Origin of the sequence: Rhizobium sullae (genome assembly GCF_900169785.1) — a bacterium.
In the GTDB taxonomy this organism is placed as follows: domain Bacteria; phylum Pseudomonadota; class Alphaproteobacteria; order Rhizobiales; family Rhizobiaceae; genus Rhizobium; species Rhizobium sullae.
In genome coordinates this window covers 114,500-172,170 of record NZ_FWER01000023.1, presented here as the reverse complement: position 1 = coordinate 172,170, position 57,671 = coordinate 114,500, and the positions used below count along the sequence as shown (strand labels likewise).

General features: G+C 56.7%; 46 protein-coding genes and 4 pseudogenes (1 of these 50 cut by a window edge). 28 read left to right on the top strand and 22 right to left on the bottom strand.

Translation table 11 applies throughout. The annotated features are described in order from the left end of the window. The 7 genes from BN1800_RS21205 to BN1800_RS21170 all read left to right on the top strand — a co-directional run. Window positions 1-508 carry the 3' portion of a LysR family transcriptional regulator gene (locus BN1800_RS21205; RefSeq protein WP_087000809.1) on the top strand. 431 nt of this gene lie to the left of the window's left edge, so only the last 508 of its 939 coding nucleotides appear in the window; its start codon lies off the left edge, out of view; the stop codon is at window positions 506-508. Window positions 509-720: 212 nt separating this feature from the next. Further along, window positions 721-1,425: an autoinducer-binding transcriptional regulator TraR gene (traR, locus tag BN1800_RS21200; protein ID WP_244564584.1), complete on the top strand. Its 705-nt coding sequence runs from the start codon at window positions 721-723 to the stop codon at window positions 1,423-1,425. 211 nt (window positions 1,426-1,636) lie between these two features. Then, entirely contained in the window at window positions 1,637-3,139 is a 1,503-nt protein-coding gene (locus BN1800_RS43460; protein ID WP_087000806.1) for a M10 family metallopeptidase, read from the top strand. Window positions 3,140-3,835: 696 nt separating this feature from the next. Next, window positions 3,836-4,606 carry an ABC transporter permease gene (locus BN1800_RS21185; protein ID WP_087000803.1) on the top strand — a complete coding sequence of 257 codons (771 nt, stop codon included), beginning with the start codon at window positions 3,836-3,838 and terminating at the stop codon, window positions 4,604-4,606. After that, window positions 4,603-5,262, top strand: a complete 660-nt coding sequence (locus tag BN1800_RS21180; RefSeq protein WP_087000801.1) for an ABC transporter ATP-binding protein — start codon at window positions 4,603-4,605, stop codon at window positions 5,260-5,262. Before BN1800_RS21185 ends, BN1800_RS21180 begins: the two co-directional genes overlap by 4 nt. After that, window positions 5,262-6,548, top strand: coding sequence for a KpsE/RkpR family capsule polysaccharide export protein (locus BN1800_RS21175; RefSeq protein WP_087000800.1), 1,287 nt, complete (start codon window positions 5,262-5,264; stop codon window positions 6,546-6,548). The genes BN1800_RS21180 and BN1800_RS21175 overlap by 1 nt, the downstream gene beginning before the upstream one ends. 283 nt (window positions 6,549-6,831) lie before the next feature. Beyond that, on the top strand, window positions 6,832-7,533 hold the full coding sequence (locus tag BN1800_RS21170) for an FkbM family methyltransferase (RefSeq protein WP_087000798.1): 702 nt from the start codon (window positions 6,832-6,834) through the stop codon (window positions 7,531-7,533). 12 nt (window positions 7,534-7,545) lie between these two features. Here the strand turns inward: BN1800_RS21170 and BN1800_RS21165 are convergent, their stop codons facing one another. The 4 genes from BN1800_RS21165 to BN1800_RS21150 all read right to left on the bottom strand — a co-directional run bounded on the left by BN1800_RS21165 (window position 7,546) and on the right by BN1800_RS21150 (window position 11,910). Further along, window positions 7,546-8,541 (bottom strand): glycosyltransferase family A protein, encoded by a 996-nt coding sequence (locus BN1800_RS21165; RefSeq protein ID WP_087000796.1) that lies wholly within the window; start codon window positions 8,539-8,541, stop codon window positions 7,546-7,548. Then, on the bottom strand, window positions 8,538-9,386 hold the full coding sequence (locus BN1800_RS21160) for a glycosyltransferase (protein WP_179213839.1): 849 nt from the start codon (window positions 9,384-9,386) through the stop codon (window positions 8,538-8,540). The genes BN1800_RS21165 and BN1800_RS21160 overlap by 4 nt, the downstream gene beginning before the upstream one ends. Before the next feature lie 347 nt (window positions 9,387-9,733). Beyond that, complete coding sequence (locus tag BN1800_RS21155; protein WP_087000792.1) at window positions 9,734-10,543, bottom strand: glycosyltransferase family 2 protein; 810 nt, start codon at window positions 10,541-10,543, stop codon at window positions 9,734-9,736. 221 nt (window positions 10,544-10,764) lie between these two features. Further along, complete coding sequence (locus BN1800_RS21150) at window positions 10,765-11,910, bottom strand: glycosyltransferase family 2 protein (RefSeq protein WP_087000790.1); 1,146 nt, start codon at window positions 11,908-11,910, stop codon at window positions 10,765-10,767. A gap of 63 nt (window positions 11,911-11,973) precedes the next feature. On the opposite strand from BN1800_RS21150, the gene BN1800_RS21145 reads away from it, so the two are divergent. Together BN1800_RS21145 and BN1800_RS21140 are read left to right on the top strand one after the other, a co-directional pair. Next, entirely contained in the window at window positions 11,974-13,215 is a 1,242-nt protein-coding gene (locus BN1800_RS21145) for a glycosyltransferase (RefSeq protein ID WP_087000788.1), read from the top strand. Next, window positions 13,212-14,108 (top strand): glycosyltransferase family 2 protein, encoded by an 897-nt coding sequence (locus BN1800_RS21140; protein WP_087000786.1) that lies wholly within the window; start codon window positions 13,212-13,214, stop codon window positions 14,106-14,108. Before BN1800_RS21145 ends, BN1800_RS21140 begins: the two co-directional genes overlap by 4 nt. Before the next feature lie 89 nt (window positions 14,109-14,197). Here BN1800_RS21140 and BN1800_RS21135 read toward each other — a convergent pair whose 3' ends face one another. Further along, a complete protein-coding gene (locus BN1800_RS21135; RefSeq protein ID WP_087000784.1) occupies window positions 14,198-14,788 on the bottom strand; it encodes a DUF1796 family putative cysteine peptidase in 591 nt (196 codons plus the stop codon). Window positions 14,789-15,174: 386 nt separating this feature from the next. Here BN1800_RS21135 and BN1800_RS21130 point away from each other — a divergent pair, with 386 nt between their 5' ends. Then, a complete protein-coding gene (locus BN1800_RS21130; protein WP_087000782.1) occupies window positions 15,175-15,867 on the top strand; it encodes a class I SAM-dependent methyltransferase in 693 nt (230 codons plus the stop codon). Between the two features lie 263 nt (window positions 15,868-16,130). Here the strand turns inward: BN1800_RS21130 and BN1800_RS21125 are convergent, their stop codons facing one another. Both BN1800_RS21125 and BN1800_RS42560 read right to left on the bottom strand, forming a co-directional pair. Then, a complete protein-coding gene (locus BN1800_RS21125) occupies window positions 16,131-16,556 on the bottom strand; it encodes a class I SAM-dependent methyltransferase (RefSeq protein WP_342210313.1) in 426 nt (141 codons plus the stop codon). After that, a complete protein-coding gene (locus BN1800_RS42560) occupies window positions 16,487-16,942 on the bottom strand; it encodes an O-methyltransferase (RefSeq protein ID WP_244564589.1) in 456 nt (151 codons plus the stop codon). Before BN1800_RS42560 ends, BN1800_RS21125 begins: the two co-directional genes overlap by 70 nt. 263 nt (window positions 16,943-17,205) lie before the next feature. Between BN1800_RS42560 and BN1800_RS40450 the strand changes: the two are divergent. Next, window positions 17,206-17,357 (top strand): annotated as a pseudogene (locus BN1800_RS40450) (ISNCY family transposase); the annotation flags it as partial. Window positions 17,358-17,588: 231 nt separating this feature from the next. Here the strand turns inward: BN1800_RS40450 and BN1800_RS21120 are convergent. Continuing rightward, window positions 17,589-18,257, bottom strand: coding sequence for an FkbM family methyltransferase (locus BN1800_RS21120; RefSeq protein WP_087000778.1), 669 nt, complete (start codon window positions 18,255-18,257; stop codon window positions 17,589-17,591). Between the two features lie 280 nt (window positions 18,258-18,537). Beyond that, window positions 18,538-19,686, bottom strand: a complete 1,149-nt coding sequence (locus BN1800_RS21115) for a capsular polysaccharide export protein, LipB/KpsS family (protein ID WP_244564583.1) — start codon at window positions 19,684-19,686, stop codon at window positions 18,538-18,540. 490 nt (window positions 19,687-20,176) lie between these two features. Between BN1800_RS21115 and BN1800_RS21110 the strand changes: the two genes are divergently transcribed. From BN1800_RS21110 to BN1800_RS21070, 9 genes are all read left to right on the top strand, one after another. Then, window positions 20,177-20,971, top strand: a complete 795-nt coding sequence (locus BN1800_RS21110; RefSeq protein ID WP_087000776.1) for a hypothetical protein — start codon at window positions 20,177-20,179, stop codon at window positions 20,969-20,971. A 152-nt stretch (window positions 20,972-21,123) separates the two neighbouring features. Then, the gene (locus BN1800_RS21105) at window positions 21,124-23,016 is read left to right on the top strand and encodes a capsular polysaccharide export protein, LipB/KpsS family (protein ID WP_087000774.1); all 1,893 of its coding nucleotides are present in this window, start codon (window positions 21,124-21,126) and stop codon (window positions 23,014-23,016) included. Between the two features lie 553 nt (window positions 23,017-23,569). Continuing rightward, window positions 23,570-24,748, top strand: a complete 1,179-nt coding sequence (locus BN1800_RS21100; RefSeq protein WP_087000772.1) for a polysaccharide biosynthesis/export family protein — start codon at window positions 23,570-23,572, stop codon at window positions 24,746-24,748. Between the two features lie 223 nt (window positions 24,749-24,971). Next, the gene (locus BN1800_RS21095) at window positions 24,972-32,414 is read left to right on the top strand and encodes a type I polyketide synthase (RefSeq protein ID WP_087000770.1); all 7,443 of its coding nucleotides are present in this window, start codon (window positions 24,972-24,974) and stop codon (window positions 32,412-32,414) included. 1 nt (window position 32,415) lies between these two features. Further along, entirely contained in the window at window positions 32,416-33,831 is a 1,416-nt protein-coding gene (locus BN1800_RS21090; RefSeq protein WP_087000768.1) for an aminotransferase class I/II-fold pyridoxal phosphate-dependent enzyme, read from the top strand. Between the two features lie 14 nt (window positions 33,832-33,845). Continuing rightward, entirely contained in the window at window positions 33,846-34,709 is an 864-nt protein-coding gene (locus BN1800_RS21085) for an SDR family oxidoreductase (RefSeq protein WP_087000766.1), read from the top strand. 6 nt (window positions 34,710-34,715) lie between these two features. Then, window positions 34,716-36,341, top strand: coding sequence for an LTA synthase family protein (locus tag BN1800_RS21080; RefSeq protein WP_425299052.1), 1,626 nt, complete (start codon window positions 34,716-34,718; stop codon window positions 36,339-36,341). Continuing rightward, a complete protein-coding gene (locus tag BN1800_RS21075; RefSeq protein WP_087000762.1) occupies window positions 36,338-37,636 on the top strand; it encodes a capsule biosynthesis protein in 1,299 nt (432 codons plus the stop codon). The genes BN1800_RS21080 and BN1800_RS21075 overlap by 4 nt, the downstream gene beginning before the upstream one ends. A gap of 75 nt (window positions 37,637-37,711) precedes the next feature. Beyond that, window positions 37,712-38,017: a recombinase family protein gene (locus BN1800_RS21070; protein WP_210191286.1), complete on the top strand. Its 306-nt coding sequence runs from the start codon at window positions 37,712-37,714 to the stop codon at window positions 38,015-38,017. A 144-nt stretch (window positions 38,018-38,161) separates the two neighbouring features. Here the strand turns inward: BN1800_RS21070 and BN1800_RS21065 are convergent, their stop codons facing one another. Further along, complete coding sequence (locus BN1800_RS21065; protein WP_087000758.1) at window positions 38,162-38,839, bottom strand: gamma-glutamylcyclotransferase; 678 nt, start codon at window positions 38,837-38,839, stop codon at window positions 38,162-38,164. A gap of 432 nt (window positions 38,840-39,271) precedes the next feature. Between BN1800_RS21065 and BN1800_RS21060 the strand changes: the two genes are divergently transcribed. Beyond that, window positions 39,272-41,194, top strand: a complete 1,923-nt coding sequence (locus BN1800_RS21060; protein ID WP_087000756.1) for a BTAD domain-containing putative transcriptional regulator — start codon at window positions 39,272-39,274, stop codon at window positions 41,192-41,194. A gap of 512 nt (window positions 41,195-41,706) precedes the next feature. Here the strand turns inward: BN1800_RS21060 and BN1800_RS21055 are convergent. The 3 genes and pseudogenes from BN1800_RS21055 to BN1800_RS21050 all read right to left on the bottom strand — a co-directional run. Further along, window positions 41,707-42,711, bottom strand: a complete 1,005-nt coding sequence (locus BN1800_RS21055; protein WP_087000754.1) for a DUF4424 domain-containing protein — start codon at window positions 42,709-42,711, stop codon at window positions 41,707-41,709. A gap of 58 nt (window positions 42,712-42,769) precedes the next feature. Beyond that, window positions 42,770-42,886 (bottom strand): hypothetical protein, encoded by a 117-nt coding sequence (locus BN1800_RS43980; RefSeq protein ID WP_425299051.1) that lies wholly within the window; start codon window positions 42,884-42,886, stop codon window positions 42,770-42,772. A gap of 71 nt (window positions 42,887-42,957) precedes the next feature. Further along, window positions 42,958-43,266, bottom strand: a pseudogene (locus tag BN1800_RS21050) (aspartate-alanine antiporter-like transporter); the annotation flags it as partial. 120 nt (window positions 43,267-43,386) lie between these two features. Here BN1800_RS21050 and BN1800_RS21040 point away from each other — a divergent pair. Both BN1800_RS21040 and BN1800_RS21035 read left to right on the top strand, forming a co-directional pair. Then, window positions 43,387-43,683, top strand: coding sequence for a hypothetical protein (locus BN1800_RS21040; RefSeq protein ID WP_087000750.1), 297 nt, complete (start codon window positions 43,387-43,389; stop codon window positions 43,681-43,683). Next, on the top strand, window positions 43,673-44,263 hold the full coding sequence (locus BN1800_RS21035; protein WP_087000748.1) for a type II toxin-antitoxin system VapC family toxin: 591 nt from the start codon (window positions 43,673-43,675) through the stop codon (window positions 44,261-44,263). Before BN1800_RS21040 ends, BN1800_RS21035 begins: the two co-directional genes overlap by 11 nt. A 789-nt stretch (window positions 44,264-45,052) precedes the next feature. Here the strand turns inward: BN1800_RS21035 and BN1800_RS21025 are convergent. Together BN1800_RS21025 and BN1800_RS43975 are read right to left on the bottom strand one after the other, a co-directional pair. Continuing rightward, window positions 45,053-46,045 (bottom strand): magnesium transporter CorA family protein, encoded by a 993-nt coding sequence (locus BN1800_RS21025; protein WP_087000746.1) that lies wholly within the window; start codon window positions 46,043-46,045, stop codon window positions 45,053-45,055. Between the two features lie 377 nt (window positions 46,046-46,422). After that, window positions 46,423-46,542: a zincin-like metallopeptidase domain-containing protein gene (locus BN1800_RS43975; RefSeq protein ID WP_425299054.1), complete on the bottom strand. Its 120-nt coding sequence runs from the start codon at window positions 46,540-46,542 to the stop codon at window positions 46,423-46,425. Between BN1800_RS43975 and BN1800_RS42555 the strand changes: the two genes are divergently transcribed. From BN1800_RS42555 to BN1800_RS21015, 3 genes are all read left to right on the top strand, one after another. Beyond that, window positions 46,486-46,629: a hypothetical protein gene (locus BN1800_RS42555; RefSeq protein ID WP_244564588.1), complete on the top strand. Its 144-nt coding sequence runs from the start codon at window positions 46,486-46,488 to the stop codon at window positions 46,627-46,629. The two genes, BN1800_RS43975 and BN1800_RS42555, sit on opposite strands and share 57 nt — an antisense overlap. 220 nt (window positions 46,630-46,849) lie before the next feature. Beyond that, entirely contained in the window at window positions 46,850-47,239 is a 390-nt protein-coding gene (locus BN1800_RS21020) for an antitoxin Xre/MbcA/ParS toxin-binding domain-containing protein (RefSeq protein ID WP_087000744.1), read from the top strand. Further along, entirely contained in the window at window positions 47,236-47,754 is a 519-nt protein-coding gene (locus BN1800_RS21015) for an RES family NAD+ phosphorylase (protein ID WP_087000742.1), read from the top strand. Before BN1800_RS21020 ends, BN1800_RS21015 begins: the two co-directional genes overlap by 4 nt. Window positions 47,755-47,867: 113 nt before the next feature. Here the strand turns inward: BN1800_RS21015 and BN1800_RS42550 are convergent. Then, window positions 47,868-48,029 (bottom strand): annotated as a pseudogene (locus BN1800_RS42550) (recombinase family protein); the annotation flags it as partial. Window positions 48,030-48,173: 144 nt separating this feature from the next. Between BN1800_RS42550 and BN1800_RS21005 the strand changes: the two are divergent. Beyond that, window positions 48,174-48,560, top strand: a complete 387-nt coding sequence (locus BN1800_RS21005; protein ID WP_087000740.1) for a hypothetical protein — start codon at window positions 48,174-48,176, stop codon at window positions 48,558-48,560. A gap of 92 nt (window positions 48,561-48,652) precedes the next feature. After that, on the top strand, window positions 48,653-49,264 hold the full coding sequence (locus tag BN1800_RS21000) for a TetR/AcrR family transcriptional regulator (protein WP_087000739.1): 612 nt from the start codon (window positions 48,653-48,655) through the stop codon (window positions 49,262-49,264). A gap of 352 nt (window positions 49,265-49,616) precedes the next feature. On the opposite strand, the gene BN1800_RS20995 is transcribed toward BN1800_RS21000, so the two are convergent. From BN1800_RS20995 to BN1800_RS43970, 6 genes and pseudogenes are all read right to left on the bottom strand, one after another. After that, a complete protein-coding gene (locus BN1800_RS20995) occupies window positions 49,617-50,426 on the bottom strand; it encodes a class I SAM-dependent methyltransferase (RefSeq protein WP_087000737.1) in 810 nt (269 codons plus the stop codon). A gap of 187 nt (window positions 50,427-50,613) precedes the next feature. Further along, a pseudogene (locus BN1800_RS20990) lies at window positions 50,614-50,887 on the bottom strand (transposase); the annotation flags it as partial. Continuing rightward, window positions 50,888-52,222 carry an HlyD family type I secretion periplasmic adaptor subunit gene (locus BN1800_RS20985; RefSeq protein ID WP_087000735.1) on the bottom strand — a complete coding sequence of 445 codons (1,335 nt, stop codon included), beginning with the start codon at window positions 52,220-52,222 and terminating at the stop codon, window positions 50,888-50,890. 20 nt (window positions 52,223-52,242) lie between these two features. Further along, window positions 52,243-53,967 carry a type I secretion system permease/ATPase gene (locus BN1800_RS20980; RefSeq protein WP_087000836.1) on the bottom strand — a complete coding sequence of 575 codons (1,725 nt, stop codon included), beginning with the start codon at window positions 53,965-53,967 and terminating at the stop codon, window positions 52,243-52,245. Between the two features lie 81 nt (window positions 53,968-54,048). Next, entirely contained in the window at window positions 54,049-55,395 is a 1,347-nt protein-coding gene (locus tag BN1800_RS42545) for a hypothetical protein (protein ID WP_244564582.1), read from the bottom strand. A gap of 104 nt (window positions 55,396-55,499) precedes the next feature. After that, on the bottom strand, window positions 55,500-56,081 hold the full coding sequence (locus BN1800_RS43970) for a DUF5801 repeats-in-toxin domain-containing protein (RefSeq protein ID WP_425299053.1): 582 nt from the start codon (window positions 56,079-56,081) through the stop codon (window positions 55,500-55,502). Window positions 56,082-57,671 lie beyond the last annotated feature (1,590 nt).

Here is a 57,671-nt window from a genome sequence, read left to right as displayed (position 1 = left end):
TTTCATACGGCCGGTCGAAAACATCGGGTCGCTGCGCTGGCAGAGCATCGCCAATGAACGGTACTTCCTGGCAGTCCCGGCTGGAAGCGCGCTGGCAGAGGCGGAGAAAGTCACAATGAGCGACCTGAAACGAGAGAGGATCATCTCCTTCTCCCGTTCCAATCTGTCTTACACGGAGAAGTTCTTCGTTGACCAGTTCAGGAAGCATGGGCTTCTCAATAACGTTGCCTGCAGCTGTGATGACACGCTCTCGCTCGTTTCGCTGGTTTCTGCGGGCATCGGCGTAGGCTTCGTCCCGGAATGGACGAAGGATCTGCCCAATCGATCGTTTCTGCTTCGTGAGGTGCGGGACATGAACTTCACAATCGGCCTGGGACTCGCCTGGAACAAGGAAGATCCTACCGCGAACCGCGACGAGATAGTCGAGATCGCCCGCTCGCTGGCATCGGCACCCCGAGCAAGCGGTTCAAGATGGAGACTTTGCGAATGGCCTGACATGGCGCGTTGAAATTTATTGTTGCCGAGAGCACACAAAAAAGAGAAAAAATTTATCGGGCCTACTCGCGAAAATCGAAACGGGCAGGTTCGGTTAGGCAGGGTGTCTTTGCCGGTCCGCCAATCGTCAAGACATTCCGATCGAGTGGCGACCTATCGTTGCCACTATTTCAACTTTCCGTCGACAACGCGGAGTCTGTTGTCGGGTGCAGCGGAGTTCAGAAGGTGAAGATCTGGCTTCAAAAGTTAATTGATATTTCGGCCTTGGCGCGTACCAGAGAGATGTTGAACGAAGCGTTGTCAGACCTCACACGGGAATTCGGTTGCGACTATTATGCCTACCTGAATGTGCAGCCGATCGGAACATCTGCTTTTTCTAACTATCCTGCCGAATGGCAGGAGCGATATTTGACGAACAAGTTCGATCAGGTCGATCCGATAGTCGCAATCGCCAAATCCACGATGAGGACTTTCGTCTGGTCCTCTGAAAACTCAAAAAGGCGCGCGTCAAAGCCGATCCGGCGATTTTATGCCGATGCCGCCGACTTCGGTATCCGATCCGGCATTACCATTCCTGTCGCAACGGCATTCGGCCATGTGTCAATGTTGACGGTTGCTTCGCATAGACCGTCGATTTCGCTGGCTCGGGAGATAGATCAGGTTGCCGCTGCAACGGCTGTCGCGCAGCTTCATGCAAGGATCGAGCACGCGGAGTTCGGTCCCACCGCAGAATCACGAATTCGAATGACAATGAAACAAGCTCAGCTCTTGAAATGGTCCGCCGAGGGCAAGTCCATGAGAGCGATCGCTACTATCGAGAATATGACCTACCACAACGTCAACTTTCATTTGAATAACGCTCGAAAAGCCCTGGATGCAGGCACATTGCCACAGGCAACAGCTCGGGCGACGAAGCTGAAATTGATATGAAGGTTAGTGGAGATATTGTCTTCACGGCAATCCACCCAGGTGGCTCTGCCCACCTTCCGCTAGCTGCCGTGTTTGCTGGCTATTAACAAATTTATGGTTCTCTTCGCCTCAGCGGTGAACCGGCCTGCTGACCTGGCGATTTTTCCTATCGCGAGTGGAAAGATGAACCGACACAACGCACGGTAAAGTGGAATAAGCAGGCGGAGATTCGATGACGGGCGTTATTACTTCCACAAAGCATGTGATTATGACGCGAGATCAGAGGATTGACGGGCTTCTCAGCGGTTATGCGTGGGACGGAACGATCACCTATGCGTTTCCCACCAGCTCGACATCGTACTCGTATAATGGCGAGAAAGACTACAGTTTCTCTTCAATTTCCCCGCAGCAGCAGTCTGCTGCCTTGTTGCTCATGGAGAAATCCTATGGAAACACGGCGAATGACGGATTCTCCGTAGAGGGATTTACTAACGCCAACTTTGTCGTCGGGAACGTGAATACCGCATCGGTGCGATTCGCTCAGTCGTCGGACCCCAGTCTCCCGACGGCAGGGGCCTATTATCCAAGCACAGATAGCTGGGGTGGCGATGTCTGGTTCGGGATGGAATATGCAGGCACAGAAAGTGATTATCGGTTTCCGGAGTTCGGCAACTATGCGGGACATACGCTGGCGCATGAACTGGGTCATGCTCTTGGCCTGAAACATGGTCATGAACCCGATAGCAATCCGGCGGTCGTGCCGAGCAACTACGATTCTATCGAATATACGATCATGACATACCGTACGTATATCGGAGACGACCTAAATGGCTACGACTACGAGCAGAATGGCGCGCCACAGAGTTTCATGATGCTCGACATCGCCGCCCTACAGGAAATGTATGGTGCGGACTACACCACCAATAGCGGCAATACCATCTATAAATGGAAGCCGAATGAAGGTGTCACCTATGTCAATGGGGTCGCGGCCATCACGCCCGATGACAACAGGATCTTCGCTACAATCTGGGACGGCGGTGGTATCGACACCTATGATCTGAACGCCTACACCACGCGCCTTACAATCGATCTGCGGCCAGGCAGCTACTCGGTCTTCTCCCAAGGCCAGTTGGCCGATCTGAACGGTGGCCCGAATAACGGCCACGCTCGCGGCAACATTTTCAACGCGCTTCTTTATGATGGAAATACCGCGTCATTGATCGAGAACGCTAAAGGCGGATCAGCTAATGACATCATTCATGGCAATGCTGCGAAAAATGGCCTCTACGGCTATTCAGGGAACGACAAGCTCTATGGTGATGGCAACAATGATGGGCTCTATGGCAACGACGGAAACGACCGCTTAGTCGGCGGAGCTGGCAACGACCGGCTTGGCGGTGGTGGGGGAAGCGATACCTTTTTCTTCGAGACATCGTTCAGTAGCCGAACGAACATCGATGTCGTCACGGATTTCACAAATAACAAGCAGCAAAATGACCTGTTCTGGTTGGATGATGCGATTTATGAGGCATTCATGCTCGGTGACATTAGTTCATCAGCCTTCAAGGACCGCGCATTAGGCAGAGCTGATGGATCAGACCGCATCCTGTACTACCAGCACAGCGGCGAGCTTTACTATGATGCGGATGGATCTGGCATAACCTATGACCCCATCAAATTCGCGATCGTGGAAAGCCACGCGACACTCACGGCAGCAGATTTTTTTATTGTCTGAACCAAGAGTTTTCGCCCGGCATCCGAAGATTGGTGCTTACTCCCGCAGAGACGGTCATCCGATCAAGTGGGCTTACGAACTTTTCGAGGACGGAGGCGAATTTGTCCTTGAATCCCTGCCGCACAATTATTCCGCGGGCCGAAAGCGCTCTGCTCAATATCGTCGCCATCCGTCCGCAATCCATTCCGATGGAAGTCGTGCCGGCGTTGCCAGAACCGTATCGTCTGAAAACAAAGTCGTCGCTGCCATTCGCAAAAGAGAGCATTGTCGCTCGGATTCTTGATATCCTGGAACGGCGAGGTAACAATTGATGCTCCGGCGCAAATGCTTGTGACATGGCCAACCCGGCGTGGCATCAGATCAACTGCCGAGATGCTTTTTGCAAATGCCCTTGACAAGTGCCTGCAGGTCCTTCATGCGCGCGAGGCGAAGTCCGATTAGGTGTCTCGCTCCAAGCCGATGCCGACGCCCTGGCATAGGCAGCAGGCGCTGGCGACCAAGCTCAATCCGGTTCACGTGTGGGCGCTGTCGGATCGGGATGTGGGAGAGCGATCTTTGCGCTGATGGGCTCCTGCCCTGTTGCGATAAGCCCGAACTGATTAATGATCGATGAGTTTCGTCCGAGGGGCTAACTCTCGCCAAAAAAAATGATATTAATGCCGGTCTGATGAAGTGGCTTGTTTCGGGGGGCCCTTATTGTATTATTTGACGACCCATATTCGCGTTGTTGCCGCGTTGCTCATACGCGAAATGTCGACACGCTTCGGCAACAAGCCCGGCGGCTACATCTGGGCGATCCTTGACCCCGCGGCCCACATCGCCTTCATGTCGGTGATCTTCATGGGAATCGCAAGATTGCCGGCGCTCGGGACAAGCTTTCCACTGTTTTTTGCAACCGGCTATATTGCATTCCAGTTTTACGCCGCGATGTGCGGTTTTTTGAACGGCGCTATCAAATCCAATCGGACTTTGCTCAGCTATCCAAATGTCGCCCCGATCGATACGATTGTTGCGCGTTATGTCCTTCAGGCTGCTACGACGGTCTTCGTCGCCGTCTGTGTTCTTGGCTCGATCGTTCTAACAATGCATCAACCTCCCGAGCTCTATTGGCCGGCGATCCTGGAGGCGGTCTTTGCCGGGACATTGCTGGGTCTCGGGGTGGGCCTATTTAACACCGTAATGTTCTTGCGGTTTCCATTCTACGAACAGGTCTTCAACATCGTCAATCGACCGATGCTTCTGATCTCTGGCGTTTTTTTCTTGCCCGACGCGCTTCCCGGTCCTATGCGTGAGATTGTGCTTTTCAATCCTTTGGTTCATGTGGTCATGCTGTTCCGCCAAGGATTCTATCCCCAATACCGGGCGGCGGAGCTCGACATGTTCTATCTTTATTCTTTTGTCTTTACCGCAATATTCGGGGGCCTCTTTGTCTTCACCAATTCCGCAGCGGTGGCGAGAGGCCGATGATCAGACTTGAACGCGCTACCAAATATGTGAAGACCAAGGGCGTAACGAAGCCAATCATCGAGAACGCCTCCCTTGTTATCAGGCGTGGCAAGAGTGTCGGCCTGCTCGGCCGGAACGGCGCCGGGAAATCGACGCTTTTGCAGTTGATTGCGGGTTCGCTGCGGCTCGATCGGGGGCGCATAGTAAGACAAGGTAAGATTTCGTGGCCCCTCGGTTTTCAAGGCAGCTTTCAACCAGGCATGTCCGGCGAGCAGAATGTTCGCTTTGTCGCGCGCATTTATGGTGTCGATACCGAAGGGCTGGTTGACTATGTCACCGAATTTGCCGAGCTAGGGCCATTTTTCCATGCCCCTGTTAGTACTTATTCCTCCGGCATGAAGGCACGCCTTGCTTTCGGCGTCAGCATGGGCGTCAACTTCGATTATTACCTGGTTGATGAGATCACGGCGGTCGGGGATGCAAACTTCAAAAAAAAATGCCATGATGTCTTTCAACACCGATTGCAAGATTCTGATGTTATCATGGTTTCTCATAGCACAAGCACGATCCGTGAGTACTGCGATTGCGGTGTGGTTCTCGAAAACGGCAAACTCACATATTTCGACGATGTGGAAGATGCTATCCGGATTCATGAGCGAAACATGAAGGGCAACTGATGACGACTGCTAAGCCGCCAGCTCCAGAGAACAAGATGGAAGAACTCCAAGCTCCCGTAAAGAAGCCGAATATCACTGTGCTCGACAGTCTTAGAAAGGTCGATATTCGTCCCGAAAGGCGCGATGCACAGCCTGCGAAGAAGAAAAAACTGCTCGGGTCATTGAAGGTCGGGCATCTGAAGCTGCGGCATCTAATTATCGCCGGCAGCTTCGCGTTGGCTGTCGCGCTTCCGACCGTGCTTGCGTCGTTTTACATGTTCTTTGTCGCAGCCGACCAATATCATAGCTCGGCGGCCTTTGCCGTACGCAGCATCGATGGCAAGGCAGGCAGCGATATCCTTGGTATGTTTACGCAAAGTACTGGCGGCAGCACGACCGGGGCCGACTCCTATATGCTCCTCGATTATGTCGAGAGCGAGCGGATGATCGAGGCCGTCGAGAAGGCCGTCGATCTCGACGCCGCCTTTGCGCGCCACGGCGCCGACTTCTATTTCAGCATGGCGGCCGGCCTGCCAATTGAAGAGCGGCTCGAATATTGGAAAAAGATGGTACATGTCGATTTCGATCACACCTCGTCCATTCTCAACCTGACGGTTAAGGCCTTCGATCCGCAAAACGCCCAAAAAATCGCATCAGTTATCATCGGTGAGAGTGAGAGGCTTATCAATGATCTTTCGCTCAAGGCAAGAAATGGTGTTCTAAAAGCATCCCAAGACGAAGTGGCGCTGGCCGAAGGCCGTCTGTCTGCGGCGCGCAATGGCTTGCGCAATTTCCGCGATGTCTCTCAGGAGGCCGATCCAGTAGAAGCGGCAAAGCTGGCTGGCCAGCTAGTCGCCTCCCTCGAACAGCAGCTCACCCAGCTTCACACTGACTTGATGACTGCTCGTACGCGAATGGCAGCGGACTCACCGCGCATGCGCGTGCTCACTACACAGATCGACAGTCTTGAAAAACAGCTGGCGCAGGAAAAACAGCGTTTCGGCAGTGGGACGGCCGGTAGTGCAGGCGGTAGCGATGTTGCGAGCCGGATTCGGCAGTACGAGGAGCTCGAGACCGAGCGGGAATTTGCTGAGAAGGCCTATACCGGCTCTCTTGCTAGCCTCGAGAAAGCGCGCATCGATGCCAATAATCAGCAGCGATATTTGGCCACCTTCATCCAGCCAACACTGTCTGAAAAGGCCCAGTACCCAAGCCGGCTCATGGTGTCTGCGCTGGTCTTTTTAGGATGCCTTTTTGCCTGGGGCGTTTCGGTAATGGGCTATTACAATATTCGTGACCGAAACTAGGACTTGTAGCTATGGGTCGTTTCCCGAGACTTGTTATCTGGATCGGTCGGAGCCGCCTTGGTCGAGCATTTACGCCGAAGTGATGCCGAAACCCGTTTATCTGCGGCGTACTTTTTTATGGCAATTCTTTGGTCATCGCGCTGTAGTGGCTGCTTTTTGTTATTGCGTTGATGCCGCCGGGCATTTAAAGCTCAGGAAGCGTGTGATTAGGAAAAAATCTGCAGCAAATGAGCTATTTAGCGCTGCCTCTGATCAATGCGCGTAATGAAGTAGGGAGGCGCTCATGGGGCAGCAGGTACCGCTCACTATCTCGACGATTACAAGAGAAAACGCAAGCGTGGCGTTTGCCATAACTGAGCGATATGACACTATTCAAGCGCGCTTAGCGGCCGGGGAATTCTACGAGGAGATTGAGCTTCGTAAAATCTCTGCGCTGGTCGGCGGTGACCGTGTGATACTGGATATTGGAGCCAACATCGGCAACCATGCCCTTTACTTCTCAAAGATGATGCAGGCAAAGCAAGTTTATGTTGTAGAGCCTAACGATTATGCGATAGCAGCTCTGAAGGCCAATATTGCATTGAATAATATTTCAAACATTAACTGTAAGTTTCTAGGCTTGGCCCTTTCTGACCGGGTTGGCTGCGGAACCATGTCGCAACAATACACTGGAAATTTGGGTTCAGCCCAGTTTCAGTATCTTGGATTCGGGAACGTTCCATCATTGCCTGGTGATCTCATCTTCGAAAACTTAGATTTTAGCCTGATTAAGATCGACGTCGAAGGAATGGAGTTGAGGGTACTTGCTGGGCTTCAACGGACGATCGAGCGGTGCCGTCCGTGGATATTCGTAGAGATGCATGACAAGTTGTCGGATGAGTTCGTTAGCTGGCGATCAAAGATGAAATATTCTGTCAAGTGGCGACATAAGCGCTATTCCGACAACGAAAACTTCCTTCTTTGTCCCAATGAGTTAACGGAGTAAGACCCCTCTGAACTAAGGGTTGGTTTTCCTAAAGGCCTCGACCTCAGAAAGAACTCTGGCACCCAAATCCGAATCCCGTTGGTCCATCTCGCGAATGACTTCGCCGATGAGTTTAGGGAAGTACGTGTCGAAGTCTTTTTTTACGGCCATGCCTCGGCATCTCCACATATCGTCCCACTTTTTATTGGCTTTGTAGAAGCCTGCAATTTCCCAATAGCGACGGGGTTCAAACTCGGCTCGAATACCGTATTTGTCTAAGAGCCGACCATATGTAGAGAGGATGTGATGCAGGCTCTCTTCAACGTGTTTGCCATTTCGGCTCGTGCTGAAGCTATAATGCATTAAAGGTTGCCGCGTTCGCTGTTGAATTTTCCCACCCTTTCGCAGGAAGCGCAGTAGCCAGTCTTGATCCTCCGAACGGTGGAGTTTTTGATTAAACGGTCCAACAACTTTGTAGATGCTCGTTCGCGCCATTGTCGCCCACAGATATGCGCGGAGCTCACCGGTAAGCACGTGCCTAATAGGATCCGCCAGATACTGCCGGACGTTACTGTTATTCCCGTTGATCCGATACTCGGACATCACCAAGCGAAGCGCTTGTTGGCCACTCTTTTTTTCAAGTTCCTTTAAATCACCAATTTGCGCAGCGATTTTCGTTGGAAAATAGGCGTCATCGGCGTCAAGCCAGGTTAGATACTCACCGCGCGCCGACTTGATAATCTCGTTTCGGGCGGCGGCCACTCCCTTGTTACTTGTAGTAATGAGTCGGATGTAGTCAGGAAATCTCAACTCATACGCCTTGGCAATGTTGGCGGTGGTGTCAGTTGAACCGTCATTAACAACAATGATCTCATACGCACCGCGGTACGTCTGTCCGAGCGCGCTATCAAGCGCCCGTTCGAGCGTTTTCCGCCCGTTAAAGCAAGGCACACCGATCGTAACATCTACGTCGTAAGTCTTGGCTGGTCGCAACGAGCGCATGCTTCGGGGCAGCAGCTTTCTGATCATCTCAAAACCCCATCAATCAAACTATCCCAAACGGCATATACCTTCTCAGGGCTAAACTGCCGTACGAAGGCTCTCGCATTTTCTCCACAACGACGGGCCAGGGTGCTATCGTTAATCAAATGCAAAATTCCATCGGCCAAGGTTTCTGCCGATCGCTCGCGCAACAAGACCCCCGTTTCCCCATCGCGCAAAATCCAATTGACTCCCGAGCAATCCTGAAATCCAATGCACGGCAGGCCAACGGACATCGCCTCCGTTAATGTTAGCCCCCACCCCTCATAGGACGAGGGTATGACAAACAGGTCAGCTTTTCGGAGCTCGTCGAGGGGCTTCGCAGTGCGCCCCATAAGGAGAACTGATCGCTGGAGAGAATGTCGACGAATCAGAGTCCGCAAGTTGTCCTCTTCTTGACCCCGTCCGAATATCTTCAAGTGCCAATTCGGAGCCTTCTCTAGCACGAACGGCATGGATCTTATCAGAAGATCGAACTGCTTTTGAACGTCAAATCGACCAAGAGCTATTATTGTTTTCGAGCTGTCAAAAAGGGACTTTCCTTCGTTAACAGGATGCACAACATTCGGTATAGCATGAACTCGCTCCCTTAAATGCTCCGGAAAATAAGACGCAAATTCGGGTATTAATACATGCACTGCGCGGGCAAGATCCAGATTCTTTAATCTTTTGTATCTGTCGAACGCTTGGGTGTCGTGCTTCTCGCTAAAATAGTCGACAGCCGGCGTGTTTTGATTTGTAACTATTATCGGAAGGCGTTCGCCTAACTGCTCCAGCAGGGGAGTGGAGGTATGGGGCAGGAATGTAATAAGGAGCGACGGTTCCAACGACAAGATCACTCGCCCCCAGTGCAACCTCATCTCGAATGAATCGTCAAACCATCGAATGGCATCTTCGTCCCCTGCGTAAGCTCGGCGCCTACCCTGTTCCTCGGCCCACTCAACTGGGCTGGGACCATTGTGGAATTGATGCAACTTCCGTGCATTTATGATTGTTACCTCTGGCTTGAGGACGAAAGCTGGAGACGCGTCAGATTTCTCATAAACAACTATGAAAACCTTGTTTCCTGTATCCGCGAGGTGGTTGGCCAACTCAACGACATTTCGTTCAGCCCCCCCCGTTATGCCAGCCAAGTACTTTATGCACAGAACGATCGTTTTTTGCATTTGCCAATAAAACTTTACTGCTCGAAGCTATCGATATACGTCATGATTGATCCGCGAACCTGATCTTGATCGATATTATAGAGGTCGTACAAGCGGGTATGCTTATCTATCACCGCATTCATGCAGCGGCGAACAACCGCGGCGTCTCGTCCCCGTTTGGTAAAATTAAATAAGGCTAAGGGGGAGCCTTCGACAAATTCAATATCCCCTCCCGCCTCGTAAAAGCGAATCAAAAAATCCCAGTCTTGAGCACGATGAAGAATTGGATCGAACGGTCCGACTTCTCGCATAAAGTCGGTCCTTAGGAGCGCCAACTGAGAAATTGGGGTATTGTCGCCTCGAAGAACGCGCTCAATGCCGTATCTCTTTTTGCCATAACCCTCGGCGAAGTTCTTCATTCTTTCAGCGCCGGTATCATTATCAACAAAGAAAAGATTGCCACAAATCATCGTCCGGTCGGGAGCCCTTGGGCTCGACTTTCGGAGGCGTTCCAAAGCCTCGAATTGTCGTTGTATCTTGGTTGGATACCACTCGTCATCTGCGTCGAGCATAGCAAAAAACTCACCACAGGCCTCCGTCGCGAGGGTACTTCGCGCCGCTGGTCGTCCGCGGTTTACGCCATGCGAAACCAACCGAATTTCTCGATATTGTTCGGCCAGTGCCTTAACGACCATCGGCGTTCCATCCGTCGAGCCGTCATCGACGACGAGTATTTCCTTGGTGCCGGACCAGGTTTGATTGAGCACAGATGCGATCGCCTGGACGACCGCATACTGCTCGTTATAGACGGGAATCCCGACGGTAAGTTGAATTGGGGCAGGCAATTGAAATCTCTCCGGACCGCGTGCTGAATGACCCGACGTGTGGCTGGCCTCGAATGTAAAAGCACGGGGTGCTTACCATCGCCGTATCGGGGCTTCAAATCATTTAATTGGAGGTTCGCTAATGTTTATACGTTTAAAAAAGAGGTGTTGCAGGAATCCATCAGTGGTTGCAATTCAAGACAATGATTTTATCAAAACAGCATTTCGCGGCCAACTGTCTTCTACCATTGTTGAAGTGCCGTTTTGATAAAATCATGGTCTCGCTGGAGTTGCGATCGCCCGTCGGCGCTCCTCGCAAACTTGGTCAGGGCCTTTTTGTAAGAAAGATATCTATTCGCCTTTAGACGGGGCGGGCGTCGCCATGTGTAGTAAGCGCGTAGAGACATTTGAAGCAATGCTCTCTTCCATACTGGCAATACATACTGCGTAACAGCTTGAATATAGTATTCTGTAGCTAAGCGCTCCTTACCCAAAAGCTGCAGCTCTTCCCCAACGTTGCGATAAAAGTTCGACAAATCGACCTCACTTTGCTTTAGGTATTTCCGGCGAATAAGAAAATGGCCTTGGAGCCGCTTTCTATTGCTCGCGCTTATCCTGTCTTCGTGGTGTTCCACGTACACGCACAAAGGAGCACGCACCGAGAGGAATTTGACGTTTTTGGCAATTCGAATGAAAAACTCCCAGTCTTGGCAGGCTGGTAGAGTTTCGTCGAAGCCACGAACTGCACGCGCTACTGATGTCGTGACCAGTACGGAAGACAATGTGCCGATAAAGTTTGATCGAATGATAGCATCAGAGCTGAAGCTCGACCGCACGAGCTGCCGAGATATGATTTTTCCGGTGTCAGACGAGACCCGGTATCGACCCGTGACGCAAAGTATTGCGTCGTCTCGTTTCGCCGATTGTTCAATCAACTCAATCTGACGCGCGAGCTTATCCGGCATCCAAAAATCGTCACTGTCGAGGAATGCAATATATTGTCCAGTGGCTGCATCTATTCCGCGATTTCTCGAATAGTTGGCGCCACGATTCGCGTCATTTCTTATTAGAAACAGATTCAGCGACTCAGAGAACTTTTCAATGACACTCTCTGTTGCCAACGTTTCCATGTCACCAGAGCAATCATCAATGACGATCACCTGAGTGGGTATTGCTGTTTGAGCGAGCACACTGGAAAGCGCTCTGTGCAAAAAGCTCGGTCTATTAAAAGTGGGGATTACGACACTGACGTCGCAAGTCGGATGATCGGCAGGCAATTTATACGTTGTCGAACCTAACTCGCAAAAAGTCGTGCGGTCGGATAGCCTTTTCAATATAGCACCTTTAAAGATGGCGTGAATAGTAGCCTTGCACAACCTGAAATTCAAGCCTGCAGTTCTTGTTTAGCACTTTAATCCTCGAACTTGACGTCCTGCCCCTCGCTATGGAGGATGCGGCCGGTTGAAGAGAAGGGGATGTTCGGATTGCGGAAGTTCGGGACCGGTAGGCATATAGTCATTGTTATCAGGTTTTTGGCAGGGCGCAGCGGCGGTGCGGAGCGAATATATTGCGAGCTAGCCAATATGCTTACTGATGAAGGCTATCGAATCACATGTTTGCATTTTGATGAAAAATCAGAGCGTCCCTTTTACGCGGTCAGCCCGAAGATCGAAGTTATAAATCTTTACGGAAAAACAAAAACTAAAGTTCACCGGCGCGCGGAGGCAATATCAAGATTCAAGTTTCTGCCAAAATCATGGCAGGGCGAGGCAAGCTGGGACCTGAAGCACGGCTTTTTTCTTAGCCAGTTAGAAGACTATTTCCGATATAATCGGCCAGACTTGGCAATAAGTTTGCTACCGTCCGCGAACACTGTCGCACTCATTGCGGGCCAGAGAACAAATACAAAAGTAATTGCTACAAACCATAACGTGCCGAAAGAAGATTATGAATCGCCGAAGAGGTGGGATCCAAACCCTCTGGATAGGAAAAGGCGATTAAAGGCCCTAGACAGCGCGGCCGCGATCCACGTTTTGTTTGAGGACTTCGGCCATTGGTTTCCGCCTCACCTTCAAGATCGGATCGTCACAATACCAAATTACATCTCGCCTGAGTTCTCCTCACACGTGCCGGCAACCAAACGTGAGAAAGTCATTGTCGCTGCAGGGCGCCTTGCGGCCGTGAAGAATTATATTCAGTTGGTTCGATCGTGGCGAGAGGTCGCCGCGGATTTTCCGGATTGGCGGGTACATCTGTTCGGAACCGGGCCTCAGCGGCATGACCTGCGCCGCGAAGTGGACGCTTTGGAATTAGGAGAAAGTTTTAAGCTGATGGGCCACCGCGGCGACCTCGGCGAAGAATATGCAAAGAGTTCGATATTCTGCCATCCTGCTCATCATGAGGGTTTTGGGTTGGCGCCCGCCGAAGCTCTTTATTTAAAGACGCCGGTTATCTTCTATGAAGACTGCCCGGGCCTTAGCCACTTCGTCAAAGATGGATACAACGGGGTCGCTGTGCGGAGGAGGCGAGGTGTCGATGGATTGGCGGAGGGGCTTCGAAAGCTAATGGCAAACGACGAACTGCGCCAAATGTTGGCTGAGAATGGGCCAAAATCGGTATCTGATTTCACGATGGACAGGTACAGAGATCGCTGGATCGCATTGATCGGAAAAGTTATCGGTGAGGCCGCATGATGGCGACGCTCGATGTCTTAATACCGCATTACAATGATGTGGCAGGACTCCTCCTCAGCTTGAAGTCAATCGCGGCTCAGACATGGACCGGTGATATCCGCGTTGTCGTCGCCGACGATGGTTCTTCCGGTGAGGTTAGAGCCAAGCTGAAAGAAGCAGTCGCGGTATATCCATTTCAAATCGTCATTATTGAAAATAAAGAGAATAAAGGTCGACCGTATACACGGAACGTCCTCTTGGAGTCGATCGAAAGCCCATATGCCAGCTGGCTCGACGCTGGAGATGAGTGGTATCCGTTGAAGCTTGAAAAGCAGTTTGAAAAGATCGTTGACCTTGAGGCAGCAAATGGGCCTGCGCCATTTTGGGTAACATGTAATTACGATTGGGTGTGGACGGCGCGACGTCCAAAACCTAGAACGCAGAAGGTAGAGGGTGACCAGATTAAATCTCTGCTCATGGGAGCGAACCTTCGGGCTTACCTGTGGACACTGCTAGCTCCCGCTTCCGCATTTACGGACATTGGGTGGTTTGATGAGCGGCTTCCTCGAATGCAGGACCTGGACTTCTTTATCCGATTTCAACTTCACGGTGGCCGAGTACATAATGCCATGGCAACGGAACCGCTTTGCGCCTATCACAAGTCCGACGAAGGCCGAAATGCCGTTGAGATACGCAGGTGCAATCAGATCATTTTCGACAAGCATAGACCGCTCTTCAATAGATACGGCACAAACTTCACCGAAATGAGATTGTTTCGCATGGAGATGCTGTCATGGCGGTTTGCACAAAACAATAAAGACAGGTCGCTAAGTTGGCACTTCATGATACAGGCCGCTAAGCGGCGGCCGTATGCTTTTGCTAAACATCTGTGGACGAGGGGTTTCCAAGCTTAGATCAGGATGCACAACCCACAAACATGCTCTTTAGCCCTCCCTACTATGCGCAGGGGCCGGGACACCTGGAACATGGAAAGTGGTCGGGTCTATTGCCTCATAAAGCGCTCGGCAACTCGATCCCATGCGTGATCATCCCCCTTCCAGTCGGCGCCTTTGGGGACATGGAGCATCCGCCCTTTATGCGGGGTGTGATCACTCTCTGGAAGTTCCGATATCCAAAGATACAAAAAGTTGGTGCCCGGGTACAGCTGCTCAAGCTTCGCGGCGATTTCCAGCTGTTCGGTTTGGGCTTTTTCCAACTGAAGATCGTAGAAGTGGCGAATTACAGTCACGTCGTTCTCGGACAAAGCCTGTTTGGTTCTCTCGCTTCGCCTAAGATACTTCTCCCTGACGGCGTCAACCTCGTCTTTGGTGGCGATGCCAGTCTTGTTTGCGGCGCCAGGAAAATCGTGGCCATAGAACCAGAGGCCGCTCGCTTTATCTTGTAGCCTGACTTTGCGACTATCGAACTCTATCCGCTCTGAGAAGAGAATGCCGTCGAGTTCGAGGTGAAGAGTGCTCATGAGCGCGTCGTGGGTAGACACGATCCAATCGTAGAAAAGTGTCTCCTTCGCGACCTCGAGTCTCCTAAGCTGATGAGCGACTTGGCATGCGTGCCCTAGGCTTATTATCCGCATCTATGATCTCCAATCTTCGGGATTTCATAGCCTCTGCAACAGGCGCCTGCAAGCTGAGCCGTCACTGTAGCATTTGACATCCGCAACCGGGCTCAGCGGGAAGTGGAAGTGAAACACAAGTGCGTTGACATCTGCGCCGCTACGGGATGTATTCGGGACGGCTGCCCCCAACTGCAGGATACTGGCAGGCAGGGAGCCGTGTGCGGAATATCGCACCGACGTCGGCATGCGCTCTTGGGCGGATCTTCGTCATAGCTGGATCGCTGGGAAACGTGGAAAACTTTCGGTTCCATCGCCGCCCAATCGGAAAATTTGCCGCCTGTGGTTGACGACGTGGCATTTTATGAGGCTAGGTCTGTCCTTTCCGCCAACTGTTCCGGGTCCAAATGCGAAATCTCTACGAAGCAATAAAAGGCTGCATCCCATCTGATCATAGCCGCCAGATGTATTCTAGGTCTGTGGTAGCCAGCCTTGTGGAAAATGGTTTTAGCCCCCAAACGATCCTAGACCTAGGATGTGGCGACGGCCGATCTCTCGATATGTTTAGGTCGCTCACACCTTCAGCCAAATGGACCGGGCTTGACATTGAGAAGTCCCCAGAGGTCGATGAGAGAGTTAGAAAAGATGGTGAGTTTGTCACCTACAACGGCGTGAACATTCCGTTCCGGGATGGCAGCTTTGATTTGATCTACAGCCATCAGGTTCTTGAACATGTTCGTTATCCTGAGAAAGTTTTGGCTGAGGCCAACAGGGTATGCCGAAGCGGTGGCCGCATGGTCATTTCAACGTCCCAGCTTGAGCCGTACCATTCCTATTCGTTCTGGAATTTCACGGTCTTTGGCCTACACACAATTCTCACCGGAGCCGGATTCAAAGTTGTCGAGATGCGGCCTGGCATTGACGGACAGACGCTGATCAACCGCGCGCTCTCGCACAACAGTCCAGAGTATTCCGCCTTCTTCAATAGCGAATCACCCGTCAATCAAAAGATGGAAGAAGAACCAGGGACCGCGCGCGACAAGAATTTCCGAAAGCTCCGTTTTTGCGGGCATATCATCGCGGTATGCTTTAAGCCGTAGTTTCCTCGTCAACGCATCGTCTGATAGGTGGCGCTGCTCCGGCGGCCTTCAGTTCGCGCGCCACGCTACAGGGCATTTGCAGGGAGATCCCATCGCTGCGCGGTGACAGGATCTTCAGGCCCGACCGGCACTGGCTGGCAGGGAGCCCGTGTGTGGAATATCGCACCGACGGCGGCAGGCGCTCTTGGGCGGATCTGCGTCACGGCTGGATCGCCGGGACGTCGAAAACTTTTGGAACGATCGCGGCCTAGATTTTTGCTAGATCAACCGAAAACGTTCGACAGGAAACTATTCCGTTTAGGTTGAACGGATGTGGCTTTCTCTCGACGAGTGAGCGCAAATCCGACGCCGGCAATTGAGGTGGCCATGATCACACGAGCGGAGTTCTCCTCAACCTTCTTCCATGCATTCCGCATTCCGTCGGACCACTCGACATCATCGAATATGAAAAGTGCGTTGGGTGAGGAATACTGATGGATCATATCGAAGAAATCGAGGGTCGGCTTATATTGGTGCTGACCATCGATAAAGGCGAGATCTACCGGCGCGTTGAGACCTTTGAGAACGGCCGGCGGAGTGTCGTAGAATAGCCCTTGATGATAGCTGACGCTGTTCAGCCCTAGATCCTTGTGCAATCCCTCGCCAGCCGAATGCGGTAGGGCGAACTTTCCAGCGTGTGGAGTTGCCAATCTGGACCGGCGGCATTCATTGCCGCAGCAATGTAGCTGCTTGATATGCCGACGTTCGTTCCTGTCTCTACACAGCATTTGGCCTCCGTGAGAACGGTGTACGAGAACAGATGCTCCGCATTCATCTTCTTTTTGCTGACGCCAACAGCATCTGAAATTGAGCAACCTTCATCGAATATGCCTGCAACTCCCAAATCTCCTGTGGCCAGAGGTGATTTGTCAGAGGCCAGTTTCAGGCGGTGCTCCTCGATCTTCGCTAAGGTTGGTCTGACTTTTTCAGAGCGCAGATTGGCTCCCCTCCATCGGTGATCGGGCGACAACTGCACTACTGATGGGGGCGTCAACCCCGCAACCCCGCAGCGCATCGTCTGATGGGTGGCATCCACACCCGAACGACCGGAGGCAGGTCAGTCCAAGCGACCCTCGGAAGGCCCAGTGAAGGGCAAGCCACCTCAGCTATGAAGACGGACATACGGCGTTACGATCTATGGCAACAACCAGGACAAGCTGCCGGTCCCGATCACTTGATCTTCACCGCCCTGGGAGAGCCCAGAGAGTCGATCCCGTAGAGAAGCAAGACCCGCGAAAGACGTCAGATGCCGGCGGGGCGGAAAGCTCGAAAGCGCTTGACTTTCAACACGCCGAATAGAGAAGCCGCTGGGTCTATCGCAAGCTCCGCAACTTCGGCGCCGGCACCGAGGCCGGCATCTCCTGCCTCAAACGCGCCTACGGCTTGCGGCGCTGCCCTGGCGTGGGCTCGACCAGCTCAAGACTTATGTTTGGTCCTCGGTAATCGCTTAGAATTTCGCCCTCTTCGCCCGCCTCAGATCGAACTGACATGCCATGTCGCCGGCCGAAACCGGACCGGCACAACGCCGGGCGGTTGCCAATGCGCGCATTTCCACCAGAAATCTTGGCCGCCGCAATTTGCACCCATGAGCCACGCCGCATGGCTTCAAAGCGGTCACCAAGCGGGATCCAAACGTGCTGCAAGCACAAGAAAACCAGCTGTTTATGGATGGAAACTAGCTATTATGAGGCAACGAACTCATAAGTTGGTGAAGCATTCCACACCTTGCCGGTTATCTTGTAACCAATCGGGCCGATAATATCCATTATATCTTTCATGTGACGATCGTCATGCGCCTCGATGAACATGATGGGTTTGGATTCTTTCAGGACGCGAACGGCGCCCCGAAGGGCATAGGGTTCAGCGCCTTCGATGTCCATTTTAATGACGGAAACCGGTACGTCGACAACATCGTCTATGCGTTTGCACTCGTACTTCACGGGTGCGGCGTCCTGGGCAAGGCTTTCCACGACGGCGATTTCGCCTTCAGCATCCGAACAGGCGTAAGGAACTACCGCGATCTTGGTATAGAGCAAATTCAGCTCAATGAACTTGTTGAGCTGTTTCCGAGCACGAGGAGTAGGCTCGAACGAGAGGACGCGATCGGCTTTAGTGTTGCATGCGAAGTATACGGAATGATTTCCAATGTTCGCACCGACATCCAAGTAAACGCCGCCAAGGCCAAGACCACGGATGTAATCGAGCATTTCCTGCTCATACCAACGACCCTTCAAGAGGACGCGACCAATGCGCCCACCGATATCGGGGGGCAATTCCACATCCTTGATTGGCAGTTTGAGCGGCCGTAGGGACGGCACTGGCGCGGTTCCCTTCTTCGATTTGAAAAACATCTTGTCTCTCCTCCGGCGAGGGTCCTTTAGTTAAGGTAGCGTAAAGCTTCAGCATACTAATAACAAGGCTAAGCAGGGCGTTCATCGGATCATCAAATTGCCTATAAAAAGTTACGCCGGCTATTGGACAATCGGGAGACTTATTGGTTTCCCGTATGTTTCCTCGTCAAGGAAGTCGATGAGAAGACTCTTGAAGCTGACACCCGCCGCTATCGCAGCAGCAGTGCCTCGATACTACTGCTCCGTGCAATCTTCGTGACTTCAACTTCATCTGCAGCAATTACGACATACGGGAAGAACGCGCTTGCTGCGTCATCGATGCAAGAAGTTCCAGCGCCTCCTCGAAAGTGGCAGTGCAATGTCGTATTGGGTCGAAGTAGCGGGCATAAAGAATGTAAGCGGCCGCAAAAATCTCTGCAACTGAACGTTTGACTGTTCGCCGTTCACAAATTTGGCGATCGTCCGTTACGCCCCAACCCGCGTAGAAAGGCATTCCCAAGCATGTAACCTCGATGCCCCGTAAAAGCGCCTCAAAACCTGATAGCGACGTTATCGTGTAAACGTGATCAATTGTCTGAAGGCTATCTGCCAAACTTATATCGGTATCCAAGACCAGCGCAATGTCTCGGACCTCATCTGGATTCGACTGGGCTGGTCTTGTCCCATGAAGTATCTCTGGATGGGGCTTATAGATAATCTGAGCATTGGGATTTTCCATTGCGGCTGTTCGAACAACATCGTTGTTGCTTAGTCTCTTTTTGCAGCCCAATTTTATCGATGCATCGTCCTCAACCTGTCCCAAGACAAGCACGCGCCGACGAAGCTTCGGGCCGTAAAGTTTTTCAACGTCAGCGTCGTAAGAAGTATTATACTTCGATAGTTTTGTTGCAATAAGCCTCTCGATGCCTTCTCGCGCGCGCACCATTATCTCTGTATTGGCATCGAAGTTGTAGGTTTGGATGATTTTCTCCAAGTCTGACGCTGCGGTTGCGTCGAAGTACAGTGAAGAGGAGTCAAAGCACAAGGAGAGCGGTGGTGCTCGTGTCGCGCCGAGAGCAACCGATCGAATAAAGCCATCCTCTACCCTGATCAGTGGTACGTCCCAAGCACGACAAAAATTTTTAACAAAACTTGGGTGCTTGTATGCCCAGACGTACACCTTCGACCGAGGGTCAGCGAGGATAATCGGAGCCACCGCCAAATAAAATCTCAACCATGAGATGTTACGTCCAAACTTGTGTATCTTCTCGTTGCCGAACCAATCTTCAAGGTATGGCCGCCACGCACTCAGCCCGATAATAAACGCTGGCGGTTTCTTCGATGAATGACGTGTCCCTCCAAAGAGCAATGTGCAGATTGATCTGATTGCATTGGCCATGAGGTTGGTGCGTTTTCGTTCCATCAGTTGGTTCGACTCGACGTTGCCCATGCCACTCAATACATTTCAACCGCTGATTTATCGCCATAATGCGTTCATTTCTGAACATTGGAGTCGCGACGCAAAATCTGCATTTTAGGAGAGGTTAGACGATCGGCCCAAATGCGCATGAAATTTCCACATCGGCATCGCCTAATCCAAAGGAAATAGCATAGCAAGAGTATTACGCACAATCTCGGCCTCAGGTGCTGCATCCAATGTAGTTGTGCGGCCGCAATGTCATTCGCTTAACAAACCAGACCGCGAGATGCCCTTGCCAATCTGACAACGCGGTCCCCATCAAGTACATGACTGGGAGAGGCGGGTTTCCGACCTCAGAGCGTAGTCTGCGACCGAGGATCGTCTTACAGTGTGTCGAGTTGCATGCAGTGAGCAATATGCAAAATAGGGGAAAATCATTCGTGTGAGAAGAGCAATGAACCCAGTCATTCAGAGAGAATCACCTATGTGGCCCGCCGAGTCCCCGCGGAAGGAGGGAACAATGCCGAAGCAGAAGTGGTCGTCGCTGAAGGTGCTGATGCTTCCTGTCTATGCGCTTCAGATCATCGCCGGCGAAAAGCGCTTCATTGAAAATCCGCTGCTTGGAAGCGAAAAGCTCAACCGGAGCGGCCTACACATCTGGCGCGTCAAAACCGCAGCGAAGATCGTGGAGTCGCGCCGCCAGCGGCTGCAGCATCTGATTCCTCAATACGAGTGTACCTTCTTTGCCGAAAACGGCTATTTAGAACGACGCAATTTTCTGGCGCCGGAAATGTTCGCGCAACTACGCTCCGAAGTCGAGGCTCTTCGCGCCCCGGCGCGCGAAATGACTCAAGGGAAAGCAGTGACGCGCAGGACCCCGCTCACATCCGAGGTCGTGAAAAACTACCCTGCCATCCGCGCTCTGGTGAACAGCAACGGCTGGAGCAATCTGCTGCGCTATGTTCGGGCCTTCAAGGCAGAGCCGGTCATCAGCATCCAAACGACCTTTGGGACGGAGACTGAAGAACGCGGGGGGAAGGACCCGCAAACCGACCTTCGTATGCATACGTTTCACTCGACGGTGAAGGCCTGCTCGGCGACACATTTGGATTCGATGCCAGGGGCAAATCCGTCCGTCCGTCCGTGCGCATCGAGATCTTTGCTGCGCAGCGAGCGAACCCATTCCTCTCCTTTGTCGGCCTTGACGCAGCCGCCCTTCCGTTCGTGCGCGGCCGGAGGGAGGTCTCCGCTGGTTTATCGAAGACTGCCTCGTTCGACTGGGACTGAGGCGGCAAATCTGGAAGGACATCGGTAAGGCAGGACCGCCGCTCGACCCGAGGTGACGGCCGACGGCTTCAGTTGCAGCAAGGACGACAACGCGTTACTGCCAGACGGCAAGACATCCGCGATCCACGAGCGGACCCTGCGAACTTCGTCTCGCGACCGGGACAGCTAGATCGAGATGCAATGAAGTACCTGATCGACCGATTGGCGGAACGCGTTCAAGATTTGATCGAGAGAAAGAAATTCCTCGGCGGTCTAGGCGTGATCCTCGCTGCCCTTGCTTTTGTCGTTCGCTTTCTGCCAATGCCGGCGCACCGCCGCCGGATCTGTGACGGCCGGATGTATATTGCTTGTCAGCAGCGAAATTTCAAAAAGGCAGCCAAAATCCTCGTTGATCTAAGCAACCGGGAGACGCCGGGTGCGGATTCGATGCGGTTGTTCCTTTACGAGGTTCTCGGGCACGTTGACCCTCGATACGCATTTAAATTAATGAAGGGACGTCACTTCGATCGAAACCTCTCGCCGGTCGTGGAGGCGGCTCTTTTGCGCAGAAGTGGAGAGTACGAAGCTGCTCTCTCTGGCTTGGATTATTTTGCCGAGACATTTCCTGCGCGGGTTCAGGTCGCCGAGTTCAAGAGAAGCTTGTTGCTGGAGGAACGTAGGCACGAGGAGTTCGCCGTCGACGGTATGACGCGGCTCTCGCACGATCCCGATAAACCTCTTTTCCAGTTCGCGGCTTCGGTTGCGGCCGCAGCCGATAGTGCGGGCCGTAATGACATCCTCAGGTCTGTGATCGAGCGAATCGTTCGCGATCGCGATGCAATTATTAATGACCCGAAGCTTCTTTCGAGGTTCGCTCAACAGGCGGTCGAGGCTTCGATGTGGCTCCTGGATCTGGCAGGAGCGAGGCAAGTCGTCGAAGCTCTTCGCAGGAGCGGGATGGAAAAAGCGGCAGACCGGTTGGAGGGACGGCTCAACCTTGATGCACTTGCCCCGATGTCTGGCCTTATCGGACGCGGACATCAGGATATTCTGGCGCGCGCTGGGCTGAGCCCTCCGATGACCCAGACGCACGATGCCGTCATCATCATCCCATCAGCAGCCTTACGGTCCAACAAGATCGACTATTCCGGATTTCGCGCCGATATCAGGTTTGTTTTGCAGACCATTGCGGAGTACCTCGACGCAATCGGTCTCGATCACGGGGTGAAGGGGCAGATCAAGCTGCACGGTGTCGAAGACTTGCCGGTACCTTTCTTCTCGTATCACACGGTGTCCGGGCATCGAAATGGTCTTCACTTCAAGGAGACCGACCGCCCATCACGCTTCAGCTTTGATACCGGCGGCTACTCCGGATGGTCGGAATTCTCAAGAAAAAGCCTAGCCGAACTGCCGCTCGATGAGGTGGACGCTACGACTGCCGCCGACTTTTTTCAGCGAGATCAAGAACAAACCATTTCCCGCAACCTGTCTAAATACGCTCAAGACCCAATTCATGCTGCAGAGATTTTGCCCGGCCGATTTGTTTTCATCGCTCTTCAAATGGTGGGCGATTCAGTTCAGGAATTGGCGTACTGCAGCCCCATCGAAATGATGGAGGAAGTCGTAACCACGTGTGAGAAGATCGGCTACTCCGTAGTCGTAAAACGCCATCCGCTCTGCGGCTCGACAGTGATCGGAAGGTATATCCGAGAAAACGAAAGCGCCGGCCGGATCATCTCAGCCACCGGCAGCATTCACAGCATCATCGCCAAATCGGCTGCTGTCTGTGTGATAAACTCCGGCGTTGGTGCCGAGGCCCTGCTGCACGAAAAGCCAGTCTATGTCTTTGGTCGTTCAGACTACATGGCCGCGTGCTTCGTTTGTGAGCAAACAGGTGCCTTCGAGAAACAGTTCCAGCCCGGACGAACTGCTGTATCACCGGCCGACCTTCGACGCTTCTGGTATCTGCTGCGCAATAGCTATGCCGTGGATTTGCGGGATGCGGAACAAGCCAAAGCGGTTATTCATGCCCGCGTTAAGCAACATATCTTGGATTTCGGCGAGGATGGAAGCTTAGTTGCGCAAGTATTGTGAGCAACTCATCCGAGATGATGAAAGAGCCCACAAGGAGCCCAACGCTCTGGGAGCCGCGCAGCGGGTTTCAGCTTCGTTCAGGGCGAGTGGCTTTAAGTGCGGCTTTGCGGCCGCAGATCGGGCCTCCTGGGATCCTTGGCATCTTTGCCGCTATGTCAAGTTGGCCGTATGAATCGGTTGAGCAGTCCTGCGTCAAATAATGGTTTAGCAACCGAGCAGCTGGACTGGACCAGGGACCTCGCATGCACACAAGCGCCGCGGTCGTCGTCGCGATGCTTTTAGCGGACCGGCAAGATTTGGCGCACTCCGGCTTGTTTAAGCGCCTTTAACTCAAATTGTAGATAGTTCGCTGGGGCTGCTTGCAGGAGCGTGGTTGAGCCCTTACTGCACTATGGCATTGATAACGCAGCTGTGATTTTTTTAGGGATCGGTCCGCCAATTGGCTTGTTGTGAGACGTTCAGTGTGCTTTGCAGGTGCCAATTAGAATCTTTTGCAAATAGGTCGGCTGTGACAAGCAGGAAAATTGTCTCTGCCGATATTGAGGGAAATCAATTGGTTCGATCGAGTATTGTGTTGATCTGCCTCGCCTTGGCGGGCTGCCAGGGGCTGCCTTCGCAGGGGCCACATGCCGATACAATTAACAAGGATGCTGGGCGATCCGCTGCAGAAGTCGGCCGCCGTAACGCTGCCGTTTTTGATATCGTCGACGTTGACAGCCGCTCTGCCACTCTCGTTTCCAACTATGTGACGACTGCTCTGAATCGCCGTTTTGGTATCGGTGGTGGTGTTGGCCGCGTGGTGATCGGTGTCGGGGACCACCTGAAGGTTACGATTTTCGAAGCAGGCAGCGACGGGCTCTTCTCGACGACGGAATCGAAGCAGACGAACCTCGATATCGTAGTGCAGCCAGATGGTATGGCCGCAATTCCCTATGCAGGATCGGTCCAGTTTGAGGGCAAGACACTTGAAGAAGCACGTAAGGCAATTCTTGCGTCACTGGCGAACAAAGCCGTCGAGCCGGACGTCATCGTGACAAGTGTCAGCACCGCATCGCGAAACGTGACGGTTTCCGGCGAGGTCGGCAAGCCATCCCAGGTGCCGCTGAGCTTGGTCAGCGAGCAAATCACAGAAGTGCTTGCGAAGGCAGGGGGCTCGCAGGCGCAGCCCTACGAAGCCTATGTCACGCTCGTCCGCGGCAAGAAGACCGGCACGGCGCTTCTGAAATCGATCATCGAGAATCCGTCGGAGGACATTTACGTCCAGCCCGGCGACCGGATTTTCGTGTCGAAGGACCCGCGGACGTTTACAATTCTTGGCACTGCCAATCTCAATGCACGCATTAACTTCGGTGCGAACGATCTGAACTTGCTTGAGGCGGTAGCACTCGGTCGAGGTGGTAACGACCTGGCAACGGATGCAAAAGGATACTTCCTGTTCCGCTATGAGGAACCTGATGTCGTCATGAGCCTGCTTGGAAGCCAGCGGTTCCATGAGTTGCTGAACAAGGGGTTGGCGCCTGACAGCGTCGGCCGCTATCCGATCGTCTATCGTTTCGACATGAGTCATCCGGATAGCTTGATCGTCGGACAGACATTCCCGGTCAAAAATCGCGACGTTATCTACATCTCGCGTCATCCGGCCGTCGATATACGGATGTTCCTGGGTATTGTTGGACAACCGGTTGGTATTGCCGCGCAGAGTGCCGGGATTTACAACAACATGAACGATTAGACCCAGTTGCTGATCGTTGCTATGCCTATGGAAGGGTCCCATCAGGAAATGATGGCGCTCCTTCCTTTGTTTACAATCGGTTACGGTTGTTATTGAAAGTTACGGGAATACAACCACAGATACGATTTTTTCGGGTGACAAGCCGTATCTTTTATGATGTGAACCTTAGCTGGCATTGATAGCCACCCTCTGCCGACTACCGCCATAACGACACCGGGTGAACATGACGATTGAGATTATCGGGCGCGCAAGCGTTGCTCCAGGCGCTTCTTCCGTGGATGAACTGCGGCAAATTCTCGAGGACGGGAAGTGCACCGTCAGCGAAATCCCCGCCGAGCGCTGGCAGCTCGCCCGCTACTGGCACCCGCATCAAGGCATCCAGGGCAAGACCTACACGTTCGCCGCCGGCGTTCTCACCGACGTCTATCATTTCGATCCGGCTGTCTTCGGTCTTTCCCAGCGCGAAGCGATGCAGATGGATCCGCAGCAGCGGATCTTGCTGAGCCTTGTCTGGCGTGCGCTTGAGGATGCCAATCTTCCTGCTGCTTCCCTGAATGGCGAGCAGGTGGGCGTCTATGTGGGCGCATCGAGCCTCGACAATGGCAATCTGGCCGTCGAGGATCCTGCGACCGGCAGCCCCTATTTCATGACGGGCAATACGCTTTCGATCGTTTCGAACCGCATCTCGCATATCTTCGGGCTGCGAGGCCCAAGCATGACGATCGATACGGCCTGTTCGTCGTCGCTGGTCGCACTCGACCAGGCCGTGCGGGCGCTCGATCGCGGCGACATTGATACGGCGATCGTGGGCGGCATCAATCTCCTGGCGCATCCGCTTTCCTTCGTCGGCTTTGCGCAGGCTCGGATGCTGTCGCCGGAAGGGCTGTGCCGTGCCTATGACACGAATGGCCACGGCTATGTGCGCGCTGAAGGTGGCGTCGTGCTGGTGCTTCGCCGCACCGACAAGGCTCTGCGCGAAAGGGACCGCAGCTACGCCCGCCTTCATGCAACCGGCGTCAATTCGTCAGGCCGGACCAATGGCATTTCTCTCCCGTCGCGCGAGGCGCAGGCTGCCCTCCTGAAATCGGTTTACGAAGGCGCCAATATCGATGTGAACCGCATTGCCTTCATCGAGGGCCATGGCACCGGCACGCGCGTCGGCGATCCTGCGGAAGTCTGGGCGATCGGCAGCGTCATCGGCAAAAACCGCCGCGCGCCGGTTCCGATCGGCTCCATCAAATCGAACATCGGCCATACCGAACCGGCCTCGGGTCTCTTTGGCTTGCTCAAAGCCGTTATTGCCCTTGAAAACAACTTCTTGCCGGCAACTCTTCATATCGAACGGACCAATGAGGACATCGATTTCGAGAGCCTGAACGTTCGCGTCAACACCTCTGCGATCGAGCTGATGCCTGCGAAAACCCCGCGTTTTGCAGGCGTGAATTCGTTCGGCTTTGGCGGCACCAATGCCCATGTCGTCATCAGCGATCCGGATCCTGTCGCACCGCCTGAGCCGCAGGCGAAGGGTGATCGCGTCATCTTCATGGCAAGCGCTCACAGCGCCTCGGCACTCGAGGGCCTGCTTGAGGACTACAAGCAGCGTCTGGGCCAGGCCGAAACGCGGGAGGCGCGCCAACTCGTCGCTTCGGCGGCGGCGAACCGTGAGGCCATGCGCCACCGTTTTGCGGTCAAAGCGAAAGACAGCGATGCGGTGCTTTCGGCCATCAAGGCTCATCTCTCGGGTGAGCCGACAGCTGGCGAGCGCGGGGAGGTTCCTGGTCACGGCGTGCGGGTTGCATTTGTCTTTGCCGGAAACGGCTCGCAGTGGCCGGGCATGGGCGTGGACGCCTATCGCGAAAATGCGCATTTCCGCCAATGCTTCCAGTCCTACAGCGCGCTTTTTGAATATTACCTCGGCGAAAAGCTGACTGATCTGCTCTTTTCCAAAGACCTGCAGGAACGGCTCGCGGACACCAAGATCGCGCAGCCGATGTTGTTTGCGGTGCAGGCGGCATTGACCGACTGCCTTTCGGCGCAGGGTCTCAGGCCCGATGCTGTTTTGGGCCATTCGGTCGGCGAAATTGCCGCCGCCTACGCCGCCAAGGCGTTGACGGCCGCAGAAGCGGTGGCGATCGTCGCCAAGCGTTCGCAGCATCAGGACCTGCTCGCCGGCGAAGGAAAGATGGCAGCCGTCGTCATGAGCGCGGATGCCGCGCTAGCCTTTGCAAAAGCAAACGGTTTCGACGATATCTGCATCGGAGCCATCAACGCCCCGAATTCAGTAACGATTTCCGGCCCATCAGACCAGGTTCAAGCTTTCCGCGACGCCGCCCGCAAGGCGCAGATCGTGGCGCATGTGCTCGATATCAACTATCCGTTCCATCATCCGATCATCGATCGGGCGAAGGATGCATTCTTCGACGATCTGCCGGATCTCGAGCCGGATGCCGGCGTCGGCACGTTCATTTCCACGGTCACGGGCAGCCATGCAGATGGGCAGACGCTCGACACGGCTTACTGGTGGCGCAACGTGCGCGATCCGGTGCTTTTCAAGGACGCTTGCGAAGCCGCGATGGAAATGGGTTGCAACCTTTTCATCGAAATCTCGCCGCGGCCGATCCTGTCGAACTACGTGACGGACATCGCCAAGAATATTTCGCATCAAGCGGCCGTAATCCCGACGCTTTTGCGCGAAAGTGGAACCGGCCGCGATCCGGTTGCGCAGTCCTTCGCGCGTGCCGTCGCGCATGGCGTTTCTCCGCTTCGTTCACGCAATGCCGCCAGTCGCAACGCCTTCATTCAACTTCCGCCGCTGCCGTTCGAGAAGCTGGAATTGCGTCCACAGCCGACGAGCGACGAGATCGACATCTTCGGCCGCGATCAGCGTGTGCCTTATACGCTGCTCGGATGGCGGACCGATCCGAACGGATCGAGCTGGAAGAACCATGTCGATGCCAACCTAATGCCGGACCTTGCAGAGCATGTCGTGGATTCCAAGGCGATCATGCCTGGCAGCGGATTCATCGAGATCGCCGTCACGGCTGCTCAGCAGTATTATGATACGGACGAGGTCGAACTTGGAAATCTGGAGATCGTCCGTCCGTTGGAACTGCGGCAGGACCGCATCGCGGAACTTTCGACGGTCCTTTCTCCCGAAACAGGCAACATCGAAATCCGCTCGCGCGAACGGCTGAGCAATGACGACTGGACCGTTCATGCCGTTGCCCGGGTGCGCAAGACGATCGACGCTGTGGCCGATGAGCGCGCAGCTCCCGTCGCCGGCGAAGTCAAATCGGTCCTGACGGCGGAAAAAACGTATGAGACGGCTGAGCGCTTCGGCCTGCAATATGGTCCGCATTTCCGGCTGTTGTCCAAGGCCGTCGCTTTCGGGCACGGTCTGATAGAGGTCGATCTCAAGACGGCGAAAAAGGCCGCCCATCCTTATCTGCGCTACAATCTGAATCCGATGTCGGTCGATGCAGCGTTTCACGGTCTGGTGGCGCTCTTCGACCAGCTGTCGGGCGACCAGGCAGGCGCGCCCTATATCCCCGTGCGCTTCGGCTCGGTTCGCGTCAGGCGTTCCGTAAGGCCGGTCGTCAAGGCGACGATCGGGATCGAGCGATTCAGCCAGAATTCGATCAAAGCGCGTTTCCGGATGTTCGACGATGCCGGCACACAGGTCGCCGCATTCGACGATTGCCGCTTCCGCCGGACATATCTGAGGCGCCACCACACGCTGGATTCCGTTGCGTTCCACTATGAGAGCGTTCCGTCAACGCGCTTTGCTGCGACGTCCGAAATTCGTGCACTCCCGGTTATTGCCGGCGCCCCGGACGTGGCGCTCAATAACGCAACCCTTCTGCTCGACGCTGCCGTCTATCGGGCGTGTCATGAGATCGCGCTTGCGGTCGCGGCGAAGGATGGCTCGATTGCGGTTGGTAATCTTCCCGGCGATGCCGCGTTCAGATCCTTCCTCACCAGCTGCCTCTTCAGCCTCGAAGATGCCGGCATTGCCTCTTCCGGTGATGGAAAATGGATCGTTGCGACAGAATTCACGCTGCCGCCGGTAGGCGAGGTTCTGCGGGAACTCTATGGTGAAGATGCCGGCCGCATCGCGGAAGCCGTCCTCATCAACGATGCGCATCGAGACGCTCTCGAACAGATCGCAGCCCTCAAACAGGGCGCCGACATTCCGTCTTCGAAGTCAGTAAGCGAAGCGACGCTCGAACATGTTCTCGTCCATTCGCCATTGAGTTTGCGTCGCCTTTCCGTCGTAAGCGGCATGGTCGATAGCGTGCTGAGGTCGAAGAAAGGCGGTATCCGCCGGATCCTGGAAGCCGGGTCGATCTCGACCGCCTTCAGCCGCAAGCTTGCCCTCGCGGCAGCCGAACACGGCGCCTTGCTCGTCATTGCTGAACCGCGTGAAAATATCCGGCGCGCGCTGGAACTTGCCTTCGAAGACAGTGCGCATGTCATTGTCGCAGACCCCGATCAGGTCGGCGATCAGGCAGCCGTCGATCTGGTTGTCGCTGCGGGCGATCAGAGCCAGCAGTATCTTTCCAGCGACGAGGCGCTCCAGGCTGTTGTACGCAAGGCAGCGGCTCACGGCGCGGCGCTCGTCCTTACCGAGCGCGCGCCTTCCGCTTTCAACGACTTCGTATTCGGCCTGTCGGCCGGCTGGTTCGCAGGCAGCCAGTCTCCGGAATTTCCGATCGGAAAGCTCGGAACCGCCCGGCAGATCGAGGACCTTGCGCATTCGCTTGGGTTTGCGGATGCGAAAGTCGAGGAAGCCGAGTATCCGGAGGGCCGGCTCGTTTCGCTGGTTGCGCAACCGAAGGCGGTTACCGAAAAGCCATCGGCCGCCGGAGCCGATAATGGTCCGTTGCTTGTGATCGGGGAAGGCGCAAACCACGCCTCGGACTTCGGCGGGGTGGCAACAATATCCGTTGCGGCCGACCAGCCAAGGTCCGCCTATGCCGAAGCCTTCTCCAAATTTGCGGGCCAGCCGGTGCGTGCGGTCTATTATGCCGAGTGTGCATCGAAGGAAGACCCATCGAAGCTGTCACAGGATCGGCTCGCCACATTTGCGGCGTTTGCAGAAGCGCTTGCCGTCTACATGCAGTCCGGCGAGGCTGCGCAAAACAGCCGGCCGCAGCTGCTGATTACTGCGCCCGGCGGCTCGCCGCTTTCCGGCGCGGGGACCGACGGTGCGAACTCCGGACTTTGGGCCTTCGCGCGCGTGCTGCAGAACGAGTATGAATTCCTGGACGTCCACATGCTCGATGCGGAGGCCGGCGATCGCCGTCTTTCCAGCATCGTGAATTCGATCTTTGGATCGCATGGCGCAAACCGCGAATGGGTGCTCGATGCGGCAACCGGCGAAGTCCGTGAACTGCGCGCCGTTGCCGGGCCCACGGCTTCGTCTGCACGGATGACCGGCGGCTATGCCGCGGCTACGATCCGCCAGCATTCGGCCGGACGCCTCGACAGTGTTGCCTGGGAAGCTTGTGGCGTACCGGCCGCATCCGACGACGAGATCGTCGTCGCGGTCGAGGCAACAGGTCTCAACTTCCGCGATGTCATGTGGGCGATGGGCCTGCTGCCCGAAGAGGCATTAGAAGACGGCTTTGCCGGCGCCACGATCGGCATGGAGTTTGCCGGACGTGTTGTCGAAGCGGGCAGGGGCGTCAGCGATTTGGCGGTTGGCGACAAGGTGATGGGTATCGGCCCGGCCGCCTTTTCGACGCATGTGAAAGTTCGCCGGGACGGCGTCACCAAGCTGCCCGAGCGGATGGATACGGTCGCCGCAGCAACTGTGCCGGTCGCCTTCCTCACGGCCTATTACGCCATGGTCGAGCTTGGCCGCATTCAGCCCGGCGAGACGATCCTGATCCATGGTGCCGCAGGCGGTGTCGGCCTGGCTGCCCTGCAGATTGCAAAACTGAAGGGCGCGACGGTGATTGCCACTGCCGGAACGCTCGAGAAGCGTCGTTTCCTGGAAACGCTTGGCGCCGATCATGTCTTCGACTCGCGCTCCCTCGACTTCGTGACCGATATCCGCAGCCTTACCGATGGCGCCGGTGTCGATCTGGTTCTCAACTCGCTCTTTTCCGAAGCCATGGAGCGCAGCCTGGAACTCGTGAAGCCGTTCGGCCGCTTCCTGGAACTTGGCAAGCGCGACTATTATTCGGACCGCAAGATTGGGCTGAGACCCTTCCGCCGCAATATCAGCTATTTCGGCATCGATGCTGATCAGCTCCTCGTCAACGTGCCGGAACTCACGAAGCGGATATTCACCGAAATCGGAGAGCTGTTCTCCGCCGGAAAGCTGGTGCCGATTCCTTATCGCGCTTTCGGCTACGACGAGATCAGCAGCGCATTCCGACTGATGCAGAATGCCGGCCACATCGGCAAGATCGTTGTCCGTCCGCCGGTCATCGGCAAGGACAAGGTACTGCCGGCACCCGGCAAGGCGCTTCATTTCGGTTCCGATGGCATCTTCCTGGTGGCTGGCGGCATCGGTGGGTTCGGCCTTGCGACCGCAAACTGGCTGGTTTCGAAAGGCGCCCGGAAGATCGCGCTTTGTTCGCGCAAGGGCGTTGCCGACGACGAAACCCGCAAGGCGATCGCCGAATGGACAAAGAAGGGTGTCACGGCAAGCGTGCATGCTTGCGACATTACCGAAGAAAAGGCAGTCGCGGCTCTGCTTGGCGAATTGCGGACCAAGGCGCCTCTGAAGGGCATCGTCCATGCAGCCATGGTCCTTGACGACGCCTTGCTTTCAAACCTCACGGCAGAACGCAACCGGCCCGTCGTCGACGTCAAGATCAAGGGCGCCGAAATCCTGCACCGGTTGACGGCAGATGACGATCTCGATCTCTTCCTGCTTTTCTCGTCTGCGACGACCATGCTCGGCAATCCGGGCCAGGCGAATTATGTCGCAGCCAATGGCTACCTGGAAGGTCTGGCGCGCCAACGCCGCGCAGCCGGCCTTGCCGGTCTAGCGGTTGGCTTCGGCGCGATTGCAGACAAGGGCTACCTGGCACGCAACGCCGAGGTAAACGAGGTGCTTTCCAAGCGCATCGGCAAGTCGGCATTGAAGGCGGGCGATGCGTTGGAGCAGGTCGAGCGCTACATGCTCGCCGATCAGGGCCTCATCGAGGGTGCGACCGTCATGATCGCCGAGGTCGACTGGAGTGCCGCGCGACTCTTGCCAATTGCCGGGAAATCGCTCTTCGAAACGATCATGCGCCAGGCGGGAAGCAGCCAGACGGCCAATGACAGCGAAACCATCGACCTCGAGGCGATGGTTGCCGGAAAGACCGCAGATGAAGCCCAGGCTCTTCTCCATAAGCTGGTCGCCGCCGAAATCGCGGCGATCCTGCGTGTCACCGAAGATGGGATCACGCCGGAAAAGGTGCTGAAGGATATCGGCCTCGACAGCTTGATGGCGATGGAACTCGGTATGAGCTTCCAGCAGAAGACCGGTTTCGACATTCCGCTGAGCGGCATCAGCGATGGCACGACCATCGGCGATGTTGTGGCTCGTCTCCGCGAGCGCGTGGCCAGCCGTAGCAGTGGAAACGAGGGAGCAGGCGAAACCGAGCAGGTTGTCAACCAGCTGATCCAGAGCCATTCTGGAACCGTTCAGAAAGCGGCAATGTGAGATGACAAACAATCCAGACGGCAAGGCGCAGGACCGGAAAACGGGACTGCTCGATCAGATGCGGCACGCCAACGAGTCGTCTGGGAGAAACCGGGCAGCCCGGATGAGCCGCCATCCCCAGCCGCCGGTTCGCCAGGTGACAAGATTCGATGAACTGCCGGAATACCAGCGGGTGATGACCCAGAAGATCGGGGCGCAGATGGCCGGCATCGGCAATCCCTTCTACCGCTCGCATGACAAGGCGGCGGGTGCAACGACAGTCATGTCCGGCAAGGAGTTCGCCAACTTCGCCTCTTATGATTACCTCGCGACCAATACCGATCCGCTTGTCAACCAGCGGGCAAAAGAGGCGATAGATCGCTTTGGCATCTCCGCTTCGGCAAGCCGCCTGGTGGCCGGAGAGCGGCCCGTGCATGTCGAACTCGAACACGCGCTCGCCAAGGTCTATGGCGTCGATGCTGCGGTCTGCTTCGTCAGCGGCTACCTGACCAATGTCGCTGCGATCAGCTGTTTGATGGGTCCGCAGGATCTCGTGATCCACGACGAGTTCATCCACAACAGCGCGCTTGCCGGGATCAAGCAATCGGGCGCGACGCGTCGTCTCTTCAAGCACAATGATGTCGAGAACCTTGAATCTGTTCTGAAGACCCTGTCCTCCGACTTCCGGCGCATTCTGGTGATTGTCGAAGGCGTCTACTCGATGGATGGCGATATCGCCGATCTGCCGGCACTGGTCGAGCTCAGGTCGCGTTATGGCTTTTGGCTGATGGTCGATGAAGCGCACGCCCTCGGCGTGCTCGGAAAAACCGGCCGCGGCAGCTTCGAACATTTCGGCATCGACCCACATGAAGTCGACATCTGGATGGGAACGCTTTCCAAGACCACATCGAGCTGCGGCGGTTACATAGCCGGAAGCCAGGCCTTGGCGGACGTCTTGAAGGCGGAGGCCGGCGGCTTTGTCTATAGCGTAGGCCTGGCACCGGTGCTGGCGGCTGCGGCATTGGCCGGCCTGGAAATATTGACGAAAGAGCCGGAGCGTACCGCCCGGCTGCGGCGCAACGGCGCGCTCTTCCTCAAACTTGCGAAGGAAGCCGGTCTCGATACCGGCCTTGCGACCGGTTATTCCGTTGTCCCCGTGCTCGTTGGAGATTCCGTTCGCGCCGTGCAGCTGTCCAACGATCTTCTCGAAGAGGGCGTGAACGCACTGCCGATCATTCATCCGGCAGTTCCCGAGGGCATGGCGCGGCTGCGTTTCTTTATCACCTGCAATCACACCGATGAGCAGATTGCCCACGCTGTCGCCGCCACAGCGAAGCGGCTGAAAGATTTACAGGACCGCAATTTCGGCCTAGGTTCGATCGACTTCGAAAAGGTCATGAAGCTCCTGCCGCTGAACCAGATGGCGGGCAAGCCCTAAGGCAGGACGATGCAATGCATGTCATCGTAACCGGCGGTTCCAGCGGCATCGGATTAGCAGTCGCAAAGGCTTACGCCGCCAGAGGCGAACGTGTTTCGCTGATCGCGCGCGATGCAGCACGCCTCGACCAGGCGCTTCGAGACGTACGGGCTGTATCGAAGGGCGGAAGCGCTTTTGCCGTTTCGGCTGACGTTTCCAAGCATGAGGACCTGGCATTTGCGGTCAAAGCCTGTGAAACCGCAAACGGCTTCTGCGACGTGCTCATTTCCTCTGCCGGCATTGTCGAGCCGGCTGCCTTCGACGCTCTTTCGGCCGCCGTCTTCGACCAGCAGGTGACCACCAACCTTCTGGGTACGGCAAATGCTGCCCGTTCAGTCTATCACAGCATGAAGGCGAGGGGGCAGGGCACCATCATGGTGGTGTCGTCGGGTGCCGCGTTGATCGGCCTTCATGGCTATGCGGCCTACTGCGCTTCCAAATCGGCGCTGAACGGCTTTGCTGAAGCCTTGCAGGCGGAAGCCGTCGGAACGGGCGTCCGCATCTCCATCTGCTTTCCGCCAGATACGCTGACACCGCAGTATCAGCGTGAGATGACGATGCGGCCATGGCAGGCCGAAGTTCTGATGGGCAAGGTGAAGCCTTGGTCGGCAGAAGCAATCGCAGAGCGCATTGTCGCCGGTATCGACCGCGGCCGCTCAAAGATCCACTTTACGTCGTCTCTCATGGCGCTTGCCTATCTGGGCCCGTTCATCAAGCCGTTGCTTTCGCTCTGGTACCGGCATCGATTGAAGCGTGGCGCAAAGGAAACGCATGCGATGTCATCGACTGTGCATTTGAAGACAGGGATATCATCGGGCATTGACACGCCCAAGCTTTAATCGGATTTGGCATGTGTTGCCGGTAATAGAAAATCGATGGTTCCGTTGCGCTTACATGATGCCCCTTTTTTATTGGTTGCCTTCTGCTTCGCCCTGACGTGCATCTTTGTCTATGCAACGGACTGGTTCGCGATGCCGTCCGCCGTCTATCGCCAGAACAACATTGAACGAACGCCAGCACGCCATGCGCTCGATCTTGCCGCGCGCCTCCCTGTCATCGCTCTGGTCTTTGCGGGTTTCTTCTCGGTGACGTGGCGGCCGATCTACGCCATGCAGGCGACGATGAGCTTCTTTGTGATTTTCACCGGGATTTCGCGTGCCAAATTCAAGTTCATTCGCGAGCCGCTGATTTTCTCTGACATTGCGCTCGTCGTCGATGTCTTCAAATACAAGGAGATCTTCTACGCGACCTCGCTGAACATCTTCTTCTGGATGTTCTCGTTCCTTTACGTCTTCGGCGTGACCGGGCTCTACTTTTATTTCGAGCCGCATATCCTGCCTGACAGCGCACAGGCGTTCTGGGTGCTGGTCGGGCTTGCCGTTGCCTTCGGCCCGTGGCTGGCGCTTTTCTACGGTCCTGTGAACGGACCGGTATCGCGGGCCACGCAGCAGCTCGTCGGACCAATCGATATCAAGAAGAATACCGTCCGTTTCGGGACGTTCACGTCTGTCGTCCTGCATTTCATCATATGGCTCGGCCGCCGCCGCGAGAAGATCGTGCACGAGCTGTCCGAAATGCTGAAATCGGCGCTGCACGATCTTTGGGATCCGGACGGCGATGAGGAGCCGCCCCTCATTGTCATCTGGCAATCGGAATCCTTCATCGATCTTCGTCATTTCGAGGTCAAAAACCTTAAGCTTCCCAACCTCGATCGGCTGCGCAAGCGGTCAGCGCAATGGGGCCGTATGACGAGCGTCTTCGAGGGCGGTTATACGCTTCGCACCGAATTTGCAGTCTTAAGCGGCCTTCAGCCGGACGACGTGCATATCGATGCGAGCTATCCCTATCTGAGCGCAAGCCAATATGCGGATGTCGTCTGGCCGAACAAACTGAAGGAGGCCGGCTGGAAGACGCAGTTCATTCATCCTTACGACCGCACCTTTTTCCTGCGCCATAAGGCAATGCCCCAGCTTGGCTTCGATCACATGATGATGCTCGACGAATTCGATCATAATCCGGAGCGCGACGGCCCTTATGTCAGCGATCAGGCGCTGACGAAGAACGTGATCCGCGAGATCGAAAAGGATCCGGACATCAAGAATTTCCTGTTCGTTGCCTCGATGGCCAACCATGGCCCCTGGGAGGCTGGTCGGGTCGGTGATCTCACGGACCCTGTGGAGATCTATTCCGAGCTTCTTCGCCGTGCCGATCACGCGCTTGGAAATCTGGCCCATCACCTCGACACGCTGGACCGGCCAGTCTGGCTGCTTTTCTACGGAGATCATGCGCCGCTCTTGAAGGCTTTCGCTGATCCGTTTCCGGATCCTCGTACCGACTATATGATTGTGCCGCTTGGTCGCGCGCGCGCCCATTCGCAGCGTCCGGTCCCGCCGCGGGAAGAAGCGCCGTGGAACCTGCTCGGAACGCTGCTGCGCTATGCCGGTCTCAGCAAAGAGTTGCCGGCGGAATGATCGTGCCGGTTGGCTCAGAAGAGAAGGCGAAACGCGTCTTCCTGTTTCTCCAGGGGCCGTCGTCCATCCTCTATTGCCGGATTGCGGACCGTCTTGAGGCAGCTGGCTGTGCGTGCGTTCGCGTCAACCTCAACAGCGGAGACTGGCTATTTTGGCGCAGGCGTGGCGCCTTGAACTATCGCGGTCCCTTCGCAGCTTGGCCGGGCTATGTCCGTCAGCTCATGGCGGACCGAAAGATTACCGACCTCATCGTCCACGGAGAGGAAAGGCCCTACCACCGCGCTGCCATCGCCGAAGCCCGCGCGATGGGCGTTTCGGTCTATGCCATCGAGATGGGGCATCTGAGGCCCGACTGGGTGACGATCGAGCGCGAAGGTCTTTCGTCCAATTCGCGGTTTCCCGTCGATCCGGATCATATCCTTGCGGCTGCGAAAGGGCTGCCGGAGCCGGATTGGAACAGGCGCTACAGTCATACTTTCCTCTCGGAAGCGATCGCCGATCTGCTTTATTACCTGCCGACCGTCTTCTTCTCGCTCTTTTATCCCCATTACCGGCGGCACGGGCTGTTTCATCCGCTCGCCGAATATGCCGGCTGGCTGAGGAGGCTCGCAATGGGGCGAGGTCGCGGGCGCAAGGCGAATTTCGAGGTTCGCCGGCTGTCTTCCGGAGCCGCGGCCTTCTTCGTCTATCCGCTGCAGATTGAGACCGACTATCAGTTGCGCGCCCATTCGCCGTTCCACAGCCAGCGGGACGCCATCCGTTATATTTTGCGCTCCTTTGTTGGGCACGCACCGCAAGATGCGGAGTTGGTCGTCAAAATTCATCCGCTCGACAATGGGCTTATCGACTGGGGCGACTATGTGAATGCCACAGCCCGGTCGCTTGGCCTGTCCGGCCGCGTGCAGGTTATCGACGGCGGTGATCTCTCGGCGCTGATTGCGGCAAGCCGGGGCATGGTCACGGTCAATTCGACAGCAGCGCTTTCCGCATTGCAGGCAGGTAAGCCGGTGAAGACGCTCGGTGTTACGATCTACGATATCGAAGGGCTGACGGATCCGAAGTCCATCGATCGTTTCTGGCAAGATCCGCAACCCCCGTCGGCAAAGCTTCTTGAGGCGTTCATGCGATTGCTCGCCGCCTCCGTGCAGGTTCGCGGCAACTTCTATTCGAAAGAGGGAGCGGAGGCTGCTGCCGAAAGTATTGCCTCGAGGTTGCTGGCGCGAAATGTCAACGAGCCGGGCGCTTACGTCGAGCCGCCGATCCGCAAACATCCGATGAAAATAGACATCCCCTGACGCGTATCCGACAGGGCCTCTCTCGTTTGAAGCCAAGGGTTCAGAATTAAATTCTCAGTCAATGCGATGATCGGCATGACTTTCGATCTGTCAACGCCTTACAGCCGGATGCTGGCGACGTTTCTGTCCGGCATTGCAGAGTTCGAACGCGATCGGATCAGCGAGCGTGTGAAATCCGGTCTCGCAACTAAAGCTCGTGGGAAAAAGCTCGGGCGAGATACCGGCCAACGGCCGAAATCCCACGGGCTCACACCGAGGGTGCTGGCGCTCATTGACGAAGGTCTCAGCTATCGGTGGATCGCTCGCGACCTCGCCATCAACAAGAACACGGTCGCTGAGATAGCCATACGAAACCGACGCACTACGAATGACGCAATTTAGCCGATGCCGACCATCTGGTTGCCTTCCCGACAACGACCGGGTCGGGTGGAACTTTGCCGTCTGGGCCAGGCTACCGGAACGGGCGGGGAGCGCACAGAAGCGGACGTCCTGTCAGAGCGAACTGGACCGGCCTTTCTACGGTCCTCAAAAAGCACTGGCGTCGATTTGGGCAGCGACCAATCTTTGTAGGTGCCACAAATAACGGTCGCGAATACCGCGCGCCTCCAGTTGGACTATGGTGTTGTAGAGATACTCGGCTCCCGAACCCCAGTGTCCACAAGCCATGGACAACCTCTCGGCCGTCATTTCGAGCGAAATTTTTCCGATATATCCGCATCCGTTGCGGTTCGCGACAAAGGCGATCGCGCGCACCGACTGCCCACCGATTGCGACATTGAGCCACCGCGGCATGTTGGTGGGAGGCTTTGCACTCATCTCTCGGCGAAAGAGCTTGTTGAGTTGAGCCTGCGCTGTTGCGCTGGTGAGCCGGTACGCCACGCCTTTGCACTGGCCGCCTCGATCGAGAGCCATCATGAGGCCAGGCTGATCTTTGGTACCGCGCCATCTCGTCAAACTTAGGCAGAACGACCTGTGCCAGCCTCGAACCGTCCCGATCCGCTCTTCGATATGATTCACTTCCGGCTTCCAGATCAAAGAACCATAGGCGAAGATCCAAATGTCTTCCCCGTTCGGATGAGAGGCCAGAATCTGCTCGACAGCTGCGCGGTAGTCCGCATCCGTGTGGTAGACGAGCGCCGGATCCGGGCCAGAATCCGCAACCACCCGATGGACAAGGGCTACCTTCTCAGGAGTAAGCTCCATTGAATGCACCCTTCATTGATCACGACGGCCGCGGAGAAATCGCAGCGCCCGCAGAGACCGCGTGATTCCTTTTGTGGCAGACGAGGCTAGGCGTGTGACGACCCCGTGTGAGTTGAAATCACAGTAAAGTTCATGCGGGGGATTCCGCGATGGTATGTACTCCGAGAGGTCCACCACCGAGCCCTGCATCGAAAGGATCATGAGATCGCCTATGTCCAGGTGCGCCCGGTTGTAACTGCTCGGTTCTTCATCGCCTGAAATATGTTCTGCCGACGATTTCCACCATTTGCGTGATATAGTCATGGCACGCTCCGATTTGATTTCCAGTGGGATCATTGCACCTGCTCGTGAGAGGAGCGTCGGCTGGCGATTCGCGCTCCGTTAGAGGCGCGTTAAAACCGCCGTCGTAGGGCTGCGGAGCGCAAAAATCGGATGGCGGCTATCAGCATCGAGGTCTTGGGCGCGTTCAGCGTTCGAACAGAGTCAGGCAGAGCCGTTACCTTCGGCACCCGAAAGGCGCAGGCATTATTTGCCTATCTTGCATTGCCGCCGGGCCGCCGTCATGGCCGGGCTGCGCTCTACGGCCTATTCTGGGGCGAGCGTGAAGAGGAGCAGGCTCGTGGCAGCCTGCGTTACGCCCTCACCGATATTCGCAAAGGACTGGGGGAGTACCGCACCCTTCTGACTGCGGAACGCGACGCTGTCTGCCTGCAGGCTGACGCCCTTGCTGTCGATGTTTTGGAGTTCGAGCGCCTTGCCCGCTCTCGCGTGCCGTCCGAGCTGCGGCAGGCGGCAGCGCTCTTCAAGGGCGATCTTCTTGCTGCTCTTGAGATCCACGCGCCTGCATTCAATGAGTGGCTGGAGTTAGAACGCGAGAGGCTCCGCAGCCTTTTCGTCCAGGCAATCGACCATCTGCTCGAAACGGAGTCGGACTATGACCTGGCCCACCAGCTGCTAGCTCTCGATCCTCTCAGCGAGGGAGCCCATCGGGCGTTGATGCGCCACTATGCCGAGCAGAGCCAGTGGACGCTCGCTATGCGCCAGTTCGAGGCCTGTGCGGCCATCCTGAAGCGCGAGCTCGGCGCGAATCCGGAACTTGCTACCTGCAAGCTGCGAGATCGCATACTTCACCGTCGGCTTGACTCCGGTCGGCGGGCGCAGTCGCCCGCAGGCGGGGCGCCAATCGGCGGACGCCCGGGTGTCATGGTCTCCCCATTTGATGGCGTTGACGCGCACGCCGGAACAGCAGGCTCGGCGCCAGGACTGAGTGAGGCAGTCGCGACCGAACTTGCTCGATTTCGAGACGTTGCGGTTTTCCGGAGCAGTCCTGCTGAGGATGCCCAATTCGCGCTCGAGGGGGCCCTGCAACGGTTAGGCTCGCGCCTGAGGGTAACGGCGAAGTTGGTCGAGAGGGAAACGGGCCGTCAAATCTGGGCTGAACGCTATGACCGGGCGGCGGACAATCCGTTCACGATTCAGGACGAGCTAGCTGCGACAATAGCGACAACAGTTACTGCTCGCCTGACGATGCTGGTGCATGAGCGAGCGCAGCACCGGCCAGCGCAGGATCTGCGCGCTTACGAATGTTTCGTGCGGGGCAACCGATATGTGGATCAAGTCGACAGCCCTGAAGCTCAGGCGCAAGCGCGACACTGGTTCGAGAAGGCTCTTGAGATCGACCCGACCTTCGCGCGGGCGCATAATGGGCTGGCGTTCGCGAGCGTGCGTGCGTTTAACGCCGATGTGGGCGTGAAGTCATCAGCCAAGCTCGATCAGGCGCTGCGCCATGCTGAGACGGCGATAAATCTCGATCCCACGGACCCTAGGGCCCACTACGCGTTAGCGTACGTCTGCTTACAGCGCCAAGAGTTCTCGCGGGCAAAGCGCCACTATATTCAGGCTCTTCAACTGAATCCGAATGATCCGACAATACTGGCCGGATGGGGCTACGCGCAGGCTTGCCTCGGCGATGCAGATTCAGGCCTGAAGACATTGGAGTCGGCACTCCGACTCATGTCGGCCCCGCCGGAATGGTGTTTCATCTATCGGGCTCGCGTTCTACTTCTTGCCCATCGGCCGGCCGAGAGTGTGGCGCAGATGTCAAACCTCGCGCGAGCAGACGGCCCACGCGATCTCGCTTGGCATGCGGTCGGTTGCGCGCATGCGGGACGGCATGAGGACGCTAGTCGCCTCGCGGATGCCTTTGTTGTGGCGACACGGGCGGCTTGGCGCGGCAATGCCAGCGCGGGGGCGCGAGAGTTCGCTTCTTGGTTTCTGGATTCGGCACTACTTGCTCGCCCTGAGGATCGTGAATACCTGCGGCTTGGCCTCAGTCTCGCTGGTCTGCATGTGTGACAAGGCCACGGCGACCCACTCTGAGTGCCTTGTGCTGGGTCATTCAAGCCCAGGAGGCCGACAGAGTGGATACGCCATGTTGCCGCTTTTCCGGGAGCGGCTGCAACCCGTTGACGCGCGAGCGGCAAATCGGAAAACCGTGACGTCTGGGGGCTGAGAAGATCGGAAAATAGGCTTCCCAGTCTCCGGGTCGAACTCTTGAAAGTCGCAGGCGAGAGGTTTCCAAATCCAGCGTTATGTAAAGCATCCTACAGAGTCGACACCGCGTATTATCCGGGCGGCGGCTCCGCAATGTCGCCCCATTCATAGCCACCGGGGTGTCAACTTTCCACTCGTCTTTACCGAGCTTCATTCCACGTCTCTTCTGCGCGCTTCAGTTGTCTTCTGAATTTGACAGCTCGGCCCTTCGGTAACAGGCAACATGCGTCCGGCTCCTGACTTCCGAGCCTGTTACGCGGAGCGAGTGCAACGGGCCCGTTTTGATCCCTGAATTGTGATGTTCCGGAAACGAGCTACCGCCAGTCAAAAACCGCAAAGCGGATGTCTTCCTTTGGCGTGAAATTCATCCGCCTCAGCTCGAACGCCGTCGGGCCGGTCTTCTTGAGACCGCTCAGGCACAATGTCAGAACTGCGTTCGGATTCTCCTTGTCGATCGTCAGGTGGAAGTCTCCGATCGGCCCCTTCCAGTTGGCCCCGGTGGTCAGAATATACTCCACTTCGGAGGGTCCGCCGATATTGGGGTTTCTTTGCGGGTCTGCCTGCGCAGCCGCTTGTGCCTGCTTCATTAGCCGGCGGACGCCTGCCTTACCCTGGTTGTCAAGGCAGTAACTCTTGTAATCATTGAACTGGCTCTCGTCGAAGGAGGAAACACCGCCAGTGATCGGCTTGTAGCGATGTTCGACGGTGATGGTCTTGCCGGCGGGAAAGGTCTGCTCCCAGTGGAAAGATGCTCGCAGCTTCCAGGTAGGGTCGAAATCGGCCGACCGATTGCCGGGATCGTCTGCCTCAATGAGCCTTTGCTTGATGAGATGTTGCCGGACATCGTGCGGCAAGGCGCGTGTCTTTTCCTGCCATCCTGGAAGCTGCGCATTGACCGGCAGGCCAGCCTTTGTGATCGCCGCCGTCACATCGGCACCCTCGCCGGTGACCGCCTTCTGCTCCAGTTTTGGTTGGACAGGCCGCCCATCCACCGTCACGTGGAAGTCGACGAAATTCTCCTGGTCTTCCGCCGGCAAAAACACCATCTCCGAACCTTCGTTCTGATCGACCTCCGGTAGCGGAAAGGCGACCCGCGTCGTGATGTCCCGATCGCTCTCGTTGCGGAAGGCGTAGCGCACCCGGATTTGGCTTGCCGACAAATACAGATCTTCGCTCGCCATGACGATGTCTTTGGACGTCGTGAGTTCCAAGCCGCCGGCGCCGAGGACGGCGCTGGTGTCGTTGGCAAGGACGGAAGTGGGCACCATGGTGGCGAAGACAAGTGGGGCAATCAGCGCGGTGACGACGTTAGCTTTCATTTTTTCTCACCCTTTCTATTCTCCGAATGTCGTCAGTGTCGGGGCGATGCCATGCAGCTCAACTTAACGCTACGGCCGGCCCGAGATTTGTCAAAAGAATATTGCCGATTGCATAAGGCACCGTGAAGCCGAGTGCTGGCGCAGGACTTTCCGCGAGATCACTCGCCGCGAGCATGGCCGGATCCTGGGTGTGTGCACCGGCAAGCGCGCCAACGAGCGCAACCGGATTGATCCAAGCAGGAAATGGCCGACGCCGAGGCCGGCTATCGGCGGAACGAGAGTGACGACCACGCCTGCCACAAGGATCGTCGGGCCGTCGGTCGCGAGCGCGGCGAGGGCCTGTGGTCCCGCCGTGAGGCCGACCAACGCGCAGAAGGTGGCCAGTCGTGGATCCCACATGATCTGCGTTGCGGCCACCGGTGCATTAGCCCGGCCAGGATACCGCGCATGCCACCAGCCGAAGAGGAGGCCCCGCCACAGCGCGCCGGCGCCCGCCGAAAGCGTGATCGGCAGCCCGCCGATCGTGACCGAGACGAGGCGATCAGTACGACGCACAAGGGCCCAGCCGCTGCATCTGGACGGTTGGCGTTTCGTGATTCCCACTCGCCGACCACTATTGAACCTTGCCCTCCAGTTCAACGCAATCCATATTATGTTCAACAAAGGGAGAATCCTATGGGTACCCAACCACCAACTGCTGCGGAAAGAGAAGCAAAGGTCGCGTTGGCTCGCAATAAGCTCGTGCTCGAGCAAGCGAAGGCCGTCGGTCTCCTTGGCACGGCGAAGAATACCCGCTTGTCGGGGCGAGTGTCCTCGGAGTTGATCGAGGCGGCGAAGAAGCGCGCCCATGTCACCTCCGACACTGAGCTGCTGGAATTGGCGCTTTCCCGGCTGGCTCTTGAAGATGACTTCGGCGCGCGTTTGGTGGGCCGCAAGGGCACCATCCCGACGGATATCGATCTTGGGGTTTGATCTTTCTGAGACCCTCCGATCACTAAAGCCCCAGAAGCATGTCGGAACGCTCGAGCGCAGGCGCGACGAAGATATCCCTTGGGCTGCTGACGAACCGGCAATCGGAGGGCCTCTATTTCTAGATACCAGCGTCTATCTGGATGTGCTTCAAGGGCGCTCGCCCGTGGAGGTTGATACGCTGCTTACGCATCGCCTATGCCACCATTCGGCAGTCTGCCTGTCTGAGCTGACTCATGCCTTCGGCCGGCTGGATCCAAAGCATGCCTCTACAAAAGCGGTCCTCGAAACGATCACGGCGACCGTAGAAGACATTCCGGAGCACCGACTTCATGCCCCAGATGCAGCCATCTGGGGACAGGCCGGCGTGTTGGCGGGTCTGCTCTTTCGCTTGAGCAACCTGCCGAAGGGTGCTGCACATGAGCACCGCTTGGTCAATGATGCCCTTGTTTTCCTGCAGGCACGACAGCTGGGCGCGAGCGTGCTGACTGGTAACGTCCGGGACTTCGATTTCTTCTCACAGCTCATACCGAGCGGTCGGGTCATCGTCTATCGAGCTCCGCTTGAGCCGCGATCATCGTGAACGCCGAGCTCTCGCCTTATCGAAGGGCTGACGGATCCGAAGTCCATCGATCGTTTCTGGCAAGATCCGCACCCCCGTCGGCAAGGCTGCTTGACGCGTTCATGCGATTGCTCGCCGCCTCCGTGCAGGTTCGCGGCAACTTCTATTCGAAAGAGGGAGCGGAGGCTGCTGCCGAAAGTATTGCCCTCGAGGTTGCTGGCGCGAAATGTCAACGAGCCGGGCGCTTACGTCGAGCCGCCGATCCGCAAACATCCGATGAAAATAGACATCCCCTGACTCATATCCGACAGGGCCCCTCGCGCTTGAAGCTAAGAGTTCAGAATTAAGCTGAAATTGCTGTTTTCGTTGAAGCTTCTTTGATGATCGCGCGTTGTACCAACGTCACGATGACGTTCGGATTGCCCAAAATTCTCAAGAATAAAGGACATCAGGAGCGGCGCCCTTCATCGCGCCACTCACGAATCTCGTCCTGCGTCGCGGCCTGCCGGCCGGCCGGCGCGTTGGACCTTGATTCGGCGATCAGTGCGTCAACATCGTTTTCGCGGCGAATGCGGGAGAGGCGGCCGACCGGCGTGTCGCCGCGTGAGGTCGTGACGCGTAACCCCGCTGACTTTGGGGCCGACCGGCGTTAGTATCTTCAATCCTTGGAACCATGCACACTAATCTGTTGACACGGTCGAGCGCATCACGGGGACAGGGGCCGCGTTTGAGTTCGTTTTGTCCTTCTATGAAGAAATCGGCGTGGGCACCAAGACTGTTGGAATCAATGCAGAGATCGCTTGGCCTCTTTCAGAGCCATCCTCGCCTCTTGAAGTAGAGGTAGGGCATCACGGCGGACAGGACCATCAGAAGGATGACGAAGGGATAGCCGAAATACCACTTCAACTCGGGCATGACGTCGAAGTTCATGCCGTAGATCGAGGCGACCAGGGTCGGCGGTAGGAACACCACGGCCGCCACCGAGAAAATCTTGATGATCTGGTTCTGCTCTAGATTGATGAGCCCGAGCGTCGCATCGAGCAGGAAATTGATCTTTCCCGATAGGAAGTTGGCATGGTCTCCCAGCGAGGTAGCATCCCGCTGCAGTAGCTTGATACGCTGCCGGATCTCCTTGGACGGCCGACTTTCCGGGCTCTCCAGCGCCGCATGATAGGCGACGAGCCGAGAGATGCTGATCAGGCTCTCACGTATCGCCGTCAGGAAATCGGCCTTCCGGCCGATCTGTTCGATCAGCGACCGCAAGTCTTGCGTCTTCTTTGTCACGTTCGAAACCTTCGAGCGGAAGACTTCGCGCGAGACCGCATCGATCTCGTTGCCAAGCCGCTCAAGCGAGTCAGCCAGACGGTCGATTAGCGCCTCGATCAGCCCAGTCATCAACATCTCGCCATTGACACAGGGAACGCCGGTGCCATTCGTGCGCTGTGCTCGCGACAGAAATACGTCGAACGGCTTCGGTTCTGCATATCGCACGGTCACCAAGGTCGATCCCTTCAGGATGAAGGTTATTGGTGTTTTTACAGGTTCGTCGCCGTCGAGACCGGTGAGCGCGGTCATCGTCATGAACTCCGCACCGCTCTCCTGGTAGAGGCGGGCTGACAGCTCGATGTCCTCCATCTCCTCGCGCGTCGGAATGGCAATACCCAATTGTCGCTCGACCGACCTGTCCTCATCGGGGGTTGGATTGAGCAGGTCGTGCCAGATCGGAGCGGAGACTGTTCCCGGACCGGGAATGGGCGACTCCAGTGCCAGGTGATCGGCGTGGTGCCAGTAGGTGCGCAGCATGGGCTCTCCTGAAAGACCGCCGGCCTCTCCGGAGCCTTTACCAGGAGATGGGTTACGGGAGCAGCGGTCGTGATGACGTCGAACTTCGACCGTCGGGGTTCATCTGGTTTTCCTTTGAATCGATGACAGTTTTATCAATGTCATCGATGCCCGAATGCTCCTGGCTTGACATGAAGTCAAGCCGGTTCTCCGGGCGCCCGACGCTTTGTCTGTCACAGCACTACTCGGTGCGGTGGCTATTGATCCCATGCTTTCCCAATATCCGACGGCGCGGCCCCTTTTTTTGAAACTTACGCCGTTGGAGATAGTGCTGATCACGCCGGCATCTGCTTGGCTTGCGGCGGCTGCGCATGCATCCAGTCAGCCGCCTGCTGTGCCTAGCTCGCGGCGGTGAATATGGCGCGAGGGTCGTCCGTCAATACCTTGAACCAGGAAAGGATATGGCGGGCGTGGTCCGCTCTCAGCTCGACGCCGAGGTCGAGATCGGCGCAAATCATCGCGCTCAAGAGCTCGGCGATCACGCCGCTCCGAACTCGGGCCGGATCGAGGCGACGCTGGCCGGAAGGTCGCGGCGATCAGGATGAGACGTCGCATCCTGATCGCCGCGCTATAGCTTTTGCTGCGTCGGATTTGGCGCTACTGATTGAAGTCATCTTTTGCTCGAAATCAGATGGAGATAATCTTTCAAGCATGCTTTTCAGAAGCAGATGCTCCGCCGGCAATGGTCGGAGATTGCATTGCACGCGGAGATGCCATATATTTTGTACGAAATATATGGCATCGGATGTGGCGAGGTGATTAGCGATGGCCGAGGCAATGAAGATTGCAATGCAGAATGGACCGCTGGTTCTATCGTATATGGATAAGTCTGGCAGGATCATAGTCGATCGGCTCGTGGACGGGTTCGGCATGTCCAAGACGCAGCTCGCAGAAACCGCAGGACTTGCACGGGAGACGCTCTATCGGGTGGAGCGCAGCGGCACGGCCAAAACGCAAGGTCGTTTGCGTGAAATGCTCGAGATCATCAGCCGCGTTATAGATTGGGCGGGCGGTAAAGAGCAGGCTATGGCCTGGTATCGGGCCCAGCCGCTTCCGGCATTCGGCGGGCGCACCGCCGAATCGCTCGTGAAAGACGGCAAGGCAGCTGCTGTTCGCGAATACCTCGATCATATGGCCCTCGGCGGTTTTGCTTGAGGTTCGTCGGAACCTGCTATCGGGCGCATGATCCTCGTTGGGCGTTCAAGCCGGTCTCCGGTGATGGCGCGGCGATCAGGGGTGCACGTTTCAATCCCAAGGGTGCGCCAGCACTCTATCTGGGCCTGAGCATCATGACGGCTGTGAAGGAGGCCAACCAAGGGTTTGCCCATCGGATCGATCCATGTGTCCTCTGCTCCTACGAGGTCGACTGCGACCACATCGTAGATCTGACGGTAGAAGAGGGAAGGGGAGAATTCTCCGTCGCATTAGAGGATATGGCCTGCGCATGGGCTACGGCTCTCAGTATTGGAGATCGGCCGGCGTCGTGGGCGATTTACGATCACATGCGACCTCAAGGCGTTTCAGGTATTCTTGTTCCGAGCTTTGCGCCCGGGGCTGAGGGCGATGACAAGAACCTCGTGCTCTGGGACTGGGGCGCGGAGCTTCCGCACAAGGTAACGGTGGTCGATCCGAGCGGTCGGCTACCGAAGGACCAGCTGTCCTGGCGCTGAGGCGACGGGATGCTCTAGGTGCGTCCAATCGAATTTCACAATCGAAGGGCCACTTTGTTGAAGCCACGGACTGACAAGCTACAGGCAGCTCGGTCGGCTCATCAGCCAGGCTCTCAAGATCGAACGAGCCCGAAGCGACGGGCCTCGTCAAACAGTGCCCTGACAGAAGACAGTTGCCATTTACGACCACCACGCGGCGGACGCTCATGCATCTGGTCCAATTGGGCAGCAATGTCCCGAAGCGATAGGTCAGGATCGGCGATCGCGATTAAAGCTCCGTGCTTGACACCGGAAAACAAGAGCGTAGTCTGCGATTAGACCGATCGGTCTAGAGCCCGAACGATCACCGTTCGCGGAGGGAAGACTGCCGATCGGGCAAGCGCACCGGCACTTCTACTGGAGCGAAAGGGAGGACGACTATGCGAGTTGCCAAGGACGACGTGGACGTTAGGATGGAAATCCCCGGCGCGGTGGTGCGCCAACGTCTCGATTTCGGAGATGTCAGCGGCTACGACAAGATCAGCGGCGAATACTTCACACTTTCAGCGGGCGTTGACACGACCCCGCTTTTTGAGGGGCTTGAAGGAAACGTCTGCAACTGTCCCCATTGGGGCTTCGTGCTGCGCGGCAGGATCACTACGACCGACAGGGAAGGCAGACAGGAGACGGTCGGCACCAACGATCTGTTCTACTGGCCGCCTGGTCACAATGTGAAGGTCGAGGACGACGCGGAGATCATCATGTTCAGCCCTCAGCACGAGCATAGCCACGTGATCGATCACATGATCAGGAAGACGCTGGGCTAGACCGCCACCGGTGCCCGGAGTAGGTTCAAATTCCGGGCGCCCCGGGCGGATGGCGCCGCCATCCATCCTAGTACGAGGCCCGCGATTCAACCGTGACGCATTCCACGAAGCAACGACTGATCGATGCCGGTCTCCGCCTGCTCCTGGAGCACGGCTACAACGATCTCGGCCTCCAGGCCCTGCTCACGGAGACACAACTGCCGAAGGGCTCGTTCTACCACCACTTCAAGGACAAGGAGGACTTCGCGCTGCAGGTCGTCGATGCCTACATGGCACAGGTCCATGCAGCGCTAGACGAATGCCTTCGGGATCCCGACCTACCTCCGATTGCCCGGGTGCGGCGCTTCTTTGAGATGACCGCACAGAAATACCAGGAAGAAGGCTACATGGGCTGTCTCCTGGGTGGCCTGGGTCAGGAGTTGTCCGGTGTGAACGAAGTGTTCCGCCAGAAGATTGAAGCATGCTTCTCGACGATCGGCGAACGTCTCGGGGTTTGCCTGGAAGAGGCCAGGATCGGTGGGCACATCCCCGGCGATGTCGATGTGCTGCAGATGGCTAACCGTATTGTCGATTGCTGGGAGGGTGCGGCCCTGCGCAGCCGCCTCACGCGAAATCCGGCGTCACTGAACGCAATGCTCGACTTCTGCATGCGCTCCGTTCGGGTGCCGGACGGCAGCAATGCAGTCAGTCGCTCATTGATCTGATGTGCTGGTCACCCCCTCTTGTGGCTTTTTACTTTCCGATTTCAATTGGCGCGCTAAGCTGAAAATCCGGGGCGCGGATTTGACTTAACGGCTTCACACCGGCAGGGGAGGAGTATCTCGTAGCCCGCCGCGCAAATTGGAGCGCGGAACCTGGCACGGTAATGGTTCTTCATTGGAAGGCGACCATGCCTTTCACGGTCGTGGTCGCCCGGACGTATGACAATTTCCGGTTTGAAACGACAAACTAAAACCCATAATTGTCCTTCACCGGGTGTCCGCGAACGGCGGTTTCATATGGAGAAACCTGCCGTCGCCGGATTTGTCCCACGCAGAAGCCATCCAAGCGCTCGTTTCAGCCTTTGGCCGTTGCCAGATTGGTGCTGAGCTCGAAAGCGAGCCCAGATCCATCGGTGTAGGGCTGGAGCACGGTTGAACTCTCACCCACGATCTCCTCCACGACGCGCTTGCGCTCCTCATCGTCCATTTCCTTGCCGACGGAGCTCATGCCGACCAGTGCCATCGTGTTCAATCGCAGGAGGGGTGCGCCCTCCTGGAAATGGATGGTGCGTGTTATCGCCCTCGACCGGACGTCGTGGAAGCCGGCGTCTTGGAGCAGCGCCTCAAGCGGCGCTGCCTCTCCAAAGCTGTGCCGCAAATCCGCGATGGCGCCCAAATGGCGCTCCGCGATGCGGCGCAGATCCTGAAAGAACGGGATTTCGTCGTCGGAACGCCAAGTGGCTACCGCCAATCTGCCGCCCGTTGCCAGCGCACGCCGCATCTGCGCGGCCGCCGCGGGCTTGTCGGAAACGAACTGCAATCCTTGTTGGCAGGCGACGACGTCGAACTGCTCGCGGTCATGGAGCGGCAGGGCGCTGGCATTGCCCTCGCGCCAGTCGATGCCCGGGGCCACGGCGCGCGCGACGGCAAGCATATCCGAACTGATGTCGACGCCGACGACGTATCCGCCGTCACCGAGCCGCTCCCTCGCAATGCGGGCGACTATTCCGGTTCCACAAGCAATGTCGAGCACACGATCGCCCGGAGACAGGCCCACTTCTTCGAGGGTGATTTCGGCCCACGGCCGAAAGAGAGGGTTTACGAGCCAGCGCTCGTACAGTTCCGGGAACGTTGGCTGGTTCATCGCGGAGCCGAGCAGGGTCATGATTGTGTCCCCTTATGACGTTGCCATTCAGTCATCACGAGCTTTTCCGTGTTTATCCAAGTCGGTGGCTGCGCCCCTCCGAGTGAACACCCTACAGCGGCTTTCGCGCCGTGAGGCTCGCATAAGCGATGTGGCCGAAGAACGTTCCTGCCTCCACTTGTCGTTTGGCACTTAAACGGGGTCTTCCTCACTTTGTATGGAGATCGGCCATTTTGATCGGCATCATCCTTGCTCTAAGAAGTTCAGGGCCTGCCCTGCCATGCATTGCACGTTTAATCATTTTCAGGCGGTTGATCTGACCTTCCGCCTGAACATTGCTCCAGGGCAGGTCGATGGCGTTGCAGACGGCGTCGATATCTCGACGAAGAACGCGAGCAAAACGGGCCAAGCCCAGAAATTATGGCATCATCGATCCATTCTTCGAGTTTCTTGGAGGCTCGGCTACGAAATATACCGCGAAACTATTTTTCGCGCAGCGCTCGGCGGAGATTCTGTGTGATAGGCTCAGCCAGATAAGAAAGCACGGTGCGAGCACCCGTCCGGATCATCGCCTCGCTCGACATGCCGGGCAGCAGCTTACGGCCCTCCAGCTTGGCGAGTTCGCTCTTATCGATCAACACGGTCGCGGCGAAATAGGGTGCCCCGGTGCGCTCCTCCACCATCCGGTCAGCCGACACGATCTCCACGACGCCGTCGAGTGGAGGGAGATTGTAGCGGGCAAAGGCCGGGAAACTGACGCGTGCGCGCTGTCCAGGGGCGATCGTCTCGACGTCCTCTGGCCTGACCATGGCCTCGACCACGAGTTGCTGTCCGAGGGGCACGACTGTCATCAGTGTCTCACCGGGTTTCACGACACCGCCCGTCGTGTGGACCTTCAGGTCCATGACGATGCTGTCGACTGGTGCAACGACGTTGGTACGGGCAAGCACGTCCTTGGCGGCACGCTCTTCCTGTCTAAGGTCAAACAACTCCGCCTCGACCTTGCTCAATTCCTGGACCGCCTCGTTCAGCCGCACCGTGTTGAGGTTCAGGATTTGCATGTCAATCTCGGCCATGGCGCTTCTGGCACGAGCGATCGCCGCGACGTTGGTCGCGCGCTCCCCCTCGATCTCCCGCTGTTGCCGCCTGAGCATCAGGTTCCGCTCGCGGGTGACTAGCCCGCGCTTGAGGAGACTTTCAAGGTCTTTGGTTTCACTCTCGATCGCCTCAATCTGCTTGTCCTCGGTGATGATAAGCTCCTCCAGTCCCGTTATCTCTTCCTCGGTCTGGCGACGGCGCTGGTTGAGGATTTCCCGCTCGTCCTTTAAGTTGTGGTGCTTTGCTGCGAACACGTCACGCTGTGAGGCCACCGCGTCCCTTGCGGCTTTAGCGGGGTTTGCGAGCAGCCCCAGATCAAATTCGATCTCGACCTTGCCATCCCGCTCAGCCCGCAGACGAGCGGCCAGCGCCTCACGCGTTGCTATCCGATTGTGGATCAGATCAAGCTTCGCCGTCGCCTGTGTGTTGTCGAGCTGGACGAGGATTTCACCCGCCCTGACGATATCACCGTTGGCGGCGTTCAACTCTGCTATGATGCCGCCCTCGAGGTGCTGGATGAGCTTGCGGTCGCCGGCAACCTTGATGACGCCCGGTGCCACTGCGGCGCTTTCCAACGGCGCAATCGTCGCCCAACCCCCGGCCATGCCGAAAAACAGGAACATGATCGCGAAGCCGGTGAGCGTCACACCTGTGAGACGCAGGGGAACTGGGGCGGCGGGTGGCGAAACGGGCAACGGAACGACCTTCATATCCTTCATGGCTGTTTCCGTTTCCTTGCTTAGTTCGCCACTATCGTTGGCATCTGAGTTACCTTGCGGATTCGCGAGGCGAGTTCATTGAAGACATAGTCACGTGGACCGAAGAGGTCTTGTTGGCCCCGGTTGAGGACCAATATCTTGTCAACTGTCTCCATGATGTTCGGTCGGTGCGCGACCAGGATAACGGTCGTGCCAGCCGCCTTGACCGCGATGAGAGCTGCGATCAATGCGTCCTCACCTTCGCGGTCGAGGTTAGAATTAGGCTCGTCGAGGATAATGAGGGCCGGGTCGCCGTAGAGTGCTCGCGCGAGCCCAATGCGCTGGCGCTGTCCTCCTGACAGCACCGCGCCGGATTCGCCGATCTCGGTGAGGTAGCCCTTCGGCAGCCCTTTGATGAGGTCATGAACCCCCGCCAGCTGCGCAGCCTTGACAACCTTGTCGAAGATCACTGGGCTGAGCTCGGCGAAGCGGCAGATGTTTTCGGCAACGGTACCGGCGAAGAGCTCGATATCCTGCGGCAAGTAACCGACATAATGACCACGGTCCTCCGCCGCCCATTGGGCAACGTCCATGCCGTCCAGCAACGCACGCCCTCCGGATGGACGCCAGGCACCGGCCAATATTCGCGCCAGACTCGTCTTGCCAGCCGCGCTCTGGCCGATCAACGCCATTGCTTCACCCGGCTCAAGGCGAAAGCTGATCCCTTTCAGGATGTGCTCGCCTCCCTGTCGGGCAAGGACAATGTTGTCGGCCTCAAACTTACCTTTCGGTCGCGGTAGTGGCAGAACCGGCGTGGCCTCCGGGTGCTTACCGGCAACTGCGGTGAGACGCCGGTAAGCGGCACGCGCTCCCACCGTGGCCTTCCATGTGCCGATCGCCTGCTCGACCGGGGACAAAGCCCGACCCATCAGGATTGAGGCGGAGATCATGATTCCCGGTGAAGCCTCGTTGCGAAGTACGAGATAAGCCCCAAGGCCCAGAATGCCCATTTGCAGGGCCAGCCGGTGACAACGCGCGATCGCCGCGATGACGCCGCCACGGTTGGCAGCAAGCACTTGTCCTCTGTTTGCCTCGTCCTGATGCGCCTTCCAACCCTCCAGCAGTGGCTTCAACATCCCCATTGCCTGAATGACCTCGGCGTTGCGGATCGCCGCCTCGGCCTGGCCGTATGCCCGCGACTGTGCGCTTGCTGCCTCGGTCAACGGCTTGCGTGTGAGCCATTCGTTCAGCAATGCCAACGCAAATAGGACGATCCCGCCGCCCAGCGCCAACCAACCCAGCCAAGGGTGCATGAAAAATATGGCGGCGAAAAACAGTGGCGCCCAAGGCGCGTCAAGGATCGGGAAGATGCTGGGGCTGGTGAAGAAATTCCGTACTTGATCAAGGTCGCGCAGCGGACGGGCATTGACTTGGCCAGGCGCTGAAGCGGCATATTCTACCGAGGCGGTCAGGAGAACGGGTGCCAACCGCGCGTTCATCCAGGATCCGACGGTTGCCAGAAGACGCCCGCGCACCACCTCCAGACCCGCCATTGTCGCAAGCGCCCCTGCCGCCATCAGCGAAAGCATCACCAATGTTTCCACGCTGTGGCTGGACAACACGCGGTGATAGACTTGGAGCATATAAAGCGCACCGGTCAGCATCAGCACGTTGATGCCACCGCTGAACCAGATAAGTGGCCAGATGGCGCGTCCGGCCTCCTTCATCACTACCTGAAGAGCAGGGGCCTGTTCGTTGGTTTTCATCATTTAATCTCTGGTATCCGACATGACACCTCGTGCAATGGCAGTACGGGGGCAGCGCCAGCTGCCCCCGTTGGTCAAGTGTTAGGCGACGTCAACGAGTATGTGCTGCATCGCTGTCTGATCCGCGTCCGCGTCCTCCACCTGGAAGGCGAAGGCGAGCTGGGCTTCCGGCGTCTCGGTCACCGTCGAGGTGAAGCCGATGTCCGTGATCTTCAGCACGTCGTTGTCGGCGGCGTCGAAGTTCACCAGATTGGTGGTCGCATTGCTGCCGCCGCCAGCGCCGGTCGTCCTGATCAGGTCGATCGCGGTGTTGTTGCCGGTGATCCCGTTGCCCGACTGCATGATCTGCGCACCCTGTAACACGTAGTCTTCGCCGGCTGCGTTGTAGTCGTTCTGCTCGATGATCACGAGGCCGTCGTTGTTGTCGAGCGTGAACTCGCTGCTGTAGGCGGCCGGGACCTGACCCGCCTTGAAGATGTCGGCGTTTGACACGTACACAGCCCGCGTGACCGTGGAGTTGTCGTCCGCGGTGCCGGCGATGTTGTCGGCACCGTTCTTGTCGATCAGGTCGAGGATCAGCATCAGGTCCTCGCTGTTGCCGATGCCGTCGAACTTAATGGCCATGGTGCCGGCGGTCGCTGTCGGGGTGACAGCCTCGGTCTGAATACCGACGTTGCTGTTGAAGAACCGCAACGTGAGCAGTTCATCTTTCTGGATCGTGTCACCGGCGACACCGTTGGTGCTCTGCGTCGCAGACACCCATGTTTCATTGTTGTTACTCACCATCTCGTGACCACCCACGGTGAACGTGGCGTCAGCGGATGACCCCTCGCCGTTGCCCGTCAGGCGGAACGGGTTGGCTCTGTTGATCGCGTTGCCCGTGAACTGCACGTAGAAGTCTTCGTCATCCGGCGTGTTCGCGTCATCCGCCTGCAACCGTTCCACCACGATCTGCGGGTGACCCGTGTTGCTCGTGGGCTCCTTGGACAAGAGCTCACTGGTGTGGATAACGTCGAAGCTGAAGCCTTCGAGCGGATCGGTCAGGTTGATGGTATAAGTGTCGGCAACCTTGTCGAAGACGAGCGTGCCGCCCGCCGTGCCCGCCTGGACGCCTGCTGCCGGGTCCTTGTCGTAAGTGAAGGTGAAGTTGAATGTCGCGGAGGTGAGACTCTCCGACGCAAGCGTCACATTCGAGGTAAGGACGTTGCCTCCTCCGCCACCGGTGATCGTGCCGGTGAGTCCGATCTGCACGCCGGCAAGTGCACCATTCTGGTCGACAAAGTCAGAACCGCCGCCCGTATAGAACGCGGCCGCGTGGGCATCCGCGCCGATATCGTACCCGAAGGCTCCGGTGGCCGACGCGTTGAGCACGTTAGCCAGAGTCTCGTGCTGGATACCTGCGGCACCGGGATCACCGTCAAACGGCACCGCAATCGTCGGGCCGTCGTCCTTGAAGTTGAGGTTCTTGCCGATGTCAAGGAAGGCCGATTGTTGATCGCCGTCCTTGTCGGTGATGGTCGCGGTGAGCTGGATCAGGTTGTCCGCAGCCAGGGTCGTGCTNCCGATTGTTGATCGCCGTCCTTGTCGGTGATGGTCGCGGTGAGCTGGATCAGGTTGTCCGCAGCCAGGGTCGTGCTGTCGTCGGGATTGTTGGCGTCGGCATGGACCACCGCCCGGATCTGATCGAGGGTGACGCTGCCGGCGGCGTTGACGGCGACGGTGAACACGAGGGTGTTGGTGCTGGCGGTGCGGCCTTCAACGACGCCGCCATTGACCGAGAGGACGACCGCCTCACCGGTCGCCGTGTCGACGATGCCGGTTGGGCCTGCCGCCGTCACGCCAAGTGCGTAGGTCAGCGTGCCGGCTCCGTCGGCGCCGAAGGCGGAGCTGAAGTTGGCCGCAAAGCTCTGCGTGTCGTTGGTCCCAAGAACCGTCTCGTCGACAGTCAGCGTCGGTTCTACGCCGGTGGTGGCAATCGTCGGGCCGTCATCGTCAAAATTAATGAATGAGCCTACCTCCTCGCTGTAGGCGTTGGTGTTCGTCGTCGAGAAATGGAACTCGGTGATGTCGAGCCCTTCGTTCGCATCGACCCCCGTAACCTGCAGCCGATCCATTGGGCTGCTGGTGGTGATATCGACGGTGGTTACGTTATCGAGCCCGGTGATGGTGACGATGTTGCCGCTCCCGCTCAGGCCGGTGACGGTGACGCTTCCGCCTGCCGTGACATAGGTGCCATCGGTGGTGATGGTGGCAGCAAACCCTGATTGACCCGTCAACTTGAGGCTAACGATGTCAACGGCGCTCGTGGCGGTGCCGTCAAAGAAGTCCGAGCCTTGGTCGTTGCCCGTATTGTTAAAGGCGCCGATACTGATGTCCACCCGCGCTTCCGGATTGGATGGCGTGATCTGGTTGATCGTGAACCCAGCCTGCGTGATGGTCTCGAGATGGCTGCCGTACTGGATTTGCGAGGCACTACCTGCGTTCAGGTTGCCGCCGGTCACAAAATCGACCTGCAGCGTTTCGCTCGGATCGATGCTCTGGCTGTTGACGCCGAAGCCCTGTGTACTGACGTTGGCGGTGCCACCGTTCAAACCTATCACCAGAAGCTGCTTGGATGCATCATCGGGCGAATTGATCAGGTAGAAATCATGATTGCCGGAAGCGGCGTTCTGGCCTGAGAAATTAGCTACGCTGGTGCCCGTGACCGAGGCGAAGACCTTGCTGGACAGATCGATGCGGTCGTCCGCGTCGGTGGCGTCCGGATGGAGCAACGGCACGTACTGGACCGTGTACAGGTCCGCATTGGTGTTGGTGGTGTTGATCAGCGCAAACGAGAAGGCGAGCGGCCCGGTCTCAGCGGGCTCGGCGAGCGGATCAGAAGTACCGATGACGCCGATCACGACGTTTGGATGGAGCGGGTCTGCACTTTTAAACAGCCAGACCCAGTTGCCATCGACCGTCTGAATGCCGCTGTTCACGCCGACGGTGGTGGAAAACGGGGTTCCACTGAGGTTCTGGGAGAGAACGACCGAGGTGATGGTTTCCCCTGCACTCGCCGAGGCCACCACGAAGTTGGCCTGGAAGGCGATCTCCGGTGAGGTTAGGCCGCCGGTACTGTCAAGACTTAACAGATATTGCAGCGTGGTATTGCTATTGTGCGGCGAACCGGACGGGTCAATATCGTCGTCGGTAAGACCGGTGGTCTCGTCGATGATGATGTCTTGGGTCGTGATGTCGAGTGCCATGGAGATTCTCCCTCGGTTTAAATCGCGACAAGGGGAGGGATCCAGGCGCCAGGCCAAACGCGCCCGCCCGGGTCTACCCTTGCGCATTGAACTTGCGGCTCTCGACGGACTACGATCGTCTCGCCGATTGGGACCGCTGGTTCATTCTCAGTTGGAAGGTAATAGGTGAATGGCCGTACCTAGAGGTTGCCATAATAACAACGTCGAAGGTTAATTCCTCACGTGCAAGAGGAAGTTAGAAAATGCAACAGCAATCCATGAAGATATGGCCAGACCTCTCGCCCATGCGCGATTTTATTTCGCCTACACTTTGTTTATAGTACGAACACATTTGCAATGCACGTAGCCACTTAGAGCTACAAAGTTAAGTTATAGTAATCATATAGCGAGAGTTTGCATTTGTTTAAGAATGAAAATACATCAATTTTGCGTTGCGGTAGTTAAACTAAGAAGAGGTCT

Bases quoted from the DNA above. Each gene is read 5' to 3' on its own strand.
- BN1800_RS43460 (WP_087000806.1), top strand. From the start codon at position 1,637: ATGACGGGCGTTATTACTTCCACAAAGCATGTGATTATGACGCGAGAT.
- BN1800_RS21180 (WP_087000801.1), top strand. From the start codon at position 4,603: ATGATCAGACTTGAACGCGCTACCAAATATGTGAAGACCAAGGGCGTA.
- BN1800_RS21175 (WP_087000800.1), top strand. From the start codon at position 5,262: ATGACGACTGCTAAGCCGCCAGCTCCAGAGAACAAGATGGAAGAACTC.
- BN1800_RS21170 (WP_087000798.1), top strand. From the start codon at position 6,832: ATGGGGCAGCAGGTACCGCTCACTATCTCGACGATTACAAGAGAAAAC.
- BN1800_RS21165 (WP_087000796.1), bottom strand. From the start codon at position 8,541: ATGATCAGAAAGCTGCTGCCCCGAAGCATGCGCTCGTTGCGACCAGCC.
- BN1800_RS21145 (WP_087000788.1), top strand. From the start codon at position 11,974: ATGCGGCCGGTTGAAGAGAAGGGGATGTTCGGATTGCGGAAGTTCGGG.
- BN1800_RS21140 (WP_087000786.1), top strand. From the start codon at position 13,212: ATGATGGCGACGCTCGATGTCTTAATACCGCATTACAATGATGTGGCA.
- BN1800_RS21135 (WP_087000784.1), bottom strand. From the start codon at position 14,788: ATGCGGATAATAAGCCTAGGGCACGCATGCCAAGTCGCTCATCAGCTT.
- BN1800_RS21130 (WP_087000782.1), top strand. From the start codon at position 15,175: ATGCGAAATCTCTACGAAGCAATAAAAGGCTGCATCCCATCTGATCAT.
- BN1800_RS21120 (WP_087000778.1), bottom strand. From the start codon at position 18,257: ATGTTTTTCAAATCGAAGAAGGGAACCGCGCCAGTGCCGTCCCTACGG.
- BN1800_RS21115 (WP_244564583.1), bottom strand. From the start codon at position 19,686: ATGGGCAACGTCGAGTCGAACCAACTGATGGAACGAAAACGCACCAAC.
- BN1800_RS21110 (WP_087000776.1), top strand. From the start codon at position 20,177: ATGCCGAAGCAGAAGTGGTCGTCGCTGAAGGTGCTGATGCTTCCTGTC.
- BN1800_RS21105 (WP_087000774.1), top strand. From the start codon at position 21,124: ATGAAGTACCTGATCGACCGATTGGCGGAACGCGTTCAAGATTTGATC.
- BN1800_RS21095 (WP_087000770.1), top strand. From the start codon at position 24,972: ATGACGATTGAGATTATCGGGCGCGCAAGCGTTGCTCCAGGCGCTTCT.
- BN1800_RS21090 (WP_087000768.1), top strand. From the start codon at position 32,416: ATGACAAACAATCCAGACGGCAAGGCGCAGGACCGGAAAACGGGACTG.
- BN1800_RS21085 (WP_087000766.1), top strand. From the start codon at position 33,846: ATGCATGTCATCGTAACCGGCGGTTCCAGCGGCATCGGATTAGCAGTC.
- BN1800_RS21075 (WP_087000762.1), top strand. From the start codon at position 36,338: ATGATCGTGCCGGTTGGCTCAGAAGAGAAGGCGAAACGCGTCTTCCTG.
- BN1800_RS21070 (WP_210191286.1), top strand. From the start codon at position 37,712: ATGACTTTCGATCTGTCAACGCCTTACAGCCGGATGCTGGCGACGTTT.
- BN1800_RS21065 (WP_087000758.1), bottom strand. From the start codon at position 38,839: ATGGAGCTTACTCCTGAGAAGGTAGCCCTTGTCCATCGGGTGGTTGCG.
- BN1800_RS21060 (WP_087000756.1), top strand. From the start codon at position 39,272: ATGGCGGCTATCAGCATCGAGGTCTTGGGCGCGTTCAGCGTTCGAACA.
- BN1800_RS21055 (WP_087000754.1), bottom strand. From the start codon at position 42,711: ATGAAAGCTAACGTCGTCACCGCGCTGATTGCCCCACTTGTCTTCGCC.
- BN1800_RS43980 (WP_425299051.1), bottom strand. From the start codon at position 42,886: ATGCTCGCGGCGAGTGATCTCGCGGAAAGTCCTGCGCCAGCACTCGGC.
- BN1800_RS21040 (WP_087000750.1), top strand. From the start codon at position 43,387: ATGGGTACCCAACCACCAACTGCTGCGGAAAGAGAAGCAAAGGTCGCG.
- BN1800_RS21025 (WP_087000746.1), bottom strand. From the start codon at position 46,045: ATGCTGCGCACCTACTGGCACCACGCCGATCACCTGGCACTGGAGTCG.
- BN1800_RS42555 (WP_244564588.1), top strand. From the start codon at position 46,486: ATGGCGGGCGTGGTCCGCTCTCAGCTCGACGCCGAGGTCGAGATCGGC.
- BN1800_RS43975 (WP_425299054.1), bottom strand. From the start codon at position 46,542: ATGATTTGCGCCGATCTCGACCTCGGCGTCGAGCTGAGAGCGGACCAC.
- BN1800_RS21020 (WP_087000744.1), top strand. From the start codon at position 46,850: ATGGCCGAGGCAATGAAGATTGCAATGCAGAATGGACCGCTGGTTCTA.
- BN1800_RS21005 (WP_087000740.1), top strand. From the start codon at position 48,174: ATGCGAGTTGCCAAGGACGACGTGGACGTTAGGATGGAAATCCCCGGC.
- BN1800_RS20995 (WP_087000737.1), bottom strand. From the start codon at position 50,426: ATGACCCTGCTCGGCTCCGCGATGAACCAGCCAACGTTCCCGGAACTG.
- BN1800_RS20985 (WP_087000735.1), bottom strand. From the start codon at position 52,222: ATGAAGGATATGAAGGTCGTTCCGTTGCCCGTTTCGCCACCCGCCGCC.
- BN1800_RS20980 (WP_087000836.1), bottom strand. From the start codon at position 53,967: ATGAAAACCAACGAACAGGCCCCTGCTCTTCAGGTAGTGATGAAGGAG.